Annotated in this window: 49 protein-coding genes (1 of these 49 running past the window's edge); 37 read left to right on the top strand and 12 right to left on the bottom strand. The window is 41.8% G+C overall.

Annotated features, from left to right (window positions below; genetic code table 11):
• Nucleotides 1–954, top strand: partial view of a glycosyltransferase 87 family protein gene (locus tag FQ608_RS20380; protein WP_158860342.1) — the 3' portion only. Its footprint begins 351 nt before the window's first position; the window shows 954 of its 1,305 coding nt (coding positions 352–1,305); the start codon falls outside the window, past its left edge; the stop codon is at nucleotides 952–954.
• A gap of 203 nt (nucleotides 955–1,157) precedes the next feature.
• Nucleotides 1,158–1,574, top strand: a complete 417-nt coding sequence (locus FQ608_RS20375; RefSeq protein ID WP_158860341.1) for a LytR/AlgR family response regulator transcription factor — start codon at nucleotides 1,158–1,160, stop codon at nucleotides 1,572–1,574.
• 47 nt (nucleotides 1,575–1,621) lie between these two features.
• Here FQ608_RS20375 and FQ608_RS20370 read toward each other — a convergent pair whose 3' ends face one another.
• Nucleotides 1,622–2,833: an S-adenosylmethionine:tRNA ribosyltransferase-isomerase gene (locus tag FQ608_RS20370; RefSeq protein WP_158860340.1), complete on the bottom strand. Its 1,212-nt coding sequence runs from the start codon at nucleotides 2,831–2,833 to the stop codon at nucleotides 1,622–1,624.
• A gap of 497 nt (nucleotides 2,834–3,330) precedes the next feature.
• Between FQ608_RS20370 and FQ608_RS20365 the strand changes: the two genes are divergently transcribed.
• The 4 genes from FQ608_RS20365 to FQ608_RS20350 all read left to right on the top strand — a co-directional run bounded on the left by FQ608_RS20365 (nucleotide 3,331) and on the right by FQ608_RS20350 (nucleotide 10,764).
• Complete coding sequence (locus FQ608_RS20365) at nucleotides 3,331–4,434, top strand: o-succinylbenzoate synthase (RefSeq protein WP_158860339.1); 1,104 nt, start codon at nucleotides 3,331–3,333, stop codon at nucleotides 4,432–4,434.
• A gap of 82 nt (nucleotides 4,435–4,516) precedes the next feature.
• Entirely contained in the window at nucleotides 4,517–6,919 is a 2,403-nt protein-coding gene (locus FQ608_RS20360) for a PSD1 and planctomycete cytochrome C domain-containing protein (RefSeq protein WP_158860338.1), read from the top strand.
• Between the two features lie 6 nt (nucleotides 6,920–6,925).
• Complete coding sequence (locus FQ608_RS20355) at nucleotides 6,926–9,304, top strand: PSD1 and planctomycete cytochrome C domain-containing protein (RefSeq protein WP_158860337.1); 2,379 nt, start codon at nucleotides 6,926–6,928, stop codon at nucleotides 9,302–9,304.
• Nucleotides 9,305–9,306: 2 nt separating this feature from the next.
• Nucleotides 9,307–10,764, top strand: coding sequence for a DUF1501 domain-containing protein (locus FQ608_RS20350; protein ID WP_158860336.1), 1,458 nt, complete (start codon nucleotides 9,307–9,309; stop codon nucleotides 10,762–10,764).
• A 616-nt stretch (nucleotides 10,765–11,380) separates the two neighbouring features.
• Here FQ608_RS20350 and miaE read toward each other — a convergent pair.
• Complete coding sequence (gene miaE, locus FQ608_RS20345) at nucleotides 11,381–11,968, bottom strand: tRNA-(ms[2]io[6]A)-hydroxylase (RefSeq protein WP_158860335.1); 588 nt, start codon at nucleotides 11,966–11,968, stop codon at nucleotides 11,381–11,383.
• A 198-nt stretch (nucleotides 11,969–12,166) separates the two neighbouring features.
• On the opposite strand from miaE, the gene FQ608_RS20340 reads away from it, so the two are divergent.
• A complete protein-coding gene (locus FQ608_RS20340) occupies nucleotides 12,167–13,375 on the top strand; it encodes a glycosyltransferase (RefSeq protein WP_158860334.1) in 1,209 nt (402 codons plus the stop codon).
• A 20-nt stretch (nucleotides 13,376–13,395) separates the two neighbouring features.
• Here the strand turns inward: FQ608_RS20340 and FQ608_RS20335 are convergent, their stop codons facing one another.
• The 3 genes from FQ608_RS20335 to FQ608_RS20325 form a co-directional block, all read right to left on the bottom strand.
• Entirely contained in the window at nucleotides 13,396–15,027 is a 1,632-nt protein-coding gene (locus tag FQ608_RS20335; protein WP_234364302.1) for a hypothetical protein, read from the bottom strand.
• Nucleotides 15,028–15,240: 213 nt separating this feature from the next.
• Complete coding sequence (gene msrA, locus FQ608_RS20330; RefSeq protein ID WP_158860333.1) at nucleotides 15,241–16,329, bottom strand: peptide-methionine (S)-S-oxide reductase MsrA; 1,089 nt, start codon at nucleotides 16,327–16,329, stop codon at nucleotides 15,241–15,243.
• Nucleotides 16,330–16,379: 50 nt separating this feature from the next.
• Nucleotides 16,380–16,574 (bottom strand): PspC domain-containing protein, encoded by a 195-nt coding sequence (locus FQ608_RS20325; protein ID WP_158860332.1) that lies wholly within the window; start codon nucleotides 16,572–16,574, stop codon nucleotides 16,380–16,382.
• A 564-nt stretch (nucleotides 16,575–17,138) separates the two neighbouring features.
• On the opposite strand from FQ608_RS20325, the gene FQ608_RS20320 reads away from it, so the two are divergent.
• From FQ608_RS20320 to FQ608_RS20300, 5 genes are all read left to right on the top strand, one after another.
• Nucleotides 17,139–18,290, top strand: a complete 1,152-nt coding sequence (locus FQ608_RS20320; protein ID WP_158860331.1) for a BamA/TamA family outer membrane protein — start codon at nucleotides 17,139–17,141, stop codon at nucleotides 18,288–18,290.
• A gap of 669 nt (nucleotides 18,291–18,959) precedes the next feature.
• A complete protein-coding gene (locus FQ608_RS20315; protein ID WP_158860330.1) occupies nucleotides 18,960–21,068 on the top strand; it encodes a right-handed parallel beta-helix repeat-containing protein in 2,109 nt (702 codons plus the stop codon).
• Nucleotides 21,069–21,149: 81 nt separating this feature from the next.
• Complete coding sequence (locus tag FQ608_RS20310) at nucleotides 21,150–23,822, top strand: PQQ-dependent sugar dehydrogenase (protein ID WP_234364301.1); 2,673 nt, start codon at nucleotides 21,150–21,152, stop codon at nucleotides 23,820–23,822.
• A gap of 25 nt (nucleotides 23,823–23,847) precedes the next feature.
• Nucleotides 23,848–25,164: a Gfo/Idh/MocA family protein gene (locus tag FQ608_RS20305; protein ID WP_158860328.1), complete on the top strand. Its 1,317-nt coding sequence runs from the start codon at nucleotides 23,848–23,850 to the stop codon at nucleotides 25,162–25,164.
• A gap of 68 nt (nucleotides 25,165–25,232) precedes the next feature.
• The gene (locus FQ608_RS20300) at nucleotides 25,233–25,451 is read left to right on the top strand and encodes a hypothetical protein (RefSeq protein ID WP_158860327.1); all 219 of its coding nucleotides are present in this window, start codon (nucleotides 25,233–25,235) and stop codon (nucleotides 25,449–25,451) included.
• A gap of 15 nt (nucleotides 25,452–25,466) precedes the next feature.
• Here the strand turns inward: FQ608_RS20300 and FQ608_RS20295 are convergent, their stop codons facing one another.
• Together FQ608_RS20295 and FQ608_RS20290 are read right to left on the bottom strand one after the other, a co-directional pair.
• On the bottom strand, nucleotides 25,467–25,838 hold the full coding sequence (locus FQ608_RS20295; RefSeq protein WP_158860326.1) for a BlaI/MecI/CopY family transcriptional regulator: 372 nt from the start codon (nucleotides 25,836–25,838) through the stop codon (nucleotides 25,467–25,469).
• A 266-nt stretch (nucleotides 25,839–26,104) separates the two neighbouring features.
• Complete coding sequence (locus FQ608_RS20290; RefSeq protein WP_158860325.1) at nucleotides 26,105–26,854, bottom strand: acyl-CoA desaturase; 750 nt, start codon at nucleotides 26,852–26,854, stop codon at nucleotides 26,105–26,107.
• A gap of 184 nt (nucleotides 26,855–27,038) precedes the next feature.
• Between FQ608_RS20290 and FQ608_RS20285 the strand changes: the two genes are divergently transcribed.
• On the top strand, nucleotides 27,039–27,410 hold the full coding sequence (locus FQ608_RS20285; RefSeq protein WP_158860324.1) for a phage holin family protein: 372 nt from the start codon (nucleotides 27,039–27,041) through the stop codon (nucleotides 27,408–27,410).
• A gap of 7 nt (nucleotides 27,411–27,417) precedes the next feature.
• Here the strand turns inward: FQ608_RS20285 and FQ608_RS20280 are convergent, their stop codons facing one another.
• Nucleotides 27,418–27,855 carry an AlbA family DNA-binding domain-containing protein gene (locus tag FQ608_RS20280; RefSeq protein ID WP_158860323.1) on the bottom strand — a complete coding sequence of 146 codons (438 nt, stop codon included), beginning with the start codon at nucleotides 27,853–27,855 and terminating at the stop codon, nucleotides 27,418–27,420.
• 117 nt (nucleotides 27,856–27,972) lie between these two features.
• On the opposite strand from FQ608_RS20280, the gene FQ608_RS20275 reads away from it, so the two are divergent.
• From FQ608_RS20275 to FQ608_RS20195, 17 genes are all read left to right on the top strand, one after another.
• The gene (locus tag FQ608_RS20275) at nucleotides 27,973–28,536 is read left to right on the top strand and encodes a hypothetical protein (RefSeq protein ID WP_158860322.1); all 564 of its coding nucleotides are present in this window, start codon (nucleotides 27,973–27,975) and stop codon (nucleotides 28,534–28,536) included.
• 63 nt (nucleotides 28,537–28,599) lie between these two features.
• Complete coding sequence (locus FQ608_RS20270; RefSeq protein WP_158860321.1) at nucleotides 28,600–29,502, top strand: histone deacetylase family protein; 903 nt, start codon at nucleotides 28,600–28,602, stop codon at nucleotides 29,500–29,502.
• A 26-nt stretch (nucleotides 29,503–29,528) separates the two neighbouring features.
• On the top strand, nucleotides 29,529–29,780 hold the full coding sequence (locus FQ608_RS20265; RefSeq protein WP_158860320.1) for a hypothetical protein: 252 nt from the start codon (nucleotides 29,529–29,531) through the stop codon (nucleotides 29,778–29,780).
• An 88-nt stretch (nucleotides 29,781–29,868) separates the two neighbouring features.
• Nucleotides 29,869–30,513, top strand: a complete 645-nt coding sequence (locus FQ608_RS20260) for an OmpH family outer membrane protein (RefSeq protein WP_158860319.1) — start codon at nucleotides 29,869–29,871, stop codon at nucleotides 30,511–30,513.
• A 96-nt stretch (nucleotides 30,514–30,609) separates the two neighbouring features.
• A complete protein-coding gene (locus FQ608_RS20255) occupies nucleotides 30,610–31,581 on the top strand; it encodes a deoxyhypusine synthase family protein (RefSeq protein ID WP_158860318.1) in 972 nt (323 codons plus the stop codon).
• 18 nt (nucleotides 31,582–31,599) lie between these two features.
• Complete coding sequence (locus FQ608_RS20250; RefSeq protein WP_158860317.1) at nucleotides 31,600–33,186, top strand: OmpA family protein; 1,587 nt, start codon at nucleotides 31,600–31,602, stop codon at nucleotides 33,184–33,186.
• A 19-nt stretch (nucleotides 33,187–33,205) separates the two neighbouring features.
• Nucleotides 33,206–34,339 (top strand): glycoside hydrolase family 130 protein, encoded by a 1,134-nt coding sequence (locus tag FQ608_RS20245; protein WP_158860316.1) that lies wholly within the window; start codon nucleotides 33,206–33,208, stop codon nucleotides 34,337–34,339.
• 107 nt (nucleotides 34,340–34,446) lie between these two features.
• Nucleotides 34,447–36,351, top strand: a complete 1,905-nt coding sequence (locus FQ608_RS20240) for a sulfatase-like hydrolase/transferase (protein ID WP_158860315.1) — start codon at nucleotides 34,447–34,449, stop codon at nucleotides 36,349–36,351.
• 114 nt (nucleotides 36,352–36,465) lie between these two features.
• Entirely contained in the window at nucleotides 36,466–37,611 is a 1,146-nt protein-coding gene (locus FQ608_RS20235; RefSeq protein WP_158860314.1) for a formylglycine-generating enzyme family protein, read from the top strand.
• 30 nt (nucleotides 37,612–37,641) lie between these two features.
• Entirely contained in the window at nucleotides 37,642–39,225 is a 1,584-nt protein-coding gene (locus FQ608_RS20230) for a sulfatase family protein (protein WP_234364300.1), read from the top strand.
• Nucleotides 39,226–40,671, top strand: a complete 1,446-nt coding sequence (locus FQ608_RS20225; RefSeq protein WP_158860312.1) for a sulfatase family protein — start codon at nucleotides 39,226–39,228, stop codon at nucleotides 40,669–40,671.
• A gap of 132 nt (nucleotides 40,672–40,803) precedes the next feature.
• Entirely contained in the window at nucleotides 40,804–43,089 is a 2,286-nt protein-coding gene (locus FQ608_RS20220) for a cytochrome C (RefSeq protein ID WP_234364299.1), read from the top strand.
• Between the two features lie 11 nt (nucleotides 43,090–43,100).
• Nucleotides 43,101–44,516, top strand: coding sequence for an enolase C-terminal domain-like protein (locus FQ608_RS20215; RefSeq protein WP_158860310.1), 1,416 nt, complete (start codon nucleotides 43,101–43,103; stop codon nucleotides 44,514–44,516).
• A gap of 304 nt (nucleotides 44,517–44,820) precedes the next feature.
• Entirely contained in the window at nucleotides 44,821–45,219 is a 399-nt protein-coding gene (locus FQ608_RS20210; RefSeq protein ID WP_158860309.1) for a response regulator, read from the top strand.
• Between the two features lie 125 nt (nucleotides 45,220–45,344).
• A complete protein-coding gene (locus tag FQ608_RS20205; RefSeq protein ID WP_158860308.1) occupies nucleotides 45,345–46,766 on the top strand; it encodes a BNR-4 repeat-containing protein in 1,422 nt (473 codons plus the stop codon).
• A 212-nt stretch (nucleotides 46,767–46,978) separates the two neighbouring features.
• Nucleotides 46,979–47,440, top strand: a complete 462-nt coding sequence (locus FQ608_RS20200) for a cold-shock protein (RefSeq protein WP_158860307.1) — start codon at nucleotides 46,979–46,981, stop codon at nucleotides 47,438–47,440.
• A 237-nt stretch (nucleotides 47,441–47,677) separates the two neighbouring features.
• Complete coding sequence (locus FQ608_RS20195) at nucleotides 47,678–48,223, top strand: DUF4136 domain-containing protein (protein ID WP_234364298.1); 546 nt, start codon at nucleotides 47,678–47,680, stop codon at nucleotides 48,221–48,223.
• A gap of 21 nt (nucleotides 48,224–48,244) precedes the next feature.
• Here FQ608_RS20195 and FQ608_RS20190 read toward each other — a convergent pair whose 3' ends face one another.
• Entirely contained in the window at nucleotides 48,245–49,045 is an 801-nt protein-coding gene (locus tag FQ608_RS20190) for an alpha/beta fold hydrolase (protein ID WP_158860305.1), read from the bottom strand.
• 279 nt (nucleotides 49,046–49,324) lie between these two features.
• Between FQ608_RS20190 and FQ608_RS20185 the strand changes: the two genes are divergently transcribed.
• The 5 genes from FQ608_RS20185 (at nucleotide 49,325) to FQ608_RS20165 (ending at nucleotide 54,856) form a co-directional block, all read left to right on the top strand.
• A complete protein-coding gene (locus FQ608_RS20185) occupies nucleotides 49,325–49,813 on the top strand; it encodes a hypothetical protein (RefSeq protein ID WP_158860304.1) in 489 nt (162 codons plus the stop codon).
• An 83-nt stretch (nucleotides 49,814–49,896) separates the two neighbouring features.
• Nucleotides 49,897–51,447, top strand: a complete 1,551-nt coding sequence (locus FQ608_RS20180) for a serine hydrolase domain-containing protein (protein WP_158860303.1) — start codon at nucleotides 49,897–49,899, stop codon at nucleotides 51,445–51,447.
• Nucleotides 51,448–51,465: 18 nt separating this feature from the next.
• The gene (locus tag FQ608_RS20175; protein ID WP_158860302.1) at nucleotides 51,466–52,695 is read left to right on the top strand and encodes an alpha/beta hydrolase family protein; all 1,230 of its coding nucleotides are present in this window, start codon (nucleotides 51,466–51,468) and stop codon (nucleotides 52,693–52,695) included.
• 893 nt (nucleotides 52,696–53,588) lie between these two features.
• Complete coding sequence (locus FQ608_RS20170) at nucleotides 53,589–54,047, top strand: Hsp20/alpha crystallin family protein (protein WP_158860301.1); 459 nt, start codon at nucleotides 53,589–53,591, stop codon at nucleotides 54,045–54,047.
• A gap of 227 nt (nucleotides 54,048–54,274) precedes the next feature.
• On the top strand, nucleotides 54,275–54,856 hold the full coding sequence (locus tag FQ608_RS20165; protein WP_158860300.1) for an RNA polymerase sigma factor: 582 nt from the start codon (nucleotides 54,275–54,277) through the stop codon (nucleotides 54,854–54,856).
• Between the two features lie 232 nt (nucleotides 54,857–55,088).
• On the opposite strand, the gene FQ608_RS20160 is transcribed toward FQ608_RS20165, so the two are convergent.
• The 3 genes from FQ608_RS20160 to FQ608_RS27580 form a co-directional block, all read right to left on the bottom strand.
• The gene (locus FQ608_RS20160; protein ID WP_234364296.1) at nucleotides 55,089–56,195 is read right to left on the bottom strand and encodes a zinc-dependent alcohol dehydrogenase family protein; all 1,107 of its coding nucleotides are present in this window, start codon (nucleotides 56,193–56,195) and stop codon (nucleotides 55,089–55,091) included.
• Nucleotides 56,196–56,355: 160 nt separating this feature from the next.
• A complete protein-coding gene (locus tag FQ608_RS27585; protein ID WP_234364295.1) occupies nucleotides 56,356–56,625 on the bottom strand; it encodes a type IX secretion system membrane protein PorP/SprF in 270 nt (89 codons plus the stop codon).
• Complete coding sequence (locus FQ608_RS27580; protein ID WP_234364294.1) at nucleotides 56,591–56,920, bottom strand: type IX secretion system membrane protein PorP/SprF; 330 nt, start codon at nucleotides 56,918–56,920, stop codon at nucleotides 56,591–56,593. Before FQ608_RS27580 ends, FQ608_RS27585 begins: the two co-directional genes overlap by 35 nt.
• Before the next feature lie 47 nt (nucleotides 56,921–56,967).
• On the opposite strand from FQ608_RS27580, the gene FQ608_RS20150 reads away from it, so the two are divergent.
• Nucleotides 56,968–57,273, top strand: coding sequence for a hypothetical protein (locus FQ608_RS20150; protein ID WP_199856437.1), 306 nt, complete (start codon nucleotides 56,968–56,970; stop codon nucleotides 57,271–57,273).
• 175 nt (nucleotides 57,274–57,448) lie between these two features.
• A partial coding sequence (locus FQ608_RS20145; protein ID WP_199856428.1) for a hypothetical protein occupies nucleotides 57,449–57,671 on the top strand: 223 nt, incomplete at its 3' end.

Below are 57,671 nucleotides of genomic sequence, written 5' to 3'. Positions count from 1 at the left end.
CTTTATTTTCAGAAACTCTTTGATCAACTTAATTCTCCAAATTATTTTAGTGTCTATCCACCGACCAATCAATTATTTTTTGTCCTGTCTTCTTGGGTAGGCGGTAATAGTATCCTGCTTAGTGTCGTTACACTGCGATTGTTACTAATTGGTTTTGAAGCAGGTGTACTAATTCTATTATGGAAAATTGCTAACCTTATCCAAATTGATCGTAAGCAGATTCTCCTATATGCCTTGAATCCCCTAGTGATTCTCGAACTTACCGGAAACCTGCATTTTGAAGGAGTGATGTTATTTTTTTTGCTGTTGGCTTTTTATACTTATTTAATAAATAAAAGGCGAGCTGGGATGTGGTTTGGCGTAGCTGTGGCAATCAAATTAACTCCCCTGATCCTGATGCCAATTCTGATTAGATATATCAGGAGAAATCAATTGCCAGTTTTTATTCTGTTTTCAGGGATTACTATTTTTGTTTTGTTTATACCCCTTGGAGGAATGCTTCCTAATTATGTCGAAAGTATTCAGTTGTATTATGGAAAATTCGAGTTCAATGCTGGAATTTATTACTTGGTACGAACTATTTCCATGTGGTGGATTCCCTACAATCCAATTGAATACATCAGTCCTATATTGACAGGAACGGTAGGTATCTTTATCATTTGGATTACTTGGAAAAAGCCATTGCCTACAATTTTCGCAAATGTTGTATTAACCTATTTGGTTTATTTGCTCTTGCATACTGTGGTTCACCCTTGGTACCTCATCATTCCCTTGGGGATTTCTATATTGACTCCTTATCGGATATTTGTTGTTTGGTCTTTTGTAGTCTTTCTTTCCTACCAAAGTTACACTACCCTTGAGAATAGCGAGTCGACTATCCTGCTATTTTTACAATATGGTATAATATCAGTTGCTGGCTATTTTGACTACCTTAAACTTAAATTGTCAAAATAAACTATAAATATCTATTTTTAAGATACTTATAGCTTATTTATTTTCGGTACCAAATGTTACAGTTTTTGATTGGGTTCTTTGAAATCAATCTAATAAAAGAATAATCTACTTTTAATTCAGGTGAAAAATTACAACATTCCTTTTAAACAATTGATTCTTGGCTTGGTTACATAGACAATCAAATTAATTCAATATTAGGGGTTATGAAAATCAAAGAGAAATTAGAAATTTACACTTCAAATGGAAACGGATCCAAGGATTTAAATCTTAAAACTAAAGAATTGTTAATTAAAGATGCCATATTTATCCGGGACAAAGGCTGTTTGACTAAAATCAAATTTTCGAATATTCTATACCTGAAAGGTGATGGAAACTATACTACGCTTGTTACGCCCAAAAAGACGTTTTCTTTGCGGAATATCTTAAAGGAATTTGAAGAGATTTTACCTCAAGATCTTTTTTTGAGAATCCATAAATCATTTATTGTCAATCTTAATGAAATTGTCACTATCACTCCAAAAGAGATTTCGGTGGGTGAGGATAAGGTTCCGGTAGGGCGGACCTATTATCAGACTTTGATTAACGGTATTCAAAAATTGGGAAGTAACGGTTTTGAGTAAACAAAATTGGTATTTTATTCAGTCTTATGGGTGGCAATAATATGCTCTTATAACCATAAAATACTACTGTCTCCATAACTTAAAAAACGGTAGTCGTTATTCAAGGCTTCCCGGTAGATCCGTTTCCATTCATTGTTGGTAAAAGCAGCCACCAATAAAATAAGGGTTGAGCCGGGTTGGTGAAAATTTGTAACTAAACCAGAAACGACCCGGAATGTATATCCCGGGTAAATATAGATTTCCGTATGGCCAATCAAAGAATCTAGTCCTCTAGTTGTCATCCAGTCATATATTCTTTTAAACACTCCCTTTGCTGTCGGCAGTTCTTTATGCGCTTGATATGCGTAATCTTTCGATATCGTAAATTCAGGATTTTCATCCGATATCAATTTTATCCCAAACCAATAGAGGCTTTCCAGTGAACGCATGGATGTAGTGCCAACTGCCACAATTTTACCCTCCGCTTTCAATAGATTTTCTATATTCGCCTTGGTAAATACTATCTGCTCACCATGCATCGGATGCTGTTGGATAGCTTCTTCCTTAATGGGTTGAAAGGTGCCCGCACTTACATGTAGGGTTAAGTAGTCTGTTTCAATTCTCATTTGACTGAGCCTTTCTAATACCGCTGGAGTAAAATGAAGCCCGGCAGTAGGAGCGGCAACGGCACCTTTAATCTGGGAATATATTGTTTGGTACCGATTTTTGTCCTCATGTGTTGGTTCACGGTTAAGGTAGGGAGGCAGGGGTATTTTCCCAGCGGCTTCCACAAGCTCCGCAAAAGTCAGTTCCTTTGAATTCCATGACAGGCGTACTTGTTTTTTATCGCGGTCAGTTAATTCAACAGAAACAAAAACCTCCTGATTTTCAATGGTCCAAATATTCTCTAGTATTTCTCCATCTTTCCATTTTTTTAGATTTCCGATCATGGCTTCCCATACTACGGGTCCATTAGATTCCATGGCCAGTTGGATAATGTCAGAAGGTAATATAGGTTTAAGTAAAAAAATCTCAATCCATGCCCCTGATTTTCGCTGAAATAACATTCGGGCAGGAATTACTTGGGTGTTGTTAAATACCATTAGGGACCCAGGAGGTATCAAATCCGGAAGTTCGTGAAAGTGGTGGTGGGAAACCGCACCCGCCTTCCATTGCAGTAGTTTGGATTGATCCCGCATGGGAAGTGGATATTTGGCAATCCGATCTTCGGGTAGATCATAGAAAAAATCAGACTTTCTGAGGAGCGTGTATGCGGTCATCGACAATCAAATACAGTTGTAATTTTTGGATAGTTTTCCTTAGTTTTGGCCAAACCAAGTTCAAATATAGCAGATTTAGTTTAGTCCTCATTCGATTCCATGAAATCGAGCATGACGCAGGCGACGCACGGAGGGATGATTGTAATTGCGAGATTCCATAGCCTGCCCCGATTAATCGGGGTGACCTTTAAAAAACAATTATAAACACATGAAATCGAGCATGACGGAAACGTCACACAGTGGGATGATTATCGTTGCGAGATTCTTCCGAATAAATTCGGGACAGGCTATCTGGCCGTTGAAAAACAAATTATAAACAGATGAAATCGAGCATGACGCAGGCGACGCACGGAGGGATGATTATAATTGCGAGATTCCATGTGGCAACTGAAAAACAATTATAAACACATGAAATCGAGCATGGCGAAAACGTCACACAGTGGGATGATTACCGTTGCGAGATTCCATCTGACCGTTAAAAATCAAATTATAAACAGATGAAAAGCAGTTTTACCGTAAAGGCCCGTTTTATACCCTACACCCTTCAATTCAAATTTGATGCTGGCACATCGAGGGGTGTGCTTAAGAAGAAGCTTAACTATTTTGTGGAATGCCGTTCCGATCATTTCCCCGGATGGGTAGGATATGGTGAGGCCGGACCATTGATTGGCCTCAGTGTAGATGACCTCCCTGATTTCGATATTCAGCTGAATCAATTACTCCAAAGTCTGGATGGAATACATTTTTCTACTCAATTTGACGAACTTTTACTTCAAATTAAAAAAATAGTACCTAGTCAATTTCCGAGCATACAATTTGCCTTGGAAACAGCCATCTTGGATTTAATTCATGGAGGAAAGCGGAGGATTATGCCGAACGACTTTTATGATAAAGGAACGCCCATTCCAATAAATGGCTTGGTTTGGATGGGGGATAAGGATACTATGTGGAAGCAAGTTGAGGAAAAGCTGGCTGCTGGTTTTGACTGCATCAAAATTAAAATTGGGGCATTGGATTTTAGTCAGGAATGTGAGTTACTGGGACTTATTAGAGACCAATTTCCGGCCAATTCTATTTCAATTCGAGTTGATGCCAATGGGGCATTTTCTCCTGTTGAGGCGATGGGGAAACTTCAACAGCTTGCTACCTTTAATTTACACAGTATAGAGCAGCCCATCAGACAAGGTAATATAAATGAAATGACCCGTCTATGTTCTGAAAGCCCAGTTCCTATAGCGCTTGATGAAGAGCTGATCGGGATTAATTCTCTGGCCGATAAAATAAATTTGTTGGAAACTATACGTCCCCAGTATATAATTCTAAAGCCCACGCTCCTAGGTGGTCTTTTATCGTCTCAGGAATGGATAAGAATAGCTGAGGATTTAGGTATAGGATGGTGGATTACCTCTGCTCTGGAAGGTAATATTGGCTTAAATGCCATTGCGCAATTTTCGGCAACCTATGCGACAGGCCTGCCCCAAGGCTTGGGTACAGGCCAGTTATATGACAATAATATTCCTTCCCCACTGACTATATCTAAGGGCACGCTCTCTTATGGGGATCAACACGAATGGGGAAACATAGCCGGATTATTTTCCTGATTTTACCGTTCCTGTTTTTCTGCGTGGAATATTCGGGTTTAATGGTTATATTTAGAATTGATATAAGCGCAAATACGATTTGATGATTACCCGAAATTTCCTCCGATATTTCATAGTCAGTTCCATTTTAGGCAGTATAGTCTTTGGTTGTGGTGAACAATCTGTGAACAGGGGGGACTTACCTCTTCCCGATGAGGTAAGCTACAATCTGCATATTCGCCCCATCCTTTCGGAAAACTGTTTTGCCTGTCATGGACCCGATGCCAACAAGCGTGAGGCGGGATTAAGGCTGGATATCCCCGAAGATGCATTTAAAGTACTCGAGGAATCACCCGGGCTTTTTGCATTGGTTCCTAAAAACCCTTTGGAGTCGCATGCTTATCTTCGGTTAGTTGCTTCAGATGAAAGTGAACAAATGCCTCCTCCAAGCAGTAATCTCAAGGTAGGGGACCGGGAAATAGCCTTGATTGAAAAATGGATTAAACAAGGGGCAACCTATCAACCGCATTGGGCCTTTACCTCTCCCGAAAAAATAGACCTCCCACGAATAAAAGCGAAAAAATGGCCTCAAAACCCAATAGATCACTATATACTCGCTGCTCAAGAGGAGCGTGGTTTATCACCCAATACCCCAGCTGACAGGGAACAGTTACTTAGAAGGGTTACTTTTGACCTTACGGGCTTACCTCCTACATTGGAAGAGATGGAGCGTTTCATTTCTGATCAAGCAGAAGATGCGTATGAAAGAGTAGTGGATTCCTTATTTGCCAGCAGAGCCTATGGGGAGAAAATGGCCGTTCATTGGATGGATATATCGCGCTATGCTGATTCCCATGGATACCAGGACGATTATTACCGGACCCAGTGGCCTTGGCGGGACTGGGTGATTCATGCATTTAACCAAAATATGCCCTATGATCAGTTTGTCACATGGCAATTGGCGGGGGACTTACTCCCCAACCCATCCAAAGAGCAGATTTTGGCCACAGGGTTTAACAGAAACCATAAAATCACCGAGGAATCGGGTGCCATAGATGAAGAATACCGGGTAAGTTATGTCGTGGACCGGACGAACACCATTGGTAAGGCGTTAATAGGTATGACCTTGGAATGTGCCCAATGTCATGACCATAAATACGACCCCATTTCCCAAAAAGAATATTTTCAAGTTTATGCCTTCTTCAACAACGTGGCAGAGGTTGGCATGGAAGAATCCTCCCCGGGTTTTTCCAGAAAAAGTCCCGCCAAGCACCCCATGATGGAGATCACCGATGAGGATGTGGATGGAATATTGTCCTTTTTGAACAGACCTGATTCAGCCGCATTGTCAACCGCATTAATCGGAGATGTAAACAGCGGAGCCAATTACCAAGCCTTGCTTTCCGAAACAGGTAAATTGAGGGTTTCTGTAATGGCCGATTTGGATACTATCCGCCCATCATTTGTGCTTTTGCGTGGGGATTATGAAACTTATGGGGAGGAAGTCTTCCCCGGTACCCCGGAGCGGATTTTACCATTCGACAATGCCTACCCAAAAAACCGGTTAGGTCTATCCCAATGGCTTTTTGATACCGGCAACCCGCTGACTGCCCGAGTTTTCGTCAACCGAATTTGGCAGCAAATATTCGGAGCAGGTTTGGTTTCCACTCCGGGTGATTTTGGCATGCAGGGAGCACTTCCTACCCACCCCGAACTGCTGGATTGGCTGGCCGTGGAATTTATGGAAAATGGCTGGGACATAAAACGGTTGCTACGCCAGATCGTACTTTCCAATACCTATAGACAGTCCTCCAATGTCAATCCGGACCACCTAAAAAAAGATCCAGAAAACATTTATTTGGCGCGGTTTCCCAGAAACAGGTTGCCTGCGGAACATATTCGTGACCTTGTTCTTTCAAGTAGCGGTCTGCTTGTACCCACCATTGGGGGCCCAAGCGTAAAACCCTACCAACCACCTGGCTTGTGGGAATTGGCAACATCCGGAAGGGGTAACCTAGCAAGTTACAAGCAGGATTCCTTAGGTGCACTATATAGAAGGGGGCTTTATACATTTATCAAGAGGACAGTACCGCCCCCCTCAATGATTCTGTTTGACGCCAGTAACCGCGATGAATGCGAGATAGAGCGGGAACGCACCAATACGCCCTTGCAGGCCCTGATGATGATGAACGATCCCACTGTTTTGGAAGCCTCCAGAGTATTGGCTGCGACCTTAATGAAGGAAACAGGAACCAGGGAAGATGTAGTTCGCGAGGGGTTTCGACGTATTGTTGGTCGAAATGCTGATCAGATAGAAATATCCATTTTAGCGGAGTTTCTTGAAGAGATGTTACTTGATTTTGAATCAAATCCAGATGTCGCCATCCAGTTACTGCAAGTCGGTGATTCCCCTATTCCTACCGACCTACCCATTTCCGAACTGGCAGCTATGATGCAGGTGATTCATACTATCTATAACATGGAGGAATCCATTACAAAATCGTAATCTTTTATGAGGTTGAACCTAATACTTAGAAATTGCTCTAAATACTTATTTTGGATTGAGGTTCGTAGGAGGATTGCCATTTACCCCTTGTTGGGTTTGAGTCTATGGCTACTTTTGACGTCCTGTGAGAAAAGCGACATAAAGGTAGAAGATGGCAAGCTCCCGGACCAGATTAGTTATAATTTGCATATTCGACCCATTTTATCCGACAATTGCTTCGCCTGCCATGGTCCTGACGCCAACAAAAGAGAAGCTGGTTTGCGGTTGGATATTGAGAAGGAGGCATTTAAAACTTTACAAGACAATCCTCAAGCCCATACAATCGTGCCGGGGGATATTAAGCGTTCTGAAGTATATAAACGTATAGTCTCAAATGATGCCAATGATCAAATGCCACCTCCTGAATCCAATCTGGCACTTAGTGACCACCAAATCAGATTGATCGAAAAATGGATCAAGCAAGGAGCTGCTTTTGAACCTCACTGGGCTTTTATCCCTCCCCAATCTCCCGAACTTCCGAAGGTAAAATCCAATTCTTGGGTAAAAAACGAGATTGATTATTTTATATTAAAAGAACAGGAAAACCAAGGTTTAAACCCCAACAAAGAGGCGGACAAGGAAACACTACTTCGACGCTTAAGCTTAGACCTGACTGGACTGCCCCCTTCTCTAAACTTGATGGAGCGGTTTATGGCCGATAATTCCCCAGAGGCTTATGAATCCCTTGTGGATGAACTATTGGCAAGCAATGCTTATGGTGAAAAAATGGCTGTCCATTGGATGGATGTAGCGCGGTATGCGGATTCCCATGGTTATCAAGATGATAACTTCAGAAGTCAATGGCCTTGGAGGGACTGGGTCATTCATGCATTTAACAAAAACCTACCCTACGATCAATTTATCACTTGGCAGCTTGCGGGTGACCTGTTGCCTGAACCTACCAAAGAGCAAATCCTAGCTACTGGATTTAACCGGAATCATAAAATCACCGAAGAAGGAGGGGTCATAGATGAAGAGTACCGTGTGGAATATGTGGTAGACCGTACCAATACCTTCGGCAAGGCCATAATTGGCATTACCATGGAGTGCGCTCAGTGCCATGACCACAAGTACGATCCGATATCCCAGAAGGACTATTTTCAGTTGTATGCCTTCTTCAATAATATCCGGGAGGTGGGCCACGAGTCTAACATCGGCGGGCCCAACACGTATGCGAAACATCCCAAAATTGAGATTACCGATGAAGACCTGACCGGAATTCTCTCTTTTATAAACAAACGGGATACGTTAGGACTAATCGTATCTGTCATGGGAGACCTGGATAGCATTCGACCCACCCATATCTTGGAGAGGGGCGTATATGATGCGCCCGGTGAGCTTGTCCAGCCTGCCATGCCCACCTCAATTCTGGAATTTTCCAATGAATTGCCGAAAAATAGATTGGGATTGGTTCAGTGGCTTTTTGACACGGATAATCCACTAACCTCGAGGGTTTTTGTAAACCGTATGTGGAAAGAGGTTTTTGGTAAGGGACTTGTAGAAACCGTGGGTGATTTTGGCATGCAGGGAGACTTGCCCACCCATCCTGAATTGTTGGACTGGCTGGCAGTGGATTTTAGAGAAAACGGCTGGGATATCAAACGGCTCATGAAGCAAATAGTCACTTCGGCGACATATATGCAATCAGCCGCACTTACAACGCCCATTTATGATCCTAGTAATGCGTATTATACCCGGGCACCAAGAGAAAGGATTAAAGCGGAATTTGTCAAAGATCTCGTGATGGCCAGCAGTGGTTTGTTGTTTACAGATGTGGGGGGACCAAGTGTAAAGCCTTATCAACCCCCGGGATTGTGGGAAGCTGCGGCTTCTACCGGTGCCAAATTTGGTTTGTTGGGCACTTATATACAAGATAGCGGCAACGACCTTTACCGAAGGGGATTATACACATTTATCAAAAGAACCCTTCCACCTCCGAGTATGATGATATTTGATGCAAGCAATAGGGATACCTGTGAACCAGACCGGGCAACAACTAACACACCCTTACAGGCGTTACTTATGATGAACGACCCCATGGTTTTGGAAGCCTCCCGGGTTCTTGCGGCCCGCTTGCTAAAGCAGGAAGGAAGTGCGCAACAAAAGCTTGAACAGGCTTTCAGATTAATTGTAAATAGAATGCCTTTATCGGCTGAATTTGAAATACTTACTGCACATTATCAAGATCAACTTAAAGAATATAATCTTAACCCCTCTGAGGCTAAAAAAGTATTGGACGTTGGCGAGTATCCCCAGGCAACAAACCTTGATACCGTACAGCATGCGGCATTGATGCAGGTGATCAGCTTGATTTATAACTTGGAGGAAACCTTAATGAAATCATAATCATGGAAAATAAATTGATAGAACATGGGTTGAATACCAACCGCAGGCATTTTTTATCCAAACTTAGTTTAGGCTTGGGTAGCGCGGCCTTAGGTTCACTTCTTATCCCGGATTTATTCAGCGGAATTAACGGTGAAAGGGACGTAGACCCTTTGGCTGGGATACCCCATTTTGCACCCAAAGCAAAAAGGGTGATCTATCTTTTCCAAAACGGAGCACCTTCCCAGTTGGAATCCTTTGACTATAAACCCAAGCTCAGGGAAATGTGGGGGGAGGAATTGCCTGACTCTATCAGACAAGGGCAGCGACTTACAGGCATGACCTCCAGTCAAACTTCTTTTCCCATGGTCGGTTCAATTTATGATTTTCAACAGTATGGGCAGGCCAGGGCATGGGTCTCTGAGCTTTTTCCCCATACGGCTAAAATTGTGGATGATATCTGTATCATTAAATCCATGCATACCGAGGCAATCAATCACGATCCTGCCCTTACCTTCTTTCAGACCGGTGCCCAACAAGGAAACCGTCCCAGTATGGGAGCTTGGTTAAGTTATGGCCTGGGGAGCGAGAACAGCAATTTGCCAGCTTTTACGGTACTGCTTTCCAAAGGAAAGGGGAATGGACAAGGTGTTTATTCCAAGCTTTGGAGCAATGGCTTTTTGGAGTCAGTTCATCAAGGCGTTCAGTTTAGCAGTGGCGATGACCCCGTACTTTATCTAAGTAACCAGGAGGGAATGAGTGGTCAGCAGCGGAGGAAAATGCTGGACCGACTCGCAGAATTAAATCAATTGTCGTTTGAGAAATTGGGGGATCCAGAAATACATGCCAAAGTTGCCCAGTATGAAATGGCCTACCGCATGCAAACCGCAGTGCCCGAAGCTACGGACTTGTCCAAAGAGCCGGACATGATTTTTGACTTGTATGGGGAGGACAGTAGAAAGCCGGGCACCTTTGCAGCAAATTGCCTACTAGCTAGAAAATTGTCAGAAAATGGAGTTCGGTTCGTTCAGCTCTATCATCAGGGTTGGGACCAACATGGAAATTTGCCCAATGAAATGCGGGATCAGGCAAAAGATGTGGATCAGGCTTCTGCGGCCCTTATTACCGACCTGAAGCAACGAGGACTTTTGGATGAAACATTGGTAATTTGGGGAGGGGAATTTGGCCGCACCAATTATTCCCAGGGCAAACTTACTAAAGAAAATTACGGGCGTGACCACCATCCTAGATGCTTTAGTATATGGATGGCTGGGGGTGGTGTCAAGCCCGGATTTGTATATGGGGAAACGGATGAGTTTGGATATAATATCGCCAAAAACCCCGTGCATGTACATGATTTTCAGGCCACGGTACTGCATCAATTAGGGCTGGATCATGAAAGGTTGATATATAAACATCTAGGCAGAAGATTCCGGCTAACAGATGTGGCGGGGCATGTGGTGAAGGATTTGTTGGTGTAAAAATTTATTTGATTTCCTAAGTCATAAAGTTTTACTTCATACCTTAATACTATCAGAGAATGATAAGACTATTTTTCTTTATTTCAGCGTTTAAAACACTGTCGGCATCATCTTTTGGCCAATCCAAGGAAGACAGTTTTTAATAGTATGCCGATAGACCAAAATAAAGCTTGGTATAAAGAATTAAAAATAGGAGTTAAGAGAACCAACTTTCTATGATTTAGAAGTAAATGTTTCTATTAAAATTTGTACCTCGATACCCTCTTATCTTCCGCCTTGCAGATTTTGGCGTTAAGAAATTCGGGCAGTGCGGTGGAAAAGGCACTTTGACGAGGGATTTGGTTGAAATTTGATTTTTTCATGAAATTATTTAAATCCCGAGGAGTTTGCCTATGTGTGGGAGGTGCGCGGATTTTAGCCAAAAGATGCACAGCGGCGGGGTTTTCCCCGTAAAAACGGGACAGGTTGGTTACTTTTTTGACCTGAATCAAAAAAGTAACAAAGTATAACTAAGCTATATCTTCTTTGAACCTCCGTTAAGGACTGGAATATAGAAGTCCAATTTATTTAGAATTGTCAAATAAATTTGTTTATAAGTCACGATATATCAATTTGATTAGTGAAGGGCCGAACGGATAGTCAGGTTCTTAACCACCTCTCCCTCAAACTCCATCATCTCATGCAATCGGGTATATACAGTTTTCTCATCAAAATATTCCAGTGCCAGCTCCACGAAAATATTCCCGTGTTTGGCTTCTGAGGCCCAAAGCCTTTTGTAGAATTTCTGCAGTTCTTCCTCGTCTTGGGCTTCAGCAACCATCTTAAACCGCTCACAACCCCGGCATTCCACGATGGATCCCAATAACATCCGGGATAGGAATCGGGAATCTGCGGTGCCTCCATGAGTCAACGGGGTAAGTTGTTTGATATAAGGATCTTCCTTCATATCACGGTTTAGGGGAACACCTCTTTTTTGCATCAGGTCAAAGACCTGATGAAAATGTTCCAACTCCTCAATGGCAGTTTCTATCATATCAGGAATAATCTTAGTCCTGTCAGGATATTTGGCGATAAGGGATGTAGCCATAGCTGATGCCTTGCGTTCACAATCGGCATGGTCCTGCAAAAAAGAATCAAAGTCCGCCATTACCGCTTCCAGCCAGGCTTGGGATGAGGGGACTTTTAAATCAATGGAATATTTCATCGGTCTATCTTGGTTGACTCAAAGATATCCATTCTTTTTTATTTTGCTTTTGCCAGGAAAGATAGTTTAGTAGCGATCTAAAAATCAAATTGGGTTTAGTTGGATAAATGATTTATTTTCACAGTAAAAGGAATCTAGGAAATTGGCAGTAATCTTTTCTATTTTCCTTTTTTCTACCCAAAAATTATACATACCCATATGAGGCAATTATTAGATACCTATACCCGGAGATTTTTGGTAAACCCACCCTATATAGACCGTATTCCTGATCCGACCCTGGGTTTGATCGTAGTCATTCCAAGTTTTAAAGAACCTGATATTTTACCGACGTTAGCTTCCTTAGCTTCCTGTGATCCTCCAAAGGGAAGTCTGGAAATCTTTATTATTGTGAATGCACCTGAGGGATCCGACACAAAAATTATCATCATCAATCAAAAGACGGTTGATCAAATTGAAAACTGGATCACAACTCATTGCCCACCCTTTATGAAGATTTTTATCATTCGTGAAGAAAAGTTGCCAATAAAATTTGCGGGTGCAGGACTGGCCAGAAAGATAGGCATGGATGAAGCATTGAGAAGGTGGTGTTGGTTGGATAAAGATGGGCCTATCCTTTGCCTAGATGCGGATTGCACGGTATCGAAAAATTATTTTACTGCTGCGGAAAAATCCTTTGAAAATATGGAGTTAATAATGGGACATTTCGAATTTTGTCATGATTGGGAAAATGAAACCAATTCCATGCTAAGGCAGGGAATTATTGAGTACGAGCTTCATTTACGATGCCACATATTAGGCCTGGCAAATGCAGGTTATCCTTTTGCCGTGCATACGGTCGGGTCATGCATGTCTGTGAGGGCTTCTGCCTATGCCAAAGCAGGAGGTATGAACCGCAGAAAAGCCGGGGAGGATTTCTATTTTATGCACAAACTTCTTCCCTTGGGGGGCTTTGAGTATATACCTGCTACCGTTTACCCTTCTTGCAGGATTTCGGACAGAGTTCCGTTTGGAACAGGGAGGGCACAGTGGGAGTGGATGACTAACAGGGAGTTAAGGACTACCTATTCAAGTAAAATCTACTTAATTTTAAAAGAATTTTTCAAACAGGTGTCAAACTGGTATATCCAAGAGGTTTCATTTGACAACCTCAATCCGGAAGTTGCGGCTTTTTTGCTCAAACACCGTTTGAAAGAAAAGATTAACCAAATGAAACAGCAATCCAAGAGTCATGATGTTTTTTTTCGTCGCTTTTGGCAGTGGATGGATGGATTTATGGTGTTAAAATTGGTACATTACCTAAGAGACAATGGCTTTACAAATCAACCTGTCTTAATTGTTGCTGAAGATTTAATCAGGGAAATTGAAAATCAAAAAATCAAAGGATTAATTCAGTCCTTAAATGCGTAGGAATTAGTTTGATTTAACCATTATTCCTCATGAGGTTCCACTATCAGGTAAACCCCTATGTTTTCTTCTGCGGTAATTTCAATACCATTTATCAGTTCGTTGCCCGTAAAACGCCTCGTTTTTCCTTCATGAACAAAATGTACTAGATAGCTTTTTGACGCATCTACCGTAAACCATTCCGGAAATTGGTTTATCCGTGGATAGTCCAAAGGAAGGTTAAAAATCTTTTGGTGTCGGGCATAGTCAAAATGAATCTTACCATTCCAATCTGCATCAGAGAGGATTGAAACCTTGAGGTCTTCCCCGTCTTGTACCGCACCGAAATATACATTTTCACTCCAAGGGGAAATGGTGGTTCCAAGCGTTTTATATAAACAATACATGATGGTAGTACGAGCAAAATTCCCGTCACCGTGCCATCCTTCGAGGATACCGATTCCCCGGTATGCCTCCGTTCCACTGCGATGGGAAGAATCCTGCATGGACCACATTACCTGTGTTTGACTGTCTATCCATTCTTTGGCGCTAGGTATGCGTTCTCTATTATATAGGTTCAAGGCACTTTCAATAGCATCCGCATAGCCGTCTTGGCTTCCTCTTTCCCAGTCGTAATACGTATATTCATGCAAATTATCAAAGGCTTTTAGGAGTGCATCCCTATAAGGCTCGTGCCCATCAAGCATGTATACACCGTAGTATGCGTTAAAGGTATATCCCCAAGTGTCCGCTATACCATCATTAAGTATTTCGCCTGTTATGGGGTTCACTTGATTGTAAAACAAACCGTGCTCATTGGTTCCTACTTCCAAAATACGGTCAAGCATTTCATAGATTTGTGGTTGGTAAGCGGCTTTTTTTTCCGGCTTGGCAAAGGCACTTGTAAGGTAAAGCTCACACAGTCCGGAGACGATCTCGCAGCCATGGTCACGAAGTCGGATCAGGTCCGAATCCCGGGTGGGATGGTTTTCCCCCAACAAATAATAGTCTCCCAACCGAAACGCCCAATCCAAATATTTCTGATTTCCGGTCATCCAATAGACTCGGGAAAGCACCTGCAAGAGCTCCCCATTTACTTCCACATTCTGGGAAGGAATCAACCCAAAAGGAGTTTCATACCTGGCATTTTTCCATATATCATCCACCATTCCTATCATACGTTCAGACCATGGTGTCATTCCTATATACTCCGTTAAAGGCAACAAACCGTCTTTCACATATTCCGAAGAACCGAATATAATTTCATCCCTATCAATTTCTTCGGACACAAAATCCCGTTTAGAAAAGGACCAGTCATCCGGCAATCGGTCGAGACGGTTAGTTAGTCGTTGTTCTGTTTCAAGAATTGCCTTCATCGGGCCATCATACAATTCCTTATCCAAAATAGCTGCTGTCAGTACCATAAAGGGGTAATTGTCCGCTGCCGCATCCTTTGCGTTCCAAAAGTCCTTTGAATCGGTCAGGTTTCTGGGAATCAAACCGGATTGGGGATCTGCAAATTCCAGCCACGCATAAACATAGTCCAAACATCTTTTAAACCCTTCGTGAGCTAGATAGCCATTTTCCAAAGCCTCCTGAAAATGGGGATCTTCATGTTTGACTTTCTGACACTGACTACAAACCAATCCAAGTACAACCAAGACTAACAATCTCATTTTAAAGTGGGGTAGGTGAGTATAATTCCATTTTGTATCTGTTAAAAATATAAAAATTAAAATAAAAGTTGGCTTATCTAGAAAAAAATAAACCAAAATATTTCTTGTCATTATTTTGGAGTGCCTTCTTTATGTCTACTACCTTCATAACAAAAAAACCCAACATGAAAATTTCAAGTTGGGTTTAAATTTTGAATATAAGCTTAAGGGGTACTATTCTACCTTCCACAGATAAGCCTCATATCCTTGGTTTTTCATTTCGGCCTTGGGGATAAATTTCATTGCAGCGGAGTTCATGCAATACCGTAATCCCGTAGGATCAGGTCCATCATTGAACACATGACCTAGGTGGGAGTCACCCAACTTACTTCTAACTTCTACGCGGACCATACCTGCGCTTCGATCCACAGGCTTGTCCAGATAGCGCGCATCTATAGGTTTGGTAAAACTTGGCCAGCCGGAATAAGATTCATATTTGTCTTTCGAACTAAAAAGCGGTGCTCCGGAAACAATGCAAACGTAAATTCCCGCTTCTTTATTTTCGTTATACATATTGTCAAAGGCCCTCTCGGTAGCCTCTTCCATGGTTACCTGGTATTGTAGGCTTGTCAAATGTGCTTTCAATTCAGATTTGGACCTTTTTTTATATTTATCGGCATTGGGAAGTTCCCAATGCTGACTGATAAAGCGGTCTCTTCCCGAACCTGTTCTATAAGACTTGTATTCCCTGGGACTCTTTTTATAATAATCCTGGTGGTACTCTTCTGCGGAGTAGAAGTTGGAATATTTGACAATAGGGGTAACAATAGGGGAATCAAAAATACCGGATGATTGTAACCGTTTCTTTGAATCCTCTGCCACCGATTTCTGATTGTTATTGTGAAAAAATATGGCGGATTCGTACTGACTTCCTCTGTCATAAAAGGAACCACCTTCATCTGTAGGATCAAACTGTTGCCAGAAAATGTCGATTATCTCCGCATAGCTGATAATATCGGGGTCAAACGTAACCTGCACCGCTTCTTTATGCGACGTCTTTCCTCCAGACACCTGCGAATACGTGGGGTTTTTTTCCTTCCCTCCGGAATAACCGGATACCACAGACAAAATGCCGTCAATACCTTCAAATGGAGCCTCAATGCACCAAAAGCAGCCACCCGCAAAAGTGGCCGATTCCTTCTTGCCCTTATAATTTTCAATAGCTACTTCTTCCTTATCTCCGTTTTCCGGCTTATTGGCAGAGCAGGAAATAAAAGAAAGGTAACTGAATATTACGGTTAAAATTATTTTTGAGTAATGCATCTTATTTAATGAATTTTCACCCCTTTAAACCCAAATATGATACATAATGTTCAAAATTCTTCCTCGGGCATGACGAACCACAGTATCAGATATACCAAGGCTCCGGGAAAGGCCGCACTTAGAATAGATACAACCACATACAGAACGCGAACTTTATCTGCACTCCAACCTAGGTAGTTAGCCAATCCTCCGCATACTCCCGCTATCATTTTATTCGAAATTGAACGTTGCAATTTTTTCTCCATAATAGTTTGATTTATTGCACTGAAACCCCAATTTAACAGGTAAAATTTATTCATCCTAACATGATTAACATTTTATCCGTTTATGGAAGTCAAGTTCCGAGAAATCAAACCAAAATCGAAACGATTTTATTCAGTTGATTAAATTAGGCTTGTGCTTAATTTTACATTCCACCAAATGGTCCCAAAATAAACTCAATGAATGATCCATTTCACTTAAATTAACCTCTAATAAATATTTTCCCTTTAAGGTCAATTATTGAATAGAACCATAGGAGAATACGGAGGCAATACATAGGGGGGTACGGAGAATTTTCTAAAAAAACTTTGTGACCTTATTGGTCTTTATTTTTATTTTGTCAGGAAGACACAAAACGAGATGGTGGTCTTCGTACTAGTGGATTTTATAAGTTTAGCACGCCAATTTCGATTATTGGGGAAACCCCAAATCCAATCAGTTGAATTATCAATTCAATAAATGAATCAAAATAAGAAGTAATTTTCAAACATTCCTATAAAAATTCCGTCCTTTCAGGTTAATTTTACGGATATAGCAAAACGTAATATATGAATCAAGGCAGGAGATTTTTTATCGGTGGGTTATTAGTTTTTGCATTTCTTTTGTCTCTATCAAATCCAGTTCTTTCACAGGGTTTTTTTAAACGATATATCAATTCCGTACTGAACGATACCAGTGATATTTCCAGGCCCCAGTTTCTCATGTATCCTACGCTGGCTTATGCTCCTGAAACGAGTTGGGAAATAGGCTTTAGCACACTGTATGTATATTATGCCAATAGGGATACCACAAACAGGTTAAGTGAAATTAATGGCTTCACCTTTTTCACATTGGAAAACCAGTATGGACTATGGCTGGATCATGCCTTATATTCACCGGGAAATTCATGGTTTTTTTTGGGACGGGTTCGGCTTCAAAGTTTTCCGCTTTTATATTATGGCATTGGGCCTGATTCTCCGGCAGACTATCTGGCTAGGGTGGATGCCAATCAGGTCTGGATCAAGGAGAGGGTATTGAGGCAAATTAGAAAAAATCTGTTTTTTGGTGTAGAAATGGATTTACAACGACTTAGTCAGGTAGAATTTGTACCAGCTGTTGAAGATGTCCCCTTGAATTTACCATCAGGATATGAAGGTTCTACGAATTTGGGAATGGGGTTAGGTTTGGTGTATGATGACCGACATAATGTGTTAAATGTGAGAAATGGACTATTTTCGGAACTGGCTTTTTTCCAATATAATCCTTTTTGGAACAGTGAATTTAATTTTACTACCGTCATATCCGATACAAGGCTCTATCGTCCGTTGACACCAAACACCGTCATCGCAACACAGCTACTTGGGCAGTTTAATATGGGCACGGTACCCTTTAATCAATTATCATTGATGGGAGGAGAATCCATGATGCGGGGATATTATACAGGTCGGTACAGAGATAAAAATCAACTTGCAGCTCAGGTTGAACTCCGGTTTTTACCGTTTAAATTAGGCTTTACAGATCGGTTAGGAGGTGCGGTTTTTGCGGGGGCAGCCCAAGTTTTCCCGGAATTCAGCCAATTCAACTCCAGTTCTTTTGTATGGTCTGCGGGTACAGGTATACGATTCCTGCTATTTCCAAAAAAGGATATTTATACCCGATTGGATTTTGCCATTACCCAGGAAGGCAACGGATTTTACTTTTTTATCGGAGAAGCTTTTTGATAAATCAGGAAATTTTTGGGATTCCTTTACCTGGGAATGATGCTTGATTGCATTAAACTCTTTAGGTAATTTCCCTACTTTCCATCCATCAGGCTTTTTTAATTTTTGTTCTACAGAAACACTGTCAACGGTTTCCATATCTTCGCCAGCCTGGAGTACCGATTTGTATATATAAATCAATCCTAAACTTATTAAACAAACAATCACAATTCCAACTCCCATTTTTCTTTCCTCCTTCTCAAATTGGACTTAGCCAACCATTTTTAAGTATGTCCAACAAACGAGTTTTACGAAGAACAACTATAACTAGGCGGTAAATTCTCCCCAAAGTAACTTTTACATATCAAACATACATAACATGTAAGTAATAAAAAAGCGAAAATAGGCATTGAATCTGTATGGTTTTTTGATAAATACAATAAGGTTATTTGTGCAAAAAAAATTGCGTTTCATCCTAAAAATAATTCGATTTATTTTTTGAATGTTTTCAACCTTGCATGGAGTCGTTCTGATTTGGGACATGGTAGTAAAGCAATTGACCAAATCTCTACCCCCTTAGTTCTACGCACATTCTAAGAAGTATTCCTGAATTTATTTCCTACCGTTCTATCCTTTTTATATATTGAGGGCCAAATTCAATATGCTGACCCAAAAGATCACTATAGCCTGATGAAGCCCAAAGTTTTCCTGATTATTTTTCTTTGCAGTCTTTTTGCCGAAACTGCTTTTGGCAAAGACTTCTTTGTCTCTCCCCATGGAGACGACACTCATCCCGGAACTGAACAAGATCCCTTTGGCACTGTGTACGGAGCCAAAAAAGCTGTTAGAAATTATAGGAAGGAATCTCCCGAAGACCGTACTATTCGGATAATTTTTATGTCCGGAACGTATTACATGGACTCACCTTTGGAACTTGGACCGGTGGATGGCGGGGATACCACGGTTACGGTAAAGTACATGGCCGCACCCGGAGAAAAAGTTGTCTTCTCAGGTGGGAAAAAGTTAAGTGGGTTTGAAAGAGTTAAAGATAACCTGTGGAAGACGCATATTTCCGAAGTTAGCTTATATAAATGGCATTTTGAACAGCTTTATGTGAACGGGAATAGGGCAGTACGAGCCCGAACTCCTAATTTGGGATCATTTTTTCAGGTAGATGAGGTGAAAGAAACAGTTTTGGTAAAGGGTTCCGGAAGGGCTCCTGAATTTGGAGTTCAGCAGGTATTTGCCGATAAAGAATCCTTGTCGGGTTTACAATTGCAACAGGAAAAGGAGCTTGGCGATGTTTTGTTAGTGTTTTATCATAATTGGGATAATACGCGCAAGTTTGTCGAGGCCTATGAAGAAGAAACCGGAAGCCTGTATATTTCCGGCCAAGGTATGAAGCCTTGGAATCCGCTAAACAAAAACTCGAGGTTTTTTGTGGAAAATATCCGGTCAGGGCTTGATGTGCCGGGAGAATGGTTCTTGGAAAAAGATGGTACCCTTTTCTACATGGCCAGAGAGGACGAAGACATGACTACTGCCGAAGTGGTGGTACCGGTAACAGATCAATTTTTAATCATTTCTGGAAAAAAACAGGCAAGGGTTCAAAATATTTATTTTGAAGGAATAAGTTTTCAAGTCGCCGGATATATCACTCCAAAAGGAGGCAATGAACCCGCTCAAGCAGCAGCACCCATTCCATCTGTTATCATGGTAGATTATGCGGAAAATATTCATTTTGTAGATTGTGAAGTAGCCCATACGGGAATTGGAGCCATCTGGATGAGGGCAGGGGTGGAAGACAGTAGTATTCAGCGCTGTTACCTTCATGATTTGGGGGCAGGTGGTGTAAAAATTGGCCCCTTTGCAGCAGGGTCCAAGGAAGGCTTAGAGAACGACGTTTCTAGAAGAATTCTTGTGGATAACAATATCATCCGTTCGGGAGGTTGGGTTTTCCCCTGTGCGGTAGGTGCGACCATCTTTCACGCAAGTGACAACCAATTAACCCATAATGAAATTGCCGATTTTAGGTACTCAGGCGTATCAGTCGGGTGGGTTTGGGGTTATACTCCGAGTTTTGCCAAAAGGAATACAATTAAATACAACCATATTCACCATCTGGGATGGGGCGATCTAAGTGACATGGGAGGTGTTTACACCTTGGGGTTGTCTGAAGGAACCGAAGTGAGCAATAATGTGATTCACCATGTGTATTCACTTACCTATGGAGGCTGGGGACTGTACACTGACGAAGGCTCCACGGGTGTACTGATGGAAAACAATTTGGTCTATGCCTGCAAAAGTTCCGGGTTTCACCAGCATTATGGAAAGGACAATCATATTCGAAACAATATATTCGCTTATAACATCAAAGCCCAGCTTCAGGCCACCCGTGTTGAAGAACACAATTCATTCTTTTTTACCAATAACATTGTTCTTTTTGACAAGGGGAGCCTGTTGAGTTCAAATTGGGCTAAAATAAATTTCACGACGGATCAAAACCTATACTGGGATGAACGAACTACGGAAATAAAATTTGATCAGTTATCATTTAAGGAATGGCAGGCGCTTGGGAAAGACAAAAAATCCATTGTTTCCAATCCATATTTTAAAGATGCGAAAAATGCCGACTTTTCGTTCCTTCGTAGCAGTGCCTACCGCAAGATCGGATTTAAACCTTTTAAAACGGACAATGTTGGAGTATATGGCGATGAAAGCTGGATAAAACTTGCCCAGTTTGACCCGGAGCTTGCCGCCAAATTTGATGAGATAGTTATTGTCAATGAAGGATTCTAAATATTGCTTGCCAAATTTCCGATATATGGACTTACTCCTTTTTTCTACTTTACGATGAAATTACCGATAATCTGGGATTTTATGTTTTTGCTACTTTTGACTTTAGTGATTAGTTGCACAGCACCCAAAACCGATCCCCACTATACCGAAATGCCTGAGGAATCCCGCTTTACCAAAATCACCTTGGTAGAGAAGTTGGATGAGCCTATGGAATTGGAAGTACTTCCCGATGGGAAGGTGCTGTTTATTGAAAGAAAAGGAAAGCTGAAGCTTTACGATCCTGAAGGTTCGGTTACCGCCGTGGTTGGGTCTTTAGCTGTCTACCCTGAAAACGAGGATGGCTTGTTAGGGTTGGCAGTAGATCCATCGTTTAGCCAGAATGGCTGGCTTTATCTGTATTATGCCCCATCCGGTCCGGAAAGTATCAACAGACTTTCCCGGTTTGACTTTAAAGACGGAATATTGGACAATAGTTCGGAAAAGATTATGCTGGAAATTCCCGTGTTTCGCGGCTGTTGCCACTCAGGTGGGTCTTTGGAATTTGGTCCTTCGGGAAACCTTTTTCTAAGTCTGGGAGATGATACAAGTCCTTTTGCGTCTGATAATTATAATCCAATTGACGAACGTCCGGGTAGGGCAGAGGCCTTTGATGCCCAGCGTAGTTCCGGAAATAGCAATGATTTGAGGGGTAGTATTTTGCGGATAAAGCCAAAATCGGACGGTACTTATACTATCCCCGAAGGCAATCTTTTCCCACCCGGCACCCCCAATACCAGGCCAGAAATATATGTGTTGGGAAATAGAAATCCATTCCGAATTTCTTTGGATCAGAAGACTGGGTACCTGTATTGGGGGGAAGTTGGGCCGGATGCTGCTAAGGATAGTATAGGTAGGGGTCCAAAAGGCCATGATGAAATCAATCAGGCAAAAGAAGCAGGGTTTTATGGTTGGCCCTATTTTGTGGGGGACAATAAGGCCTATTGGCATTACGATTTTGAAAAGGAAATAAGCAACTTCCAATACGACCCTGCCGGTCCTGTGAACAACTCACCTAACAACGCAGGAGTGAATGTGCTGCCTCCTGCGCGAAAAGCTTTAATCTGGTATCCGTACGATGCCTCGGAGGAGTTTCCATTATTAGGGGAAGGTGGTCGAAATGCCATGGCAGGCCCGGTATTTTATTCTGATACTTATAGGAAAACGGAAGGAACTTTCCCACCCTATTTTGATGGCAAACTGTTGATTTATGATTGGATGAGAAATTGGATATTTTTGGTTACCATGGATGACAACGGAGATTATCAAAAAATGGAACCCTTTATGCCCAGTACCACATTTGACAAGCCCATAGATATGCAGTTTGGTAAAGACGGTTCTTTGTATATTCTTGAATATGGAACATTTTGGAATTCACAAAATGATGATGCCGGTCTGTATCGAATAACTTTCAGCGAAGGAAACAGAGCACCGATAGTTCGTGCCTTTGCTGACAAAAATAAAGGTGCTGCACCTCTAAAAGTTTCCTTTTCCAGCGAGGGATCCTTTGATCACGATCTAGACGACCAACTGACCTACTCTTGGAGCTTTGAAGGGGATAACCGGGTTCAGTCCACACTCCCCAATCCCTCGTATAGCTTTGAGTCACCAGGGCAATACCGTGTGAAACTTAGCCTACAAGATTCTGAAGGAGCCGTTTCTGAGGCTTTTGTAGATATACAGGTTGGGAATGAACCGCCAAAGGTTTCCATTAACTTAAAAAACAATAAATCCTTTTACTGGGAAGAGGACAATTATTTGCACTATGAAGTCAGCGTAACAGACTTGGAAGATGGTAGTGTAGGAAAAGGCATAGAGCCCGAAGAAGTGCTTGTGACATCGACTTACCTTGAGGCGGGATATGATTTGGTATTGGCCAGTGAAGGACATCAGCAACTTTTTGATTTACCAGGCAAGACTTTAATGGAGGGAAGCGATTGCTATGCCTGCCATGCGTTGGACAAGGCTTCGGTAGGTCCTACATTTTTGGAAATTACTGCCAAATATGATGGGCAGGATGTGAAGAATAAATTGATCGGTACGGTCATTGACGGCGGTGGCGGAATTTGGGGAGATCGCCAAATGCCCGCCCACCCCCAATTGAATCGGGATGGTGTCGGACAAATGATTGATTACATTTTATCGTTGGAAAAGGATGGGACTGTGGGAATAAGCAACTACCTAGACACAAAAGGCAGTATAGCGTTGGATAAACACGGAGAATCATTTGGCCAATACATATTGACAGCAAGTTATCAGGACAAAGGAGCGTCGGGAATGGACCCAATAATTGGGAGGGAGCAAATTCAACTTAGGTATGCGAAGGTCCTAGCCGCCGAAGCCGATGGTTTCCAAGATGCTGCGAAAGCCAATAACCAAGGATCTTTTCTCATTAAATTCACCTCCGACAGTGCTTTTCTTCAATTTAAAGATATAGATTTTAAAGGAATTAAGTATCTTACGTTTGAACTGGACCCCGCCAATACGTCCGGCAAGTTAGAATTTAGGTTGGGGAGTTCGGAGGGACAATTATTGGCGGAAACACCGGTACTCTCAAAAAGGGACAAACTCGATGATACGGACAAGAGGTGGATGGAAGTTCGGGTAAATATTTCCGAACAGGTAGTACAGGATGACGTTTTTATAGTATTTAGGGGAGACTCCAAAACCAGTATTTGGAACGGGTTTCTGCTAAACACGGTATATTTCGGGAAGTAACACATAATAATAAACCAAAATACACATGAGTAAAAAGAACAAGACCCAACTTTCGCGAAGAAAATTCTTGGGCACTGGGCTCCTTGGTGCAGCTGGCATTGGGGTAATTCCACAAATTGGTATAGCACGTCCAAATCCGAGATTATCCCCCCTTAGGCTTGGCTTTATAGGATTGGGAAGGCAGAATAATGGCCTGATGAACAGCTTTATAACCCTACCAGATATAGAAGTAGTAGCAGGTTGCGATGTTTATGACGTTAAAAGAGAGCGCTTTAAAAGAAAAGCAGATGAACATTACAAAAGCCATGGTAAAACAGTTAAGGTAGATGTCTATGAAAACTATCATGACTTGCTGGCCCGTAAGGACATTGATGCGGTGGTCATTGCCACTCCGGACCATTGGCATGCGCTAATGGCTATAGATGCCTGTAAAGTCAATAAGGACATTTATCTCGAAAAACCACTAACCTTTACCATCAAAGAGGGTCAGGAATTGGTGAAAGCTGTAAGAGCAAACAATATTGTCCTAGCCACAGGTTGCATGCAGCGCTCATACGCAAATTTCCAACATGCCGTCACGATGGTTCAAAAAGGTCGGATTGGCAAAATAAGTAAAGTATATGCTTGCTCGGGTGGGCCTCCGAAGCCGTTTGACCTGCCAAAAGAAGAAATTCCTTCGGGCTTAAATTGGGACATGTGGCTGGGGCCGCTAAACGCTGATATACATTACAATCACGAACTGAATCCGCCCATCAGCCTTAACCCACCGGAAAATGAGAAAATGTGGGGAGCATGGCGTTGGTATAAGGAAACTGGGGGTGGACTCACCACCGATTGGGGAGCGCACATGTTTGACATTGCCCAATGGGGTATAGGGATGGACCGAAACGGACCGATAGAAATTATTCCCGCGGGATACCAAGACACCAATTTCCTGACTTTTAAGTATGCGAATGGGGTAGTAGTAACAGAACAGCCTTTTGACGAAAAGGAATCGAGGGGATGTAAATTTTTTGGAGAAGATGGTTGGATAGAAGTTACCCGAAGTAGTTATAATGCATCTGACCCTTCTCTTTATCCTGTTTTGGCTGACGAAAAGGATATGTCAGGAGGTGGTGGAAGAGCGCATCATATTGACTTTATCGAATCTGTGCGCAGAAGAAAAGACCCTATAGCACCGGTAGAAATTGGGCATAGTACCTGTGTCACTTGTACGCTGGGTAATATTGCCTACGAATTGATGCGGCCGGTGAAATGGGACCCCATTAATGAGAAATTTGTGAATGATGCGGAGGCCGAACAGCATATGCACCGTTCTTATCGCCCGGGTTATAGACTTTAATTTGTCAGAAAAAATAGGGGTATCTGATTTTCAAGTACCCCTATTTTTTAATTATCATATGAGACTGAATGCGCAGAAGATTCTTCCTTGAAGCTACTTCCCTAGGTACTTTTGGACTTTGGTCTGGATTAGCTATTGCTGATGGCAAGTCTACCCTTAATCTACTGATGCCCAAAAGACTACGGCGCGTAAAAATTGATATTTCGAACCTCAGTAATCCTGCGGACAAAAGAATTCCGTTGCATCTAACAATCATCCATAAGGTTACGTTAACTGATTTAGCTTAGCATATAGTAGCTATACTAATTACTTTCACCCACTCCTTCTTTTACCTCTTCGAGTATTCGTTCCAAATCTTGTAATTCCATCTTACCGTCTTTGGCAAAAAAGGAGGCTAAATTGGCAAATGACCCGCTAAAATAGCCACTTAACAGATTGTCAATTGAAAACCTGCGGTATTCATCCTTAGATACGATCGGGAAATACTCATGCGACTTTCCATACGCTTGATGGTCGACAAAGCCCTTTCGCTCCAAAATACGTACAATGGTAGAAATGGTATTGTAAGCGGGTTTGGGAGATTGCATTTTTGCCAGTAGGTCTTTTACAAATCCTCTTTCAATATCCCAAAGGATCTGCATGACTTGTTCTTCAGCTCTTGTTAACTCTTTCATCTTTGTTAGTGGTTTGATTAATTTCAACGTTGAATGGAATTTCAAAGCAAATGCAGCTATTAATTTCCATCATTAAAACAACCTGGGCAATTAAATAAACTGGTTGGTTCTATTTTTGTTTGATTCTCCACAAAACTAGTTTAAAAAAAATCCATAATTTAATAAATCTATAAAAATTTTAAAAAATATGGTTGCAACATAAAGTACGGGTAGGCTACAAACACAAAAACCGCCAATTAGGCGGTTTTAAATTTTAGAAGCTACTGTTAGGCAGGCTTTAATTTGATGATTCCCGTAGCGTGCAATAATTTCACGATGGGGTAGGTTGGGTCAAACTCGTACCATTTTACGGCGAAGTTAGGGCGCTTAGGCAATCTGTGGTGATTGTTTTGAAAGAGTTCTCCTAGCATAAGAAAGTCAAGAAACAGCGAATTTTTGGACTTGTCGTTGTTGTCAAAATTCGCATACCCGTATTTATGGCCACTCCAATTCACGATCGCCCCGTGAACAGGCCCCATCATAAAATGAAGCGGAAGAAAGAAGTACATCCACCAATGTGTCCCAGGTAATTCAAAAATACTGATGCTCAATACGTATATCAAAATGTAAAGCAATGCCCACCCCACACGTACAAACATAGTATCCGCCATAAGGTCGAAGTTATGCCAATCGGGGACATCTTTTGAAAATCTTTCCTCCGGCTTAATTTTGAAAGAAAAATGATCGTTATAAATTTTCTTTGTTTTCCACATCATCGAAAAAAGATTTTCTGTGTGATGTGGACTATGTGGATCCTTAGGAGTATCGCTGTAGGCGTGATGCATTCGATGCAGTATTGCATATGCCCTAGGTGACAAATATGAGCTACCCTGACATATCCAGGTAAATACGTAAAAGAACTTTTCCCAAAATTTATTCATTTCGAACATCTGATGGGCTGCGTACCTATGTAGGAAGAAACTTTGGCAAAACAGAGAGAAATACCAATGAAGGAGGAATAATACAATTAGAATCACTGATTTGAAGAATTATGTTTAATTAATTATCTGTAAAGTTAAGGTCAAAAGTGGTTTAAATGTCAAAAAAATTAGTTTTTTTTGACAAACCTGATATATCTCATTTTTTTAGGGAGTTTATCAGACAAGTTTCGTTATTTTAGTATCTGAAACCAACGAGGTAATTATCACCAACCTTCAACCTATGAGTAAGCCAAAAGATATACTGGGAATTCTACTTCAATTGGCCATAGCGGGCCTCGCAATAGTTTTTACCGCATACCTATTACCAGGTATTTCGGTTGATGATTTTCTGACGGGTATAGTGATAGCGGCGTTGCTGGCATTATTGAATATTACTATAAAGCCTATCTTGATATTCCTGACCATTCCAATAACATTGATAACGCTTGGATTGTTTTTATTGGTGATAAATGCATTCCTAGTTATTCTTGCCTCAATGATAGTTCCGGGCTTTGCGGTGGATAATTTTTGGTGGGCGCTTCTTTTTAGCCTTATTCTTTCTCTTGTCAATTCAGTTTTTGGAATATCTCTGGGGGAGGGGAAATTTTATTGAATTGCCGTCAGAGATAATTTTCGGGAATAGACTGATCGTTTGACCGTATATAGTAGGTTAACTTTCCTTGCTTGTCCTGTACAAAATGGGGGGCAGCTTTACTTTTGGGAATTTCGAGAAAAAGCAGGTACTTTTCTTCAGGAAGATTTTTTTCCTCCCAATAGTCTATTTCATAGATATCATACATGAAAGCAACAGGAGGGACGCAATAGTTTTTGATTGCTTCTTCTACCATGTATTTTTCTTCCTCAACATCAATTCCAATTAGTTTTCCATTATCAGATATCCCAACGACGATGGTTCCCCCGGCAGTATTGGCAAAGGCTACAATGGTTTTCGCAATTTTGGATTGGCTGCTAAGGTTTTGCTTGAAATCCAATTGGAGTCCTTCTTGCCTTGAAATTATTTTTTTTATGAAATCATTATTCTTTTTCAGCGAATACATTTTAATTAGTTATAAAAGTTAGTAAATTAATGAACAATTAATTGGAAATATAGCTCGAAAGAACTAATTATAAAGTAAATTTAAGTTGAGTTCTTTTGATTTACCTAAAACCACACCATGGAAAAAGAAAACGAAGGCTTTTTATCCACCAATATAGAAGCCCTTAAAAAAGAGTTGAAAGACTCTGGAAAAAATTTTAAACTAGTTCCCACCGAAGACAATTCGGACGAATATGTGAATTTTTATTTTTTGGGAATGTTCGAAGGTAGAGAAGTCATCTACGATGCGGCACTCTACACGCTGCGCTTGCACCATTCCAGCGAACTGTATGAAATAGCGGAACATGAGGCGGCCAAAAAATTTGCCAATTTTAACGGTATAAGCTATGAAGAAGATGAAAATGGAAACCTCAAGCCCTTAAATAGCAATGAAGAAGAGATTGGGTGGTTCATCACCGAACTAATCATGGAAATGGAGGAAGAGGAGACGGTAAAAGTCCAGGAATTTTTGGATTTGGATACCAACCATGACTATGGAATAGGGCTAGACGCTTCCCTGAATGTGGAATACATTGATGACCAAGTGATTTCCAAGTTTGTAAAAGAATTCAATAACGACACGCTGGTTCTTGATGAAACCTTTTACTCATTTCAGTCTGAAGAAGAGCCCGAAGAAGATTAGGTTGCCAGCCAGTTAACCTTTTTGTAGACAATACAGTTGTCCTGTTTCAAACTCTATACAGCTATGCTCAAAGTGGCAGTGTCCAAAAAATATGCCCATTCCCTTCCCGCGGGCCACAGGTTTCCTATGGAAAAATATGACCTCCTTCCAGACCAACTGCTGTACGAGGGTACACTCAGAAAGGAAAATTTCTTTGAACCAGACCCACTTGATTTTCAGTGGATTTTAGGAACTCATGACAAAGAATATGTTGATAAACTGGCAAATCTAGCATTAAGTCAATCTGACATCCGTAAAACGGGGTTTCCATTAAATAAAGAATTAGTGGAAAGGGAAATCCAAATTATGGGTGGCTCAGTTGAGGCTTCGCTATTCGCTTTGGAATTTGGCATAGCCATGAATATTGCTGGGGGAACTCATCATGCATTTACCAATCGGGGAGAGGGTTTTTGCCTGTTGAATGACATTGCCATTTCATCGAATTATTTAATTGAAAATGGAAAGGCCAATCAAATATTGGTGGTGGATTTAGATGTCCATCAGGGCAACGGTACAGCCCAGATATTTCGAGATTCCACAAAGGTGTTTACTTTCAGTATGCATGGTGCTTCAAATTATCCCTTGCTTAAGGAAAAATCTGATCTTGACGTTCCTCTCCCTGATGGTATTCAGGACAGGGAATATTTAGATTTACTGGATGAGAATTTGATTCCTCTTGTAGACCGGGTTAAACCGGATTTTATTATCTTCCAGTCTGGGGTGGATGTGTTGCACACCGATAAACTCGGCAGGCTGGGACTAACTCTCCAGGGATGTAAGGAGCGGGACCGGCTGGTTTTGGAACTGGCTTATGAAAGAAAAATACCAATCATGTGCTGCATGGGCGGGGGATATTCAGAAAAAATAAGTACTATCATTGAGGCACACGCAAATACCTATCGACTTGCCCAAGAAATCTTTTTTTAGCAAACCCATTTAAACCGTTTCATAGAATGAACCAAAGAAAAGAAATTAAGAAAAAATGGCTGGTCTATGCCGTTGGAGGGCTACTTTTAATAGGTTTTGGATTAAGTCTATTTGGTCAGTCTGTCATTTTGAAATATGAACAAGCCCGCTTTATTGTGTGGTTTGGGGCTGGAACTTTGTCTTTAATATTAATCAATGCAGGGATATCGGTTTTTGGACAAGCCGTAGTTTTTAAGGTAAAATTGGATGATTATCAAGACAAAACGAAGACCATTTAAACATTTTTAACAGTTTAAGTCTGCAATTCAATTTGAACAAACATAAGTTTGTTTATATTTGCGCACTAAGACAATTTAAAAAAGAGAAGTGAAAAAATTTAGTAACGTTATTGCAATTTTAGGGTTGACAGGTGTGCTTTTTGCTGCCTGTGATAACTCGTCTAGCCCCTCTGAAGGTGGTGCTGAAAGCGGAAGTGGTGAAATAAACATAACCGATTTGAAGATAGCCTATATCCAAACAGACAGCGTGATCAATAAATTTGATTTCTTCATCGCTAAATCAGAAGAAATTGCCGAAAAGGGCAAGAAATATGAAGGTGAGTTAGCTTCAAGGGCCAGGGGATTTGAACAAGAGGTGACAAACTTCCAAAGCTCAGCAAACACCATGACCATCAACCAGGCTCGTGCCAAAGAAGAAGAATTAGTTCAAAAGGAGAGAAATCTGGTCACTTATCGTGATAATGTAATGCAGGAGCTTTCCGCAGACGAAAACAGGTTGTATAATGAGGTTTATGACATGATCCAAGCCTATCTTAAAGATTATGCCAAAGAAAATGATCTTGAAATGATCCTTTCTTATACAAGGGGTGGTGGTGTTTGGTATGCCGACAATGCGCTGGATATTACCAGTTCTGTCGTTACCGGAATCAATGAGGATTTAAAGAAAAAACAAGCTGGAACTGGCACTACTACTACGCCTAAACCAGAAACTCCTGCACCTTCCGGAAATTAATAGACTCCATCATATTTATTTAGCCCGGGTCCACCGGGCTTTTTTGTTTAATTTCGCTCAAGAACAATCATTTTACGTAAAACACGTTTCAATTTTATGGAAATAACGAATTTTCTAAAACATAATTACCGTCACTTTAACGCAGCAGCTTTGATAGATGCGGCGGAAGGGTATAATGCCCACCTAGCCAACAACGGCAAAATGATGATTACGTTGGCGGGAGCCATGTCCACAGCGGAATTGGGCATTTCTCTGGCTGAGATGATCCGGGAAGATAAAGTTCAAATCATCACCTGTACGGGAGCTAATTTGGAGGAGGATGTTTTTAATTTGGTAGCCCACAATTATTACGAACGGATTCCACATTACCGTGATTTGTCCCCCGAAGAGGAACAGGGACTACTGGAAAGGCATATGAACAGGGTGACGGATACTTGTATTCCAGAAATGGAAGCAATGAGAAGGATCGAAGATGTCATTCTTGAAGAATGGCAGCGGGCCGATAAGGCAGGAGAATCCTACTTCCCGCATGAGTTCTTCTATAAGATTCTTCTGTCAGGTAAAATGGACGAATCCTTTCAAATAGACCCAAAAGACAGTTGGTTGCTTGAAGCTGCCAAGAAAAATTTGCCGATAATCGTTCCAGGATGGGAAGATTCTACATTAGGAAATATGTATGCGGGACATTGTATATCTCAAGACATAAAAAATGTTCATACAGTTAGAAGTGGAATTGAGTACATGATATTCCTTGCGGATTGGTATACCGAAAATGCCAAAGAAGACAGCACCATCGGTTTCTTCCAAATTGGTGGCGGTATTGCCGGCGATTTCCCCATTTGTGTCGTACCCATGCTGCATCAGGATTTACAGCGAAATAATGTTCCGCTTTGGGGTTATTTTTGCCAGATATCCGACTCCACCACTTCCTATGGCTCATATTCTGGGGCAGTTCCCAATGAAAAAATAACTTGGGGGAAGCTGGGTTTGGATACCCCGAAATTTATTATTGAATCGGATGCTACCATTGTGGCCCCATTGGTATTTGCCATCGTTTTGGGAAAATAAATGATCTCAACTAATTATATGCCTTTTAAAAAAGCACTGCTGACTTTTGCAGTTGCTTTTTTTGCTTTTAATACCATTTGTGCGCAAGTACCCCTGCCAGTATCTAACGTAAATTCATCCTTCGATGAATTGCATCCAGTAATCCATACGTCTGGTGATTTATATTTTACACGGGTTTTACAGCCTGGAAATACTGGAAATGGTGGGAGCGGAGATATTTGGAAAAGTAGCCTTGTATCTGAGGGAGAATTTTCTGAACCCGCCAAAGTAGACGAATTTGCCACCGATTCCTATGACCTAATTATCGGTTTTCCCGATGACCAAACAGCCTACGTTTTTCACCATCATTATGAAGGTATGCATGGCATATTTGTGTATCAGCTAAATGGGGGTTATTGGCAGATGGATAGTGCCTTGAATATTCCCGGCCTGAGAAGCCTTGGCGCAAATTTCAACGGTAGGCTAAGCCAAAACGGAGAAATGATATTGATGTCGATGCAGTCCTTCGGATCTTATGGTAATGAAGACCTATACATCACTAGGTGGAATGACAGAACCAATTCATGGTCTAGGCCCATCAATTTGGGGCCGACTATCAATTCTTCCTATCAGGAATTAACACCCTTCTATAAAGAAGAGGATAATATATTGTTTTTTTCGTCTAACCGACCAGATCAAGGGTCTGGTTATCAATTGTTTTATTCCCTAAGGCTTGATGATACGTTCAGCAATTGGAGCTTGCCTGTACCTCTGACTTTTTTGGATAAGGAGGGTATAACACTTTCTTTCATGGAAAACCAGGTAAATGGAAACACATTTTTCACAAGCACGAGCAGTAGTGAGGGATATGGGGATATTTTTCTCCTTCCATCTGAAATCACGGCCGAAATAAATAAAATAATATCGGTAGATCAGAGGGGAAAAAAGCAGCCTATTCCTGAGGTTTATAATATCACTAAGCCCACCGACGAACAGATCCCCAATTTGGGTGATACGACGTCAATCCCCGAAAAAGCTGAATCTACACCACTTACCATACGAGAAAAAAGACAATACTGGATTGATCATGCTTCCCTGCACGTAAATGATTTCTCCATAAAAGTTATTTCACCTAATGGCGAAATTCTGTCGACCAATGATTATGCCGCTCTTGATGCGGAAGATGGGTCTTGGATAATGAGTGTTCCAGGTTATATCCCTCTGAAAATTGATTGGAACCAACCGTTTTCGAAGGAATATTTGACGCCAGTGGAACCGGGAAGCCGCTTGGATTTGTCTGTCATTCAATTTGAGCGTAGCAGTTCGCAATTAACAGATTCCCTCTCAATAGGCTATATAAATACTCTTGCTGATTTTCTCATTTCATCTCCAACTATCAAAATCGGGTTGGAAGGACATACGGACAATTTGGGAAATGTAGAACTGAATAAAACGCTATCAACTCTAAGGGCGTCCCAGATTCGGGATTTACTAGTAAAGCAAGGGGTGGATTTTGAGCGGATTAGGGTAGCCGGTTATGGCGGAACCCGTCCCAAAGCGGACAATAGGACAGAAGCAGGTAGAATTTTGAATCGGCGGGTAGAATTGGTAGTTTTAGAGAATTAAACTCCTTTCTAAATCCGTTATGCCAAAATTCACCGAAATTGATACTCCTGGGTTCTTAAGTGGTTTAATTGGTCTATTCGTTATTGCTTGGTTGGCAATATCCTGCCAGTCCAGTCACACATCCAACAACGAGACTACTGAACCTCTGGATTCTTGGAGCCTAGGACCATTTGTAAAAGTTGACAGCATAAATCCTGTGTTGGAGCCGGGAGATTTGACTTTTTTGTGTCCCATATTGAATGAAGAAGTAGCTTGGGAAGCTAAGGATGTATTTAATCCCGCAGCCGTAGTCAAAGACGGTAAAATAAATTTATTGTATAGAGCTGAGGATTTTATCGGAACAAACAACGGTACCTCGCGCATTGGATTGGCTATAAGTGAAGATGGGTTGCAGTTCACAAAACGTCCTAGTCCAATATTCTATCCTGAGAATGACAGCTTAAAACCGCTGGAGTGGGATGGTGGGGTAGAGGACCCTCGTGTTATATCCACAGATGATGGCAGATATTTCATGACCTATACTTCCTACGATGGTACGACCGCCAGATTGATGTACGCCATTTCCGATGATTTAATCTCGTGGGATAAATACGGCCGAGTCCTGACAGGAGAATTTAAGGACTCATGGAGCAAAGCAGGAGCAGTGGTCGGAGAACAGCAAGGAGATCAGGTTATTGCTAAAAAGATCAATGGAAAATACTGGATGTATTTTGGAGATACAGACCTTTATATGGCTGTTTCCCAAGACTTAATCAATTGGAGGCCTGTTCTCGAAAATGGAAGACTAAAATCGGTCCTAGCACCTAGGCCTGGAAAGTTTGACAGCAGGCTTGTGGAGGCAGGTCCCTTTGGATTGATCAGGGACGAGGGGATCTTATTGCTTTACAATGGGATGAATTTAGATGAAGGAGGTGATCCTGACCTAGTTTCAGGAGCATATTCTGCCGGCCAAGCGTTATTTTCATTGGATGATCCCACACAAGTAATTGATCGGTCTGAAAATTATTTCCTAACTCCCGAAAAGGACTATGAAATAGATGGGCAAATTAACCACGTCTGTTTTATTGAGGGGATGGTGCCCTATAAAGGAAACTGGTTCTTATACTATGGAACAGCCGACTCCAAAATCGCCGTGGCAATCTGCAAACTATAATATTGCACTTAACAGTATAAGGTATGGGTTATAAAGACGTTCAATGATTTATTGATTGAGATAATGCTACCATATCAATTGGATACTCAACAAACAAACCCGAAATAATGTACATAAAAACCTTTTCTTGTCGGTTTAATCCTCTTTTTAGAATTCTCATTGGCTTTTTTTTAGGCTTAAGCTTCCAGTTTTCCCATGCCACGCAAATCGCTAGTATGGACGGTGGACCCACTAAAGGTCCAAATTTCGTTTGGCTAATTTCGGAGGATAACTCAAAACATTTTATGCGGTTATTTGACTCTGACGGGGTGGAAACACCACATATAGAAGCTATGGCCACTCAAGGTTTGCTATATTCCCACGCTTTTTCCAACTCACCCGTTTGCTCTGTGGCAAGGAGTACACTAATCACAGGCACCATGGCTCCCCGAACTGGCATTCAATATCACCGAAAAACGAAAGCCGCACCAATGCCGGAGGGTTTGGAAATGTTTCCCGTTTATTTGCGGAGGGAGGGATATTATACAACCAACAACAACAAAAAGGATTACAATGCGGAGGAAAGCCCTGAAGTATGGGATGAATCATCCGTTCAGGCCTCTTGGAGGAATCGCGATAACCCCCACCAGCCCTTTTTCCACCAGGAAACCTTTATGGAATCCCATGAAAGTCGTCTTCATTTTAAGGAGGACTTTATGCGAAGCCACCATACGAAAGAAAACCCTCAAGAAGTAACCCTTTTTCCCTATTTTCCCGATACACCTACTTTTCGCTTTACCACCGCATTCCATCGTGACAAGATAAGAGAAATAGATGACTGGGTTGGTAAACGGTTGACCGAACTTAGCGAGGACGGACTTTTGGAGGATACCTTTGTGTTTTATTTTGGGGACCATGGAGGAGTTCTTCCCCGAAGCAAAGGGTATTTGTATGAAGTTGGTCTACATGTTCCATTAGTGGTAAGGGTTCCTGAGAATTGGAGGCATCTCGTTCCCTCACAAATCCCGCAAACTATGGAGGGATTTGTGAGTTTTATTGATTTTGCTCCAACCTTACTCCATTTAGCCGGTTTGGCTATTCCAGATCAAATGGACGGAAAAGCTTTTTTAGGTCGGGAATTATCCATGGAAGAGATTTCTAGCCGGGATGAGACTTATGGATACGCCGACAGATTTGATGAGAAATATGAAATGCTGCGGTCAGTACGTAAGGGAAAATGGAAATACATACGAAGCTTTCAGCCCTACTATCCCGATGGACTTCATAATAACTATCGATACCAATTGTTGGCTTTTGCCGAATGGAGATCACTCTTTGAGCAGGGAAATCTTTCAAATGAAACCGAGCAGTTCTTTTTGGGGAAACCTGCTGAAATGCTCTTCGACCTGGAAAATGACCCCCATGAAACCCAAAATTTAGCTGAGGATCCGGATCATTTTGAAAAACTGAAATCATTACGTGACCTTTCCAGCCAAAAATCTGAACAGATATTGGATTTAAGTTTTCTTCCCGAATCCGTCATGGTCAAGGAAGCCATAAACAACCCGGTAGGGTTTGGAAAGGAAAATAAAGATAGGTTAAATAAATTAATGAACACGTCTCATTTGGCAGTAGATCAATCAGAAACTGCATCTCAAGCTTTGATCAGTGCCCTATCTGATTCGGATGAGTTGGTAAGGTACTGGGCCGTAACTGCTCAAACAGCTAGGTCTCAAAACCAAAAAGTACGGGAAATAATTGGCGAAATGACCGAAGACAAGAGTCTACTTGTTAGGTGGCGGGTAGTAGAATATTTGGGTATTCATGCTCAAGTGGATCCATTCCCGGGATTAATCCAACTTATCAATGAAAGTTCGGACCCTGTAGAAATTTTGCAGGTAATGAATAGCCTCGTTTTTTTTAAGGATCATCCCATCGTGAATTATCGCTTTGATGTAGGGGATATAAAGCCCCAAGCTGTAAATGACGAAGTAAACCGTCGTATGGCTTATTTTCTGGGAACGTGGTTATAAGCCTATATGCCCCTTAAAGGTATTCATTGTGGCCCTTATCAAAAAACTGACAGAATCGTAGGCTTCTTTTGTCTTGTTTTCTATATTTAAAAAATTAATTAATCGGAAATTACCATGTTAAAATATGTCCTGCAATCCTTTTTCTTCTTAATAATCATAGGGGCGGTAAGTTCCTGCGGTACTGACAAAAAACATATCGGAGAATCTGGAGAATTAGCCATTGATGATGATTTAGCTTCGTGCCATGATAATATTCCTGACAGGTTTGGAAATCAATCAAATGCAGTTGCTCGTGAAAATTCGGGCGAAGATTCCAAAGAAGTTTCCCATGAGGGGATGATTTGGATAGAAGGGGGAACCTATACCCGCGGCGCCGCCGATGGTCGTGGTCGTAAAGATGAACTTCCCGCCCATCGGGTAAAGGTAGACGGGTTTTGGATTGATGAGACGGAAGTTACCAATGCACAGTTTGCTGCTTTTGTAGCGGCTACGGGGTATGTAACCATTGCGGAACAAAAACCGGATTGGGAGGAAATCAAGAAACAACTTCCTCCTGGCACACCCAAACCCCCGGAGGAAGTACTTGTAGCGGCTTCCCTCACATTTAATCCTCCGGCCCAGCAGGTTTCGCTGCAAAACGCAGCGCAGTGGTGGGCTTGGACCGAAGGCGCAAACTGGAGGTATCCCCAAGGACCTGGCAGTAGCATATCGGGAAAGGACAATTACCCCGTAGTGCATATCGCTTGGGACGATGCGGTTGAATATGCCAAATGGGCAGGAAAGCGCCTTCCGACAGAAGCTGAGTGGGAGTATGCCGCAAGGGGAGGAGTAGATGGGAAATCTTTTCCCTGGGGAGACAAACCTGTAGAGACAGATGGTTTTTTAGCCAATATCTGGCAGGGGGAGTTTCCGGTAAACGATACAGGAAAGGATGGTTTTTTGGGTCTGGCACCCGTAAAATCATTTGATCCCAATGCATACGGGTTGTATGACATGGCAGGCAATGTATGGGAGTGGACGGCAGATTGGTATCATGAGGATTACTATGCAACTATTCAGGAAGATTTGATTGTCAATCCCAAAGGGCCAGGCAGCAGCTACGACCCTCAGGAACCCACTGTTCCAAAACGAATTGTAAAAGGCGGTTCGTTCCTCTGCAATGTATCCTATTGCGAAGGGTACAGGGTAAGTGCCAAAATGAAGTCTTCACCAGATACAGGATTGGAACATACCGGGTTTAGGTGTGTATCCTCAAAGTAGCCGTACTGATAAAGTAAACCCATCATGTCAATGAAAAAAAACCTGTATGTTTGTCTTTTAGTTTTGCTAAGTGCAACATTCAGTTGTAAATCTACAGATAAACCTCCCTATAAAAAGCCGAATATATTGTTTGCCATTGCGGATGATGCATCGTTTCCCCATATGGGAGCCTATGGCACCAGTTGGGTAAATACCCCGGCATTCGATCGGGTAGCAGCGGAAGGAATATTGTTTACCAACGCCTATACGCCGAATGCAAAATGTTCCCCGTCCAGATCCATAATTCTGACAGGAAGGAATTCCTGGCAACTGGAAGAAGCGGCAAACCATGTTCCCTTTTTCCCGAATAAATTCTTGTCTTTTATTGAGGTATTGGGAGGTAATGGATACTATACAGGATTTACAGGTAAGGGCTGGGCACCGGGAAATCCGGGAGAAAAAGATGGTAAACCCAGAGAACTAACAGGACCCCGGTTTCAGAAGCATTCGCTTGAACCACCGACTACCGCTATTAGCACAAACGATTATGCCAGAAACTTCGAGGATTTCTTGGAAGAGAAAAGAGGGGATGAACCGTTCTTCTTTTGGTATGGCTCTACCGAACCTCATAGGGTTTATGAATTTCAGTCAGGAGTAGATAAGGCCGGGAAGAAATTAACAGATATAGATGCTGTCCCCGGATTTTGGCCTGATATTGACTCCGTGAGACATGATATGTTGGATTATGCGATGGAAATAGAATATTTCGACCAGCATCTGCAGCAGATGATTGAGATTTTAGAAGAGCGGGGAGAACTTGAAAATACGCTTATTATAGTCACCTCTGACAATGGGATGCCATTTCCGAGAGTAAAGGGAAATGCCTATGAATGGTCGCATCATATGCCATTTGCAGTGATGTGGCCTTATGGAATAAAACATCCGGGCAGGAACGTGGATGATTTCATCAGCTTTACTGACATAGCTCCCACGATACTTGAATTAGCGGAAATACAGCCTTCTGAAGTCGGAATGCCTGAAATCACAGGAAGAAGTTTATTGAATATCTTTACAAGCAACCTTTCGGGCCGAATAGAGAAAAGCAGAAATGCCGTCATTATAGGGCAGGAACGGCATGACGTGGGGCGTCCAAATGATGTCGGTTATCCCATTCGCGGAATTATCACGGATAATTACGTGTACTTACACAATTTTGAAACAGATCGATGGCCAGCCGGAAATCCAGAAACAGGCTATCTTAACACGGATGGCAGCCCAACTAAAACAGTAATACTAAACAGGAGAAGGGATGCTGATTCAGCGTTTTATTGGTCGGGAAATTTTGGCAAACGTCCAACGGAAGAATTATACCTTAAGCAAACAGATCCGGAATGCCTGAACAACCTTTCTCTGCATCCGGAACACCAGTCCACAAAAGAAACGCTAAAAAAGCAATTGTTCGATCAGTTGAGAGCCGAAGGGGATCCCAGAATGTTTGGACGGGGAGAAGTATTTGAGGGTTATCCATATGCAGATCCAAATACAGCGAATTTTTATTCCAGATACCTTGAGGGGGATACCCCAAAAGCGGGCTGGGTTAATGAAACAGATTTCGAAAATGAACCGCTGGATTAAATGAAAAATAGGAAAATCATTGTCGTTCTTTTCTTTTGTTTTTTGGCATCGGGTCTACAGGCAGCCGATCCTAGGCCTAATATAGTCTATATAATAGCCGATGACATAGGTTGGGATGATTTGGGGTGCTATGGCCATCCCTTGGTAAGTAGTCCCAACATTGACAGAATGGCCCAACAAGGCATCAAGTTTGACAATTTTTACTTGACCACCAGTTCCTGCAGTCCAAGCCGCACGAGTATCATCTCAGGCAGATACCCCCACAATACCGGTGCAGCTGAATTGCATACACCGTTACCGGAAGAAATGGTCTCTTTTCCGGAGTTATTGAAAGATGCTGGCTACTTTACGGCCCAGGCAGGGAAATGGCATATGGGCGATGCACCACGGAGCGGATTTGATGTTATCCATGACAGGGGCGCATCCATGGGTGATGGGGGAGAGGGCATGTGGGTGCAGACACTTAATGAAAGACCCAGGGACAAACCTTTTTTCATGTGGTTTGCGGCATTGGATGCCCACCGTCCATGGGGCCCAAATGATTTTTCAGGAACACACGACCCACTATTGATAAAACCTCCTGTTTATTTGGCTGATTCACTTCCTACTAAAAAGGATTTGGCGCAATATTACGATGAGATCACCCGGTTTGATTTTTATGTTGGAGAAGTGGAGCGGGAACTTGAGCTGCAGGGCGTGTTGGATAATACGGTCATAATCATCATGTCAGACAATGGCCGCCCCTTTCCTAGGAGCAAAACACGAATGTATGACTCCGGGATCAAATCGCCTTTGATAATATTGTTGCCGGAAGGGATAAAAAGTAGCCCTAATGTCTCCAAAAGTTTGATAAGCAGTATTGATATAGCTCCGACTATTTTGGATTTGGCCGGAATCGAGGTAGGTCCTTCTTTTCAGGGAAAAAGTTTTACGGAGGTGTTGAGTAATCCGAAAATGGAATTCAGGAATTTCGTTTTTGCCGAACATAACTGGCACGATCATGAGGCCTATGAGCGCATGGTTCGGACCAAGGATTACCTCTATGTGCTCAACCTTCGGCCAAATTTGTCTTTGAATGGACCTGCGGATTCAAATAAAAGTGACTCCTATGCTGATTTGAAACGACTGAGAGACCTTGGAAAACTTAGCCCTGCTCAGTCAGATATCTTTAGTATACCCAGGCCTTTTGAACAGTTGTTTTTCGTTGCTGACGATTATGACCAACTAATCAACATCGCGTCTGTCCCAAAGCATAAAGAGAAATTGCGGGAAATGAGAGATATATTGGATCAATGGAGAAAAGAAACACTTGACACAGAACCTGATAACCTAACGGGGGACTGGTATGATAAAGAAACAGGTAATCCTTTGGATAAAGTGCAAACAAGAGGATCCACGCCTGGGGGTCAAGCAGCGATGAAAACCAACCAAAAAGGCCCATTTTAAAATATGAAGTCCCAACCGAATTCAGCAAAATTTTGCAGGCTACACTACATGAGTAATTTTACTAGAGTATTGTCACGACAATTTAGTCAACCTTTTCTTAGTATTTCTCTTATTTCAACAGTCTTGTTTGTCATGATTGGTTGCAAAGAACCAGTTATTCAATATGAACGACCGATGGACCCCTGGGCTTTTCGATCTGTATTGGATAAAAAGCCCAGAATGCTTACCCTAGCCCTGCACCCAGAATTATTTGTGGCGTATGACTTGGCAAACAGTCAACTTTATAAAGTTTGGAAAGGCGGAGTGTTTTTGGAAGGAACGGTATACACCAACAAAAAGAACATTCAGCCGACCACATGGGGAGTTCCTTATCAGGAAAATGAAGCCATTTTAAATAAATGGCAAGTAAATTTTAACGGGCAGCCACTATCAAATATCGTCATTAGACAAAAGGGATATGCCTTTGAAAACAACCAGATTTGGTTGGTCTATGAATTAATACATGCGGAAATAGGGACAGTAATTATTAAAGAAAATCCCGAATATGGGGCTAGTGAGGATGGAAATCCGGGTCTGTTAAGAACTTTTATTATCTCCGAAATGCCCGAGGCAACGGAGGTTCTACTATTTTCTGAGCAAGGAAAATTTTCAATGGCTGAAAACGGCACCCATAAGCTTCCCACGTATTTTGATCCAATTCAGGATCAATCTCCTCCATCCTTAGGGGAGCAATATGATCATTTGGGAATTTTACGTATGGAAACCAGCGACTGCTATACCTGTCACGAAGAGATAAATGATAATGTTGGCCCTTCCTTTACTTCAATAGCCAGTAAATATAATGGGGACAAAAGCACGTATCCTTACCTTATGCAGAAAATCAAAGAAGGAGGCAATGGTGTTTGGGGTGAAGTGATGATGAATGCCCATCCCGATTTGGATGCCGCAGATATACGGCCCATGTTGGATTATATTATGACCTTTGCGCCAAAATCCCAAAAAACCTCAACGGGACAGTCAAATGTGGTTCGATCCGTGGCAAAAGAAGAAATTTCTCTTAGAAAACCGGGATTTGGGATTTCCCTGGAGGGAGTTCATCCAAGCTATGAAGTAAAGACCCTACACCATGAAGGCTTCAAACCGCGGGTAGGAGCACTTGCTTTTTTGCCAGATGGAAGATTACTGGTGAGTACTTGGGACAAATTTGGCGCCATCTACCTTATAGACGGTGTGGATACGGGTGATACTACCCAACTTAACATCAAGAGAATTGCGGCAGGCCTTGCGGAACCACTTGGCATGGAAGTCGTAGATGGAGATATTTATGTGTTGCAAAAGCATGAATTAACAAAGCTGGTAGATAATGACGGTGATGATATCATTGATTCCTACGAAACTATCTGTAATTCCTGGGGTGTAACGGATGATTTCCATGAATTTGCCTTCGGACTTCTGTATAAAGAAGACCACTTTTACGTTACCCTATCCATGGCTATGCGCCTAAAAACAAATGAAAGGCAGCATCCGGATCGCGGGAGAACGCTCAAAATTAGTAAGGCTGGAGAAATTGAATACTTGGACTATGGGCTTAGAACCCCTAATGGTATCGGAGAGGGCGTGGATGGGGAAATATTTGTTACAGACAATCAAGGGCAGTGGCTTCCCGCAAATAAGCTGATACATGTGCAAAAGGATGCCTATAACGGAATGGCCTGGGGGTTACCCGAAGGAGTAACCGAAATCCCAACCATGGTACCACCTGCAATTTGGTTACCGGATGCGGAAATTGGAAACTCACCTTCGGAACCAATCTTGATGATGGATGGACCGTATAAAGGACAATTGTTGCATGGAGACGTGACGCATGGAGGCATCAAGCGTGATTTTCTGGAGTTGATTAACGGATCCTATCAGGGTGCTGTCTTTCGGTTTACCCAAGGCCTTCACGCAGGTGTCAATCGGTTGGCGTGGGGGCCGGATGGTGCCTTATATGTCGGGGAGGTAGGTATGGTCGGCGGATGGAGTTGGAAGGAAAGGCAATTTGGCCTCGAAAAATTGACCTACAACGGAAAGTCAACCTTCGAAATGCTGGCCATCCGGGCGAAACCCAATGGGTTTGAGATAGAATTTACGGAGCCTTTGGAGGATAGGGAATGGTCGACAGATGATTTCTCCATCCAACAATGGTGGTATTTGCCCACATCTTCCTACGGAGGCCCCAAAAAAGATCTGGAACATTTATATCCCACCCAAATATCCATATCAGAGGATAGGATGAAAGTGTACTTGGAACTTCCCAGTTTGAAAAAAGAACATGTAGTCTACTTTCTATTATCCGAAAATATCACCAATAATCAAGGTCAATCCATGTGGTCGGGAGAAGCCTGGTACACCCTCAATCAAATTCCCACAGAATAACTCATATAAGCATGCAAAATGATTTTAAAGGAATTGACCGGAGAACATTTCTCCATAGATCTGGAGCCATTATGGCTCTTGGAGCAGCCGGTTTTAACCCTATAACAAACCAAAGTAACCCATCCATGAAAAAAGCGTTGAAAAAAATAACGATAGATCAGGTAGATTCCAATTTTGAACGTGAACCGCTGATTCCTTATCGGTTTAAAGGCAGTGCGATTACGGAGGCTTGGCAGGTTTTGGCATATATGCGGTCAAGTAGTGGCATGCATAAAATTGGAATAGGAACGCAAGGTGTCCTCTGGTCTGATCAGAACGTATTTGCGGCCCACTCGACCAACGGAGGAAATGCGCTAATGTATGCCATGACAGAACGGGCATTGCAGCTTGTAAAAGGAAGAAGCTTTACCGACCCGGTATCCCTTTTGGACGAGCTCTTTCCAGAGGTCTATGCCTATGGACAAAAAATCACAGGCAACCCCGACCTAAAAGCCACTTTTGCGCTGAACGCCCTCGTTTCCGTTGATAATGCCGCATGGCTCCTATTTGGAGAGGAAAACGGCTTTACGAAATTTGATGAAATGATCCCGGAGGCCTATGAGCCGGGGCTTTCTCATAGGCACGACAAAGTAGCCAGTATTCCTTCGTTTAGCGTAGGAGCGAGTGTAGATGATGTGAGGGCTGCTGCTGACAGAGGCCATTTTATCATGAAGCTGAAAACCGGCTCGGCAGGTACTCAAAAGGAAATGTTGGCGAAAGACATCGAATTTTTGACTGCGGTTCACAAATCGCTGGGCCACTTGGAAACCCCTTACACAGCCAATGGAAAAATCCCCTACTATTTTGACGCTAACGAGAGGTATGAGACGAAAGAAACGCTGGAAAGGTTTTTGGATCATGCTAAAAAGATAGGTGCCTTTGATCAGATAGCGGTAATTGAAGAGCCTTTTGGGGAGAAGAATGAATCCTATGTCGGGGATCTTGGCGTACGAGTCGCAGCCGATGAAAGTGCCCATACAGTAAAGGATGCCCTTATTCGGATAGAGCAAGGATATCAGGCAATTGCCGTAAAAGCAATTGCAAAGACGATGAGTATGACCATGAAAATTGCCCAAGCCTCCTACGAAAAAGGAATCCCATGCTTTTGTGCGGATCTTACGGTAAACCCCATCCTTGTGGATTGGAATAAGAATGTCGCTGCAAGATTGGCTCCATTTCCTGATATGAATCTAGGCCTTCAGGAAACGAATGGTCATCAATATTATAAAAACTGGGACAAGATGTTATCCTATCACCCTATGCCCGAAGGGTCATGGGTAAAGACTAAAGAGGGTGTATATCCTACAGATAAGTCTTTTTATGAAAAGAGTGGTGGAATATTGGCCCCTTCTGCCCATTATGAGTCTGTATTTGCTCACCTTATGTAGCTGGCACAATTATTTAAATAGAATTAAAACTTATAGTCTAGGTACCATTATGGATCTAGGATATAAGTTTTTTTTTTATTGGGTTTTGTCACCAAACAAACATTAAATTTCATAATAGAAAGATTATTAAATCCTTTTCAAAAAAAATTCGATTGATTTTTTTTAGTTTGGTAAAGTTAGTTTACATTTGAAAAAATGTATTTTAAATATATAAAAATGTTGGTTAAAAACTTTGATTCACTTTGCGTTGAAAGGTTGAGAGAAGAGGATAAGGAACAGTTTTAATAATAAACATAACACTCCTGTGAAAATAATACTTGTAGATGATGATCCGATTGTAATTTTATTACAAAAGAAATTAATGGAGAAAGTTGGAATGATTGATGAAGTGGAGTCATTCAACAGTGGGGAAGAAGCGTTAAGCTTCTTGGTTAATCAGAAGGCGGATGAAGATTATCTAATGTTTCTGGATATTAATATGCCAGGTCTTTCAGGATGGCAAGTGCTTGACAAGCTTAAAGAGTCAAAATTAGATGAAAACATTTCGGTAATTATAATAACCTCTTCTATTGAACAGGCGGAAAGGGAAAAATCCAAATATTATGGTCAAATTATTGATTTTTGGATAAAACCATTTAATCTTCAGAGTTTTAATAGGTTGAAGGAGGATAAAATCACCCAAAAATTTTTTAAGGAAGCGTAAAGCTTCCTTTTTTTATGCCCTGAAAAAATGAAATTCTCAAAAAAATTAGAAAACGTGAAAACTTATTGCACAGATAGATCTATTTTTGACGAGATAACCTACGAATTTAAGAAAAACAATTGCCCATGAAAACCAATATTCCCATTCAATATTTTACAATCCTATTATTTTTTGCCCTTGCTATCCACCAACCCTTATCCGCACAAGATGCATCGTACACCGGGCAAGAAATGGATGGTTACAAAGGCATTTGGTTTACGCTAGGCCAGTTTTCTGAATATGGTGACAAATATTCGGGAGGTTTGGGTACCTATACAGCCAAACATATCCCGCTTGCCATTTATGCCCCGAAGGTAAAAAAGACATTTTTCGTTTACGGTGGCACAACTGGTCCCGATGAAAAATACCTGCTTTGCATGATTGGAAGCTTTGACCATAAAACCAAAAGGGTAACTAAACCCGTAGTGGTTCATGATAAGGAGGGAGTCGATGACCCCCACGACAATCCCAGTTTATCCATCGATGATCAGGGATATATATGGGTTTTTGTCAGTGGGAGGGGAAGAAGACGCATGGGATATAAATACCGTAGTAAAGAACCCTACAACATTGAATCTTTCGATCTGATTACACAAGAAGAGATGACCTATCCACAGCCCAAATTCATACCGGGAAAGGGCTTTTTAAACCTATTTACAAAATATACGGGAGTCAGGGAGCTGTACACAGAAACCAGTGCAGATGGGGTTACTTGGACTGATGACAGACTGCTAGTAGCGATGAAACGGGAGGGAGATCAAAACAGCGGCCATTACCAGATTTCGGGGCAGTATGGGGAAAAAGTTGTCTTTTTCTGCAATTGGCACCCAAACGGAAATGTGGATCAGCGTACAAATATTTATTATTTTCAATCCACTGATTTTGGAAATACATGGACTACCGTCCAAGGGGATGAAGTGTCGGTTCCGGTGACTGATGTGGATGCTTCAGTTTTGGTTAAGGAATTTTACAGTGAGGGGGTAAACGTATATATCAAAGATGTAAATTTTGATTCACAAGGAAACCCCATTGCTTTGTACGTATCCGGTCCCGGTCATCAGCCCGGTCCTGCTAATGGGCCAAGAACATGGAGTGTAATTTATTGGAATGGTTCTGAATGGGAAAATCATCAGATCACTACCTCAGACCAGAATTACGACAGCGGTAGCCTTTGGATAGACGGGGATAACTGGATGGTAATCGGTCCCACTGAAAACAGTCCGCAGGAGTGGGGGGCAGGAGGAGAGCTGCAGCAATGGAAAAGTACCGATAAGGGAAAGACATGGACTATGGCCAAACAGATTACCTCAGATAGTCCACGTAACCACAATTATGCACGTAGGGTTAGTAACGGTCAGGATCCTTTTCTCTATTTTTGGGCCGATGGAAATCCAGACGATTTTAGTGTTTCCAAGTTGTACTTTGGAGATAGCAAGGGAAGGGTATGGGGACTGCCATATGACATGGAAGAAAAAGAGGAAAAGCCAAAGCGAATTAAGAAATTTTAACCATTCAATAGGATAAAACCAAAAAAATGGGGTTATTTGTGCAGCCTTTCCAGAAACCTACTTATTACTGAGTTTAATTACACTGATATTTCAATCATTTTCTTTTTTCAGTAAAATTTCCTAATTTGTACCTGCCATGCGGGACAAAATTTGGGATTTGTGTGTTTACTATTCGAGGCATCATTAAATAATATTTTCAATAAACAACATTTATGGCAAAATCCAGAGAAACTTACAACAAAAAAGAAAAAGAAAAGAAAAGACTTAAAAAGAAACAGGATAAAGAGGAGAAAAAAGAAGCCAGAAAATCCGTTTCCAATAAAGGAGGTGAATTTGACGATATGATTGCCTATGTGGATGCTGACGGCAATATCACGGATACTCCACCAGATCCTACCCAACGGAAAAAAGTAGAAGCCGAAAGCATTGCGGTGAGTGTTTCCAGACAAGCTGATGTAGAACCGGAAGATTTGATTCGCACTGGAAAAGTTACGTTTTTCAATGGATCCAAAGGGTATGGCTTTATCAAAGACCAGGAGTCCCAAGAGAGCATATTTGTCCACGTTAAGGGATTGATTGACAATATCGAGGAAAACGATAAGGTTACCTTCGAAACAGAAAAAACGCCAAAGGGACTCAGTGCTATTGAAGTCCGACTGGTCAAAAAGGAATAGAAAATTTGGAATTTTTTAACTCATTCTGTTAAAACAAATAGATCTCCGTAGTTACTTTTATTTTTGAAAATTACTGATAGTTATAATTGGTAAATCATTTGGTAAAGTCGCCTATTTTATCAAATTATACACTTCAATTTAGTCCGTCAGAGATCTTTTCGGACAGATATTTTTTTATCTACTATATTTTTTCTTAAGATTTAAAACCTTTCTTTTTTATCTCCCGTTCCTTTGTCTATGAAAGTGTTCCCAACCTCTCTTCCCTTGATAGGTTTGGTTTGCCTTTTGGCTTGCAAACCTGTGAAAACGTCTGTGACCGAAGTCTCACCCTCGTATTCTTTGGGTAACTATTCGAGTTTTGCTTTTTATGAAACCAGCGCGGATGGGGAATTGAGTGAGAATTATCAGCAGCACCTGGATTTTATGAAAAGTGAGATATCCAAGCACATGGCTTATCGGGGCTTATTGCCTGCCCCAAATGGAGATGCCGATTTGCTGATAAACATTGGGATTTTGGTAGAAAATAAAACGCAAACCCGGGAAACAGGCCTTCTTACTGACCCAGGGACGTTCAACTACATCGGACAGCGGCGGTATTCGTGGAAAAGTGAAACCGTAGAAGTGGGGCAATACCGAAAGGGATCAGTGGACATTCATTTGATAGATGCCAAAAACAACGAGGCAGTTTGGGCAGGAGTAACAACGGGGGTTATAGATGAAAAAGAAGATAGATTGTTAAAGACAATCTCTAAAGGTGTATCGGAGATGTTTGAAAAATTATAATCTCCAAATCGAAATAAAATTTTATTTAACCAAAAAACCTGCAATTTTATTTTGGCATTGTTTCAAATGCTCTTTTGGGTGAAGATATTTGGATGGTAAAATTTCCAATTGCGACAAGGTAATAAATTCAGCGATTTTTTCTGCATATGCCAATGGGTGGAGAGGATCCTGTGCCGTTCCTACCACTAGAGTCGGAATCTTTATTTGAACGAGATCCTCCATTTCGGCAAAAGGAACATCTTCAGGTAAGTGTTTTAGCAGGGAATAGGCGGTGCTGCCTTGTGATCTGGAAAAATGGCCAAGCAAAGACGAAGTGTATTCTGGAAACAGTTTTTTCGCTTCGATAAATTCAGGGTTTTCTTCAAAATACTCTTTTCCTGTCACCACGCCATATTTTTGAATGTAGTCATGTGCAAGTTTTAGCAAGCGAAAGTGTTCCGAATCCTTTTCATTCAACCATGCGGGACGCACTAAGACTAAGCGTTCAACCAAATCTGGATATTGCAGCGTAAATTTCATTGCTACCGCAGCGCCTAAGGAAATCCCCCCCAAGGTGCAGTATTCAACTTTTAAATATTGCAGCAACTGAAATAGATCCTGACTAAAAACCGCCATGGAAGCATCACCATCAGTGATAAAACGGATAGTTTTTCCATGACCCCTAAAATCCAATGTTATCTTTCGATAGCCCGTCACTTTTTGAATCATTTCCCTACTTTGGTTTAGATCGGCTCCCAAGCCATGAAGGAAGACTAACGGGTTCCCCTTACCTTGGTCTGAGTAGTGAAATTTTATTGGTCCATTCGAATAATATGCGGGCATAATTTATTTCTAAAATATGTTTGTCAGTTAATCATATTGAAAATATTATTTCACGAGAATTTTAAATTGCGTAATTTTTTCTGCTTAATCAAATTTATCAAGATTAAATGTCTTTAACTTGTACAAAGCCCTCGTTAACTTTCTCTTTAAAAATCGGGTTACCCACTCAATCAGTTTGTTATTCATTCACGTTTTTGCGAGATTTGGCAGTCGTCTTGGAGTAGGGGTGTCCATCCGATAATTATAAGATGATTTGCTCTTTAAAATACATCCACACTAATGCAATTTCCCAGTTTGACAGCCTTAAAGGCAGAATTGAAACATCTTTCGGATAAAGAATTTATCGCATTGATTGCCGATCTCAGCAAGTTCAGTAGGGAGAATAAGGCCTTTCTTTTTTTTAAACTTTATGAAAAAGATAATCCCCGTCTCTTCGTTGAAATGGTGCAGGAAGAGCTGGAAAAGGAATTTCAACTCGCCAACACCAAAAACTATCATTTTGCGAAAAAGGCTGCTCAATCCATTCGCCGAAAACTAAATAAACATTTAAAACTCACCAAGAATAAACCCGACCAAATTGAGGTCATTGAGTATTTCTGCCGCAATTTGGAAAAATATGGATATCTCAGTTTTCGCCATCCGGTGATTGATAACCTATATGCTTTGCAGGTGGGTAAAATTGAAAAGCTGGTGACTGCTTTGCACGAAGACCTTCAATATGATTATGAACTTACTATACAAGAACTGAAAAAGCCTATCAGATACTGATAAGTAAGTGGGGGTATTGGGTTTATTTTTTGCGATGCGTTGATTAATTGTTTTATATTTAAGGTACCCTAAACCCAATTTCCATGAAATTCAACTCCTTACTGTTCATATTCCTTTCCGGGTGTTTTTTTCACCTACAAGCTCAGGATGGAACAAGTTTACCAAGAAGCGGTCCATCTTCTCAGCTAGTTGCCTCCTCAAATTTATTGGACTTTATATCCGCGGTAGAAGATAGTTCGCATGAAATGCATAGCCTGATGGTCCTTAGAAATGGAAACGTTGTCGCAGAAGGCTGGTGGACACCCTATGCGCCCACTCTAAAACATACCCTTTACTCCACGAGCAAAACTTTTACGGCTACCGCTGTGGGTTTTGCCGTCCAGGAAAATCTGTTAAAGGTAGAAGACCGGGTAATTGACTACTTCCCCGAATCGCTTCCGGATTCCATATCCCCCAATTTGTCAGCTCTTCGTATCAAGCATCTACTTTCCATGAGTGTGGGACACGAACCCGAATACACTACCCAGGTGGTCACTTCAGACGATTGGGTAAAAACATTTTTAAGCCAGCCTATTACCCACGCTCCCGGAAGTAAATTTTTGTACAATACGGCTGCCACCTATATACTGGCAGCCCTTGTAGAGCGTGTTAGCAGGGAGAGATTGGTGGAATATTTGACTCCCCGACTGTTTGATCCCTTGGGTATCTCGGGAGTAGATTGGGAGGTAGACCCCAAAGGAATAGCCACAGGAGGCTATGGCCTGCGTGTAAAAACGGAAGACATGGCGAAACTTGGACAACTCTTCCTGCAGGAAGGTAGCTGGCACGGAAAACAGTTAATTTCCCCCAATTGGATAGAAGCGGCCAGTTCTTCTCAAATTATTCAAGATCCCACAGCCCCGGCGGAACGGGTGGATGCCAGTGATTGGCTGCAGGGCTATGGGTATCAAATGTGGAGAAGCAGACACGATTCGTATAGGGCGGATGGAGCTTTTGGCCAATATATTTTGGTCTTGCCAAGAATGGATGCCGTCATCGCGATAACTAGTGAAACTAGCAATATGCAGGGATTGATTGATCTGGTGTGGGAGCATTTACTGCCTGCTTTTGACGGGGAGGTTTCAAATGAAGATGATCAGAAATTGAAGGGAGTATTAAGTGACTTGGCCATTCGTCCAAAAGAGGGAGTTGCCAATTCGAAAGTCGAGCTATCCCTGTCCGGAAACAGATATGGGTTTGAAGGAAAAGTTCAAGAGTTGGAATTTACTTTTAAAAACGATAAATGTGAAGTGTTTCTGGTAGAAGATGGGGAAACCTTTCGCTTTACCTTAGGCCGGGAGTCCTGGGTTGGAGGGACTACGGATAGAAAAGGCCCTTACTTAGTAGCGAGGGCCAAAGGAGCACAGGAAGGTTTGGCCCCGTTTAAGGTAAACGGCAGCTATACCTGGGAGGATACGGATACACTTATCCTACAGCTAAATTACACAGAAAGTCCCCATACGGAAACTTTCAAGATTATCTTTGAAGGAGAAGGAGCAGAAATGACGCAACAGAGCATTATCAATAGTCGGGCAAATGAAGAACCGATACCAATACACGGGAAACTGATTTTGGAAACTGTAAATTCTTTTTAAAACAAGAACTACTAAGAAATGAAGAAATACTGGTTACTGGGTTTAATTTTATTTCTGGTATCGGGCATTGTGGTTGCCCAGTCTGGAATATCCCTTCCGGAGAATTTACAGGGGAAAATCCCATGGGATTTGGAAGGGTTGGGAAAAGCACCGGAATATAAATGGATTGATCGGACCGACTCCGTCTGGTCAATAACCTATACAGGTGAGTTCTATAAAGGCAAAGAAACGGAAGTATTTGCCTATTTTGCCAGCCCGGCGACTTTAGGAGTATCCTCATCAAATGAAGGGAAGTTTCCCGGAATCGTCTTGGTCCATGGTGGGGGAGGGACAGCCTTTCGTATATGGGCCTTGGAATGGGCAAATAAAGGATATGCAGCCATTGCCATGGACCTAAGTGGCAATGTACCAAGTGCGGAACAAGACAATCCATGGGGGGCAAAAGGAAACCGAATGGAAGCGGGAGGCCCTAAGCAGGACGACGTACATAAGTTTTTTAGGATGGACGAACCATTTACCGAGCAATGGCAATTTCATTCTGTCTCGAATATAATCCTGGCACACTCTCTGATCCGCTCATTTCCAGATGTAAGCCCTGAAAAAACAGCCATCACGGGAATCAGTTGGGGTGGCTATCTGACCAATCTGGTAGCCGGTGTTGACCACCGATTTGCTGCGGCAGTGCCGGTATATGGTGCGGGTTTTCTTCATGAAGGAAGTGCCTGGGACAGTCAGTTTGATTCGCTTGGGATAGATGGGACGAAACGCTGGGTGGAGCTCTGGGATCCGTCAAGTTATGTCGCCAATGCTACAATGCCCATGCTGTTTGTAAACGGCACCAATGACTTTGCCTATTTTGTGGAAAACTGGCAGTGCACCGCCAACCTGGCAAAAGACGCCCAATTCTCCATGATACCCGAATTAAAACACAGCCACCTGCACGGAGCCGAACCTAGAGAAATATACAACTTTATCAGCCAGCAACTAGAAAATAAATCCGAATTTCTTAGTTCAATTAGATTTAAGCAAAAGGGTAGCAAGGCAAAGTATAAGATTGTGAATGCGACGGAAGTTTATCTTGCCTACACAACCGATTCCAAACGCAGTCCGGAGAGGGAGTGGAAATTAGTATCTTTGGAGAAATCCTCCGGCACAGTGTCCGTACCGACTGAGTCTAAGGCTTCGTATATTTACTGGGTGGATAAATGGGGCAATCGGCGGAGTGGGGAGGTTATGGGGTTTGAGTAGTAAAAAAAATCCGCTTTATCCGTATTATCCGAGTCATCCGTGTTCTATTTTGCATTGAAGCGAACCGAACGGCGATTTGACGGATTGAACCGACATTGAAAGACAGGTACGGATGGCATGTTCACCGTTTCAGATTAGTCGTAGGGAACTTTCGTTAAAAATTCTTTTTGTTCTATAATTTATATTATGTTAAATACAGTCATTAAAACTTACCTCCTCCATCAGGTATAAGAACCCAGATTTGTTCCATATAAAACCACTCTGCTATCCATTTGTCTTCATAACTAATTGAATAACTACGCGGAATTTTTCCCCGCTATTCTAAAACATCCACTTTCACCCTTGATGACTTTAGCTGTTGGGAAACTTTCCAAAATATTCTGGCTATTCCCATGTGGACGGTCCTCGCACACAAGTTGTTTCTTTGTCCGGCGAAAACCTGTCGTATTTTTCAGCTAAAGACGGACTTGCCCCTCCTGGCAAAATTGCCTGTAAGTATCATCAAAATGCATCAGCTAAATGGCGGTAAATGATGTCAAGCGATTTTTCTGTAAAAATAATTGTTCCTAATTTGCGAAACGTATCCAGAGTCCGTTCGTTAATGATGCGCTGGGTTTCTTCGGTGCAGCTGCTCTTCCATTGTTTTGCTTTTTATTCCGTCATAACTGGTAATAGAATCGATACTGCCATTTTATTTTTATAGACTGAATTTTGTAAGTTAAATAATTTCCCAAAATTGATCAACTACTAACTTGCGGGAGCCTATGTAAGGGGAATTTTCCAATTGGAAAAATCCAGATATAAATCTGTAAAAATGATGATTTAAATCAGCTAATTATAATTTAATCTATTTTAAATTAGCAGAAATTCTAAAAACCAAAAGAAAAAATAGTATGGACTTAACAGTAAAAAACCGAAATGGTCTGCCTTCTTTAGTCTCAGACTTATTGAATCCCTCCATTTTTTTTGGAAAGGATCTGTCAGAATTTGAATTTAACCCTATTCCTTCACGCCTTGGAATCACAGTGCCAACAGCCAACATCAAGGAGACTACGAAAGAGTATACACTTGAACTAGCCGCTCCCGGGCTGGAGCGGGATGATTTCTCTATAGAAATCAACAATAACACTTTGACGGTAAGTGCTGAAAAAGAGCATCAAAATAAGGAAGAGGAAAATGGATATTCGAAGAAAGAATATTCGTTTAATTCGTTTTGCCGGACCTTTTCGCTGCCTGAAAACATCAAAGAGGAAAAAATCGAAGCTAAGTACGACAAGGGAGTGCTGAAAATTCACATTCCGAAAGAAAAGGAAACAGAGTTGAAGCCTGTTAAAAAAATTCAGGTGAAATAGTTAAAAACTCAACCCATAATTTCAGTGGGAAAAAGGTGGAAATTGTTGTATTTTCCACCTTTTATGAATTTCCAATATTTCTACATTTTTTCCTACTGCATTTACATTAGAGAGCAACTATAGATCAATATGAATAGGTGATGGCATTTTCTGCTGGTCCCAAATTTACCCCTTTTTGTAAAGTAACTTCTTTTCAGCATCTCAGATCACTATGAAAACCTTCCGAAATGAAATCAAAAGAAGAGTATACAGACGAAGAATTGGTCAACTTCATTAATCAGCAGCATTCGGAAATAAATCACCCTGATTCGGAATGTTTGGCCATACTGTATAATAGGTATTATGGAAAAATATATAATAAATGTATCTCGCTCGTAAAAGATCCATCTGAATCATTTGACCTAACAGAAGAGATTTTTATCAAAATATTTTACAACCTAATTCATTTCCGTGGAGATTCTTCCTTATCAACTTGGATATATACGATTACACAAAGGCACTGCTTGGAATTTTTTAGGAAGTTGGCAAAAGGAAATACCTTTATTATGAATTTTGAGTTGAATGGAAATGACATTCCAGAGTTACAGGAGGTTTTCGAAGAGACTGAAGATCGGGAAACACTAATGATGGGGTTGATAAATCAGTTATCTGAGGAAGAGAGAGATCTTCTTCTACTCAAATATGGTCAGGGGATATCAATTGAAAGGTTGCAGGAAATGTTTAAAATATCAGCAAGTGCGATTAAAATGCGGTTAAAGCGATCGCGAGAACGTTTGAATCATTTGTATTTAAAGGCTATCAGAGATTGAGAAGGAGTGTTTGAGTTGGAGGGTTGTTTTATAATGAAACAAAACAATAAAACTAAATGAAAAAATGAAACTTCGAAAATCGACGCATACACCTTTTATCACTGTAGTGATTACAACTTACAACAGATCCAACCTCCTGCATCTGCAAAATTGTTGTTTAAGCAGACGTTCCAAAGCCTATTACCTGTGTTCCTGTATCAAGAAGCATTAGGCGATATACTTTGATTTTCCACTATGAACTTGTCAATACCACCTTCATCGCTTTTTCTTCAGCGGCATTTCCAAAAACTTCATAAGCTTTAAGCATTTCATCCAATTTGAAATGGTGGGTTATTAAGGTTTCTGGCTTTATTTTTCCTGATATAACCGTTTTTAGAAGCATTGGGGTGGTATTTGTGTTAACGAGACCCATGGTAATAGTCATGTTTTGTATCCATAAATCCTGGAGTTGAAGATCTACACTTTTACCATGCACTCCTACATTAGCTAAATGTCCACCGGGGCGAACGATATGTTGACAGATATCGAAAGTAGTTGGTATACCCACTGCTTCAATGGCTACATCCACACCGTCTTTCGTTTCCGACATAATTTTTTTAACCGCATCTTCGGATCCCGAATTGATGGTATGAGTTGCTCCCAATTCCTTAGCAAGTTTCAAACGATTTTGGTCCACATCAATCATATAAATTTTTGCAGGAGAATAGAATTGCGCTGTAAGTAAAGCAGACATGCCGATTGGGCCTGCACCGACGATAGCAATAGTATCGCCTGGTTTTACACACCCATTTATCACGCCTATTTCAAGGCCCGTTGGAAGTATGTCACTTAACATTACCAAAGCATCTTCATTAGTTCCTTCCGGAACTGCATAAAGGCTGTTGTCGGCATGGGGAATGCGGACAAATTCAGCCTGGGTGCCGTTTATGAGGTGACCTAAAATCCATCCACCGTCTTCGCAATGGCTATACATTTGTTTTTTACAATACTCGCAGGAGCCGTCTGCGGTGATACAAGAAATGATGACCTGATCACCTTTCTTGAAGTTTCGGACAGATTCCCCTACCTCTTCAATTATGCCAACGCCTTCGTGGCCTAGTGTAGTACCCGGCTTTACAGAGGGGGTTTTGCCATGGAGAATACCCAAATCTGTTCCACAGATGGTAGTTTTTACTATTTTTACGAGTGCATCTGTAGGTTGATCAATTGTAGGTTTAGGAACATTTTTCCATTCTATTTTACCCGGTCCATTATAAACCAAGCCTTTCATGGTTTTTGTAGTGTTGGAAGAATCGCTTTTTGATGAAGTCTTCTTTAATGTTTGGGCTGTATTTGACATCTTTCTATTTATTAAATGAAACAGTTTGTTTGTATAGTGATGTTGGCTCACTTGAATTTAGATGAAAAATATATGGGAAAGTCACTCTTTTTCAAACACAAAATAAAAAAGCCTCTCGTGAATTTGTGACATCAGCCAACTTTTGTTGGTGGGGTTTAAGTCAGGCGTTTACCGCCAACGCCAAATTTTCTGTCAACCCATTCCGGAATCCCGCCTGCACCATTTGTTCGGCCGGATACCCGTCCATGAAGTCCCCCTCATTCTGAATATTTCCGCCGTTTACCCAGTGGACTCCATAGGAAAAATAATAGTTGGCATGCGTCAGGGCCATCCCGACATTAAAATCCAGCACATTCAGGTTGCTGAAAGTGCCCAGATACTTGCCTAAAGTAGGATCATTTTGCCTCCTCGGAGGTAAGCGCGTTGCCATCCAGTCTAATGCTCTGGTAGCCCACTCCCGTACCAAGCCGGAGATTGTGGCGCTCGGTCAGCCGGACCCGGTCCGCGTAGTTGGCTTTGATTTCATTTTCGCGAAAGGCCCCATAATTGTCCTGCAGCAAATTGACCGAAAACGCATTCTTGCCCAGAAGACCGGGATCAACCTCCCCGGCCAGCTCCCCGAAATCCATCTCGGCGGAAAAAAAATAAGTCTTGGGCGCGCCTTCTATCCCACCCCACTGGTTGCGGACAAAACCCCTGGCTACACTTCCCTCATATCTCGTCAACGCCGGGTTGTAATAACGCTGAAAGTGCGAAAACTGGACTGTCGCTGTTGGATTTGGATGGGGATTCAGCCGAAGAAATACTGGCACTTGCCAGGAAACACGTGGCGGGCAGCAAAGCAACGCTAACATATCCAACCGGGAGGGATTTGCTGAACTACCGGGGCAAAATCCTGTCGTCCACGGTAAGCGTCGGGCGGAGGATTTCCATGGGTTCAAAGGCACAAAGTATTGTTTTGGTAGGAATCGATCCACTGTATAGAAAGGAAAAAAGCCTGACGGGATCCGCCGTTCAGATTAGCATGGGGTTTGAGTTAGAACGTCTGTCAAAGTCTAAAAAAGAGTCGGGAAAATAAATACAAAAATCCGATCTGGTTAAAATAGGCGTCCAGACTGTGCCAAACATATAATGATTCCACGGCCTACAATTTCGAAGACCGGCCAACCCATACCCTGATTTCAAGCACATCCCCGTCCGTTCCGGACATCCGCCGCGCCTACACCTACAACGTGGCCGGACAACTTGCATCCGTGACGCATAAAATAGGCTCCCAAAACCCGGTTACCCTTGCTTCATACAGCTACAGTGACCTCGGCCAACTTACCGCCAAGTCCTTCCCGGCCATTTCTTCCGGCAACCAGACCTATGCCTATAACATCCGCGGCTGGCTGAACAGTCTTGGCAGTGCCCATACCGACGTATTCAGGCAGACCCTATACTACCAAATCGGTGCCGCGGCCAACCGCTGGAACG

It is taken from the genome of Lunatibacter salilacus (assembly GCF_009797935.1).
In the GTDB taxonomy this organism is placed as follows: Bacteria; Bacteroidota; Bacteroidia; order Cytophagales; family Cyclobacteriaceae; genus Lunatibacter; species Lunatibacter salilacus.
Note: the sequence above shows the minus strand (reverse complement) of the source record. Positions and strands in the feature narration are given on the sequence as shown.

What these genes read in the sequence shown, in the direction of transcription:
- FQ608_RS20375 (WP_158860341.1), top strand. Translation starts at nt 1,158, where the DNA reads ATGAAAATCAAAGAGAAATTAGAAATTTACACTTCAAATGGAAACGGA.
- FQ608_RS20370 (WP_158860340.1), bottom strand. Translation starts at nt 2,833, where the DNA reads ATGACCGCATACACGCTCCTCAGAAAGTCTGATTTTTTCTATGATCTA.
- FQ608_RS20365 (WP_158860339.1), top strand. Translation starts at nt 3,331, where the DNA reads ATGAAAAGCAGTTTTACCGTAAAGGCCCGTTTTATACCCTACACCCTT.
- FQ608_RS20360 (WP_158860338.1), top strand. Translation starts at nt 4,517, where the DNA reads ATGATTACCCGAAATTTCCTCCGATATTTCATAGTCAGTTCCATTTTA.
- FQ608_RS20355 (WP_158860337.1), top strand. Translation starts at nt 6,926, where the DNA reads ATGAGGTTGAACCTAATACTTAGAAATTGCTCTAAATACTTATTTTGG.
- FQ608_RS20350 (WP_158860336.1), top strand. Translation starts at nt 9,307, where the DNA reads ATGGAAAATAAATTGATAGAACATGGGTTGAATACCAACCGCAGGCAT.
- miaE (WP_158860335.1), bottom strand. Translation starts at nt 11,968, where the DNA reads ATGAAATATTCCATTGATTTAAAAGTCCCCTCATCCCAAGCCTGGCTG.
- FQ608_RS20340 (WP_158860334.1), top strand. Translation starts at nt 12,167, where the DNA reads ATGAGGCAATTATTAGATACCTATACCCGGAGATTTTTGGTAAACCCA.
- FQ608_RS20335 (WP_234364302.1), bottom strand. Translation starts at nt 15,027, where the DNA reads ATGAGATTGTTAGTCTTGGTTGTACTTGGATTGGTTTGTAGTCAGTGT.
- msrA (WP_158860333.1), bottom strand. Translation starts at nt 16,329, where the DNA reads ATGCATTACTCAAAAATAATTTTAACCGTAATATTCAGTTACCTTTCT.
- FQ608_RS20325 (WP_158860332.1), bottom strand. Translation starts at nt 16,574, where the DNA reads ATGGAGAAAAAATTGCAACGTTCAATTTCGAATAAAATGATAGCGGGA.
- FQ608_RS20320 (WP_158860331.1), top strand. Translation starts at nt 17,139, where the DNA reads ATGAATCAAGGCAGGAGATTTTTTATCGGTGGGTTATTAGTTTTTGCA.
- FQ608_RS20315 (WP_158860330.1), top strand. Translation starts at nt 18,960, where the DNA reads ATGAAGCCCAAAGTTTTCCTGATTATTTTTCTTTGCAGTCTTTTTGCC.
- FQ608_RS20310 (WP_234364301.1), top strand. Translation starts at nt 21,150, where the DNA reads ATGTTTTTGCTACTTTTGACTTTAGTGATTAGTTGCACAGCACCCAAA.
- FQ608_RS20305 (WP_158860328.1), top strand. Translation starts at nt 23,848, where the DNA reads ATGAGTAAAAAGAACAAGACCCAACTTTCGCGAAGAAAATTCTTGGGC.
- FQ608_RS20300 (WP_158860327.1), top strand. Translation starts at nt 25,233, where the DNA reads ATGCGCAGAAGATTCTTCCTTGAAGCTACTTCCCTAGGTACTTTTGGA.
- FQ608_RS20295 (WP_158860326.1), bottom strand. Translation starts at nt 25,838, where the DNA reads ATGAAAGAGTTAACAAGAGCTGAAGAACAAGTCATGCAGATCCTTTGG.
- FQ608_RS20285 (WP_158860324.1), top strand. Translation starts at nt 27,039, where the DNA reads ATGAGTAAGCCAAAAGATATACTGGGAATTCTACTTCAATTGGCCATA.
- FQ608_RS20280 (WP_158860323.1), bottom strand. Translation starts at nt 27,855, where the DNA reads ATGTATTCGCTGAAAAAGAATAATGATTTCATAAAAAAAATAATTTCA.
- FQ608_RS20275 (WP_158860322.1), top strand. Translation starts at nt 27,973, where the DNA reads ATGGAAAAAGAAAACGAAGGCTTTTTATCCACCAATATAGAAGCCCTT.
- FQ608_RS20270 (WP_158860321.1), top strand. Translation starts at nt 28,600, where the DNA reads ATGCTCAAAGTGGCAGTGTCCAAAAAATATGCCCATTCCCTTCCCGCG.
- FQ608_RS20265 (WP_158860320.1), top strand. Translation starts at nt 29,529, where the DNA reads ATGAACCAAAGAAAAGAAATTAAGAAAAAATGGCTGGTCTATGCCGTT.
- FQ608_RS20255 (WP_158860318.1), top strand. Translation starts at nt 30,610, where the DNA reads ATGGAAATAACGAATTTTCTAAAACATAATTACCGTCACTTTAACGCA.
- FQ608_RS20250 (WP_158860317.1), top strand. Translation starts at nt 31,600, where the DNA reads ATGCCTTTTAAAAAAGCACTGCTGACTTTTGCAGTTGCTTTTTTTGCT.
- FQ608_RS20245 (WP_158860316.1), top strand. Translation starts at nt 33,206, where the DNA reads ATGCCAAAATTCACCGAAATTGATACTCCTGGGTTCTTAAGTGGTTTA.
- FQ608_RS20240 (WP_158860315.1), top strand. Translation starts at nt 34,447, where the DNA reads ATGTACATAAAAACCTTTTCTTGTCGGTTTAATCCTCTTTTTAGAATT.
- FQ608_RS20235 (WP_158860314.1), top strand. Translation starts at nt 36,466, where the DNA reads ATGTTAAAATATGTCCTGCAATCCTTTTTCTTCTTAATAATCATAGGG.
- FQ608_RS20230 (WP_234364300.1), top strand. Translation starts at nt 37,642, where the DNA reads ATGAAAAAAAACCTGTATGTTTGTCTTTTAGTTTTGCTAAGTGCAACA.
- FQ608_RS20225 (WP_158860312.1), top strand. Translation starts at nt 39,226, where the DNA reads ATGAAAAATAGGAAAATCATTGTCGTTCTTTTCTTTTGTTTTTTGGCA.
- FQ608_RS20220 (WP_234364299.1), top strand. Translation starts at nt 40,804, where the DNA reads ATGATTGGTTGCAAAGAACCAGTTATTCAATATGAACGACCGATGGAC.
- FQ608_RS20215 (WP_158860310.1), top strand. Translation starts at nt 43,101, where the DNA reads ATGCAAAATGATTTTAAAGGAATTGACCGGAGAACATTTCTCCATAGA.
- FQ608_RS20205 (WP_158860308.1), top strand. Translation starts at nt 45,345, where the DNA reads ATGAAAACCAATATTCCCATTCAATATTTTACAATCCTATTATTTTTT.
- FQ608_RS20200 (WP_158860307.1), top strand. Translation starts at nt 46,979, where the DNA reads ATGGCAAAATCCAGAGAAACTTACAACAAAAAAGAAAAAGAAAAGAAA.
- FQ608_RS20195 (WP_234364298.1), top strand. Translation starts at nt 47,678, where the DNA reads ATGAAAGTGTTCCCAACCTCTCTTCCCTTGATAGGTTTGGTTTGCCTT.
- FQ608_RS20190 (WP_158860305.1), bottom strand. Translation starts at nt 49,045, where the DNA reads ATGCCCGCATATTATTCGAATGGACCAATAAAATTTCACTACTCAGAC.
- FQ608_RS20185 (WP_158860304.1), top strand. Translation starts at nt 49,325, where the DNA reads ATGCAATTTCCCAGTTTGACAGCCTTAAAGGCAGAATTGAAACATCTT.
- FQ608_RS20180 (WP_158860303.1), top strand. Translation starts at nt 49,897, where the DNA reads ATGAAATTCAACTCCTTACTGTTCATATTCCTTTCCGGGTGTTTTTTT.
- FQ608_RS20175 (WP_158860302.1), top strand. Translation starts at nt 51,466, where the DNA reads ATGAAGAAATACTGGTTACTGGGTTTAATTTTATTTCTGGTATCGGGC.
- FQ608_RS20170 (WP_158860301.1), top strand. Translation starts at nt 53,589, where the DNA reads ATGGACTTAACAGTAAAAAACCGAAATGGTCTGCCTTCTTTAGTCTCA.
- FQ608_RS20165 (WP_158860300.1), top strand. Translation starts at nt 54,275, where the DNA reads ATGAAATCAAAAGAAGAGTATACAGACGAAGAATTGGTCAACTTCATT.
- FQ608_RS20160 (WP_234364296.1), bottom strand. Translation starts at nt 56,195, where the DNA reads ATGTCAAATACAGCCCAAACATTAAAGAAGACTTCATCAAAAAGCGAT.
- FQ608_RS27585 (WP_234364295.1), bottom strand. Translation starts at nt 56,625, where the DNA reads ATGGCAACGCGCTTACCTCCGAGGAGGCAAAATGATCCTACTTTAGGC.